Raw genomic sequence first — 54,072 nt, 5'->3', positions numbered from 1 at the left:
AATGAACGTCACCAAAAACACAGTGCCGGAAGTCAAAATGGTCCGCGACAATGTTTGGTTGACCGCCTGGTTAATCATGTTCGCAGTGAGATCGGGACTTTTCCCGCGAATTTCGCGAATTCTATCGAATACCACAATAGTGTCGTTGATAGAGTAACCCACGATGGTGAGCAGGGCGGCCACCACCTCCAGACTAATTTTAAATGGGTCGACCTGCAAAAAACCGAGCGGACCCGCCAGCCAGTAACTTAACGCCAGCGCGCCCACGGCAATAAAGACGTCATGAATCAGCGCCACAATGGCCGCCAAGCCGAAAATCAAATTCTGAAATCGGATCCAAATATACGCGGCCACCAGAATATTGCTTATGCCCAGCGCGTAATACGCGGTGGTTTCGGTGTCGCTGGCCACTTTGCCCCCAATGTTGTTGGCCGTGGGAAACACCGGTGTCTCGGCAAGTTGTTGCCGCACGTTGCCGAGCAGCTTCTCGGTTTGCTCGCGCGGCAATGAAGCGCGCACCGTCCAATCTTTCACCGTGATGCTGCTGCCCGGGGTGTAATCTGGATCGGAACTCGATAAATCGAACACCGCTTCCGGCAGTTGGGCAGCCGTGCGGGCATCATTCAGCATGGTTTCCAATGAAACGTAATTGATGCCATCGGGAAAGTGGAGTTTGGCGACCGTGCCGATTTCCGAAGCCGTTGCTTCTTTCGGAGTAGAGTCTTGATCTTTGGCGGCATCTTTTCCAGCGGCATTTTTCGAAGTCGCGTCTTTGCCGCTGGCTTGCTTAGCGGCGTCATTTTTGGGGGCGGCCTGTTTTGCTCCCGCGTCCTTAGTTTCCGAATTTTTGGCCCCGGAATCTTTGGTGCCGGCGCTTTCGTCCTCGGATTTGGCGTCCGTCGCTGCGGCCGAAGTATTTTCCGACGATGCCGGCGCGACCGAGGCAATTTCCATCGAATACATTTTCAGCTCGCCGGAGAAAATGCTCTTCAATTTATCTTTGAGCGCTTTAATCGCCTCAACATTCGATTTTTCTGTTCCCTTCTCGCCTTGATACGATGTATCAATGTTAAAGTGCGTGTCGTGCTCAGCCGTGTCGTTGCTGGCCACGGCGCTGACGGAAACGTCGGGCAATTTGGCCTGGGTTACCTTTTCGCGCACCAATTTAATGTCTGTCGGCTTGTTGAATACCACTTGCACAGCGGTGCCGCCGGTGAAGTCGATGCCGAACAAGCCGGCTCCCCCCAGCAATCCTGCTTCGCGGCATACGGCGGCTCCCATGCCAATGACAATGGCCGTGACCGAAATCGTCATCCACCGCGGCATCCATTTCACAAAATCGAATTGCGTTTTGCCGAAAATGTGCATCATGCTTAATTTATTCAGCCAGTGTTGACGCTCGGCAACGTCGAACACAATCCGCGAACAATACACGGCGGTGAACAAATTCAAAAGCAAACCTAACACCAGCGTAGTGGCAAAGCCGCGCAATTGGTCGGTTCCAATCACAAACAACACAATGCCGGTAATTAGCGTTGTGCAGTGCGAGTCGATAATGGTGGTCATGGCCCGGCCAAACCCATTGCGAATGGCCATCCGCAGCGCCGCCCCGCGCTCCTGTTCTTCCCGCATGCGCTCGTAAATGAGCACGTTGGCATCCACGGCCATACCAACGCTAAGCACCAAGCCTGCCAAGCCGGCCAGCGTGAGGTGGGCTTTAATGAGAATCATCACCGCCATCACCAGCACTAAATTCATCAGCACCGCCAAATTGGCGACAAGGCCGCAGAAGCGGTAATAAATTTGCATGAAAATCAGCACCGCCACGGTGGCCAAACCCATCGACCACGCGCCGGCCTTAATGGTGTCGGTCCCCAATTGCGCGCTGGCCGAATATTCCGAGACGGGAATTTTGCTGAGCGCGGCGGGCAAGCTGCCGGCGTTCAAAATGTCGACCAAAAACTGCACTTGTTCCGGCGTAAAATTGCCCGTGATTTGTCCCTGGTTGCTGATTCTTCCACGGATGGAGGGCGCCGATTTCAAGACACCATCCAGCACAATGCCCAACTGATAGGCCAGCGTGCCGTTGGGATCCGGCAAATGGGTGCCGGTCAAATCACCAAACAGGCCCGCTCCTTCAGAATTAAACGAGAACGACACCATCGGCCGTCCCGATTCCGTGTCACTGGCCGGCGCGGCGCGGGACAGATAGTGACCGTCCACGTCGCCAGGGCTGACAATGACCAATCGTTCCCATTCTCCCTTTTTATTTTGCCGAGCGATGGTGGAGGGTTCCTTCAACATCGATTCGTTGGAGAACTCCGGCTGAGTCGAGTCGACCGGCACCCACTGGCCGACAATTTCGTCTTGGCCATCGGCGTTGACCATTTTCACATCATGCCCCGGCGTCTGGTCGGCCAGCTCAATGTACTTGCGATGCTTAGGCGCAGCCGGATTGGCCAAAATGCGGAACTGCATGGCGCCGGCCGTGCTGATTTTATCTTTAATCAAATCAACTTCCGCCGGCTCGGCCTGCGGAATAATAACTTCCACCCGGTCGGTGCCCATGCGGCGCACGGTCACTTCTTTTTGTCCGCCGGGATTCACACGCTTGCCGATGGCCGAGGTCAGCCGGTCCATGTCGACCGTGCGCGTGTTGCGCACGCCATACACCAGCACTTGCTGGCCGGCTCGAATGGGTCGGGCTTCCACTAGCAATTCCGCATCGGCCAAGCGGATTTTGGAAATCTGCTGCTCCACTTTGGCCGTTTCCGCGGGATCGGCCCCCGGCAGCGTTACCTCCAATTGCCCGGAGTCCTCGTTGGAGCCCACCGTGGAAGTGAACCCGGCATCTTGCAATTCTTTGTGAACTTGATCGGCGACATCGGGCAAATTGACCGTGCTAGTTTTCGATTGATCGACTTCGTACACCAAAATTACGCCGCCGCTTAAATCGATGCCCAAACGCGGGGGCCAGCCAACCAGGCAAATGGCAATGCCGGCCGTGATTGCAAAGATCAGCAGCCCAATCTTCCAGGCATAATCGTTCATCCGAATTTTTTTGGCGATCGATTGCCCCAGCAGGAAGGGCATAATAATTACCACCAGGGCAATTAAAAAGCCAAACCACGCCTGGTGATACCAGGGGATCGATGGCCCGGCAGCCGCCGCAGCCGAAGTTGCCGCCGCGGCAGCCGGTGCAGTAGCTTGGGCGAACAATGCAATCATGGAGTGAAGCGTCGACATGGCGTGTTCCAATCCTTTGATAGGCAACGGAGAGAAGAGCGTGAGCCAGGTTCTTTCGACTCAGCGTTCGATTTCCCTCCGTGGTGATTTGCTTTCGATTTTGGTCACTTCGCTTCTGTTTCGCTTTGCTCGACCACCACCCGGGCGATGGCGCCAAACGTGACATCCAGCTTGGTATTGGTGGTCTCGTCGACTTTAATGGTTACCCGATCGGCATCCCGTTGCACGTTCGCCACGACCCCATAAATGCCGCCAATGGTGACCACTCGATCGTTCTTTTTTAGCGCTTCCAGCAGGGCTTTATGATCCGCTTGCTTGCGCTTTTCGGGGCGCATCATCAGAAAGTAAAACAGCACAAAAATCAGAATCAGCGGAAACATCATTTGCACAATGCTTCCGCCCTGCGACCCGGCAGCGCCGCCCCCGGCGGCGGGAGCTTTCTCGTCAGCAGCCAACAGCAGTACAAAATTTACACAGCTATAAACGGCGGTCGGCACGGGGTTCCCCATGGGTGACACGGAATGGAAATCGCCCGGTAGTCCAGGGCGAATTGCGTATCTTAAGCCTTTGCGGCGTATAGGGGAAGGGCAGGGGAAAGCAATGCCGAATGACAACACGAAGTGGCGGAGCTAAATGCCAATGACCAAATTGTTATTCTTCACACGGGTCATTGATTTGGGACCACGGGTCATTGATCTGCAAAGCCGCCGTTGCTCCAGCGCAGTAGTTTCGCGGCCTTAAACTCCACAAACCGATTCTCTGCAATTGCCTGGCGTGCTTCGGCGAGCAAGCGTTGATAAAAAGTAATGTTATGCGCCGTGAGCAGCACGGGCCCCAGCATTTCGTCCGCCATAAATAAGTGCCGCAAATAACCGCGGCTGCGGCGACAGGCAGGGCAGGGGCAACCTTCTTCCAGGGGTCGCGGATCGTCGGCAAATTTTTGATTGCGCACTCGCAAAGTGCCGGTGTTGGTGAAGGCCATCGCATTGCGACCATTGCGCGTGGGCAATACGCAATCGAACAGATCGATGCCCCGCGCAATGCCTTCCAATAAATCTTGCGGCCGGCCCACGCCCATCAAATACCGCGGCTTATCGTCAGGCAATGCGGGCACGCTTTCTTCCAGAATACGGTACATTTCTTCCGGGGGTTCGCCCACGCTCAATCCGCCCACCGCGTAACCGGGAAAATCGAGTTGCCGCAGTGCTTCGGTGCACTCGATGCGCAACTTTACATCCAGGCCGCCTTGCACGATGGCAAATTGGGCCTGATCGGCTCTGCGATGCGCCGCTTGGGCGCGCTGGGCCCAGCGAATGCTGCGCTGCATGGCGTCGTGCAAAATGTGCGTTTCGTTGGGCAGCGCCACGACGTGATCCAGCACCATGGCCACGTCGCTCCCCAGTGCTTCTTGAATTTGCACCGCCCGCTCCGGAGAAAGCTCCACGAGGTTGCCATCCAGATGTGAGCGAAACGCGGCGGTTTGCTCCGTAATTTTCACATTCGCCGCCAGGCTGAACACCTGAAAGCCGCCGCTGTCGGTTAGGATGGGGCCGTCCCAACCCATAAACTGGTGCAGCCCTCCCAGTTGCTCCACAATTTTTTCGCCCGGCCGCAGCGCCAAGTGATACGTGTTGGCCAAAATCATTTGTGCGCCGGTCGCGCGCAGCATGTCGATCTCCAGCCCCTTTACCGTGCCTTGCGTGCCCACCGGCATGAAGGCGGGCATTTCCACCGGCCCATGCGGCGTGGTGAATGTCGACCGCCGTGCGGCGCAGTCCGCGTCGACCGAATGGACCCGAAATGAAAACGGCGGCTGGCTCATGGGGAGTGCATTATTTCGCACGCAGCAGCCGCCAGGCAATGATGAACAGCACGCCCCACATTAGATCGATGATGCCGGCAGCCAACATGGCATCGGGCACGCGCTGTTGGAAATACAATGCTACCGCCGCAATGCCGAAGCTGAATTTTTCAAGTACGGAGGGAAGCAGCATCGGGCGGAAGCGCACCGGATCTTGCGCCATGATTAAAAATGCAATTTGCCAGGCAATTCCCACGCCCAAAAAGCCATAAAAGAACTCCGGATGGCCAATGGCGGGAGGATGCTGCTCGTTAATGTGCCCTTCCATGAAATAATGCGGCACGAGCACAATCAGTCCGTAGATGCCGGCCAGACGAAGCGTCCAACGAGCGAATTTCACGCACCCTCCTTCACGTGATATTCCACGGCCCGGCCAGGCTTGCCGGGCATCAATCGCCGCGCAGCTTCAGATTCTTGGCCGTGAGTTTTTCGCGCACTTCGTTCAGGCTGGTGACGCCGAAGTTTTTGCACTCCAGCAAATCGTCGCCGGTCCGGCGCACCAATTCCCCAACGGTATTAATGCCCAAGCGCACCATGCACTTGCGGGCCCGCACCGAAAGCTGCAGATCGGTAATGGGCCGCTCCAGCAAGGCCTGCTCGTCGGGCGTAACAACTTCCGGCTCGTAAATGGGCTCCGGCACCGCCGCTTCTTTGGCAAACATCCCCAGCGACAACCCCTTGGCTGTCATCATTTCGCGAATTTCCACGAGCGAGGTTTCGCCGAAGTTTTTGCTGTTGAGCAAATCGTTCTCGGTGGTTTTGGCGAGCTCGCCGAGCGTCATAATGCCCATCTTTTGCAGGCAATTGCGGCTGCGCACCGAAAGCTCGAAATCGGTCACCGGCACGCTGAGCACCTGGCTGAGCCGATCGCGGCGGCGGCGCTCGTCTTCATCGTAGAACATGTCGCGCGAGGCGTTCACGTCTTTCAGATACAACCGGGCGCGCGGATGATTGGGAAACACATCCAAAATCCGCTGATAACATTGCAAGGCGCGGTCGTATAGATTGCGATCTTCATACAACACCCCCAGATTCAACAGCGAGCCGACATGCGCCGGATACCGGGCTACGGAGCGCTCGTACAAATCGATGGCCGTGTCGTCGTTGCCGTGGCGATCGTTTTCCATCGCCAAGCCGAACAACGCGCCGGCATGCTTCGGATCGTTCGCAACGGCCCGTTCAAACAAAGCAACCACTTCACTAGGGTTGCCCGACATGGCCGAGACCGTTGCCCCGCGCTGAAATAAATATTCTGCCGTTTGCTCCACGGCGCCGGAAAGCTTGTCGAGCACCTCCAGCGCCCCTTTCGGGTTGCCGGCGGAACGCAATACATCTGCTCGGGCCAAGGCGCAAGCGTCGGCGTCATAGCCGGCTCGGGCGGCGGCTTGATAGGATTCCATCGCCTGCTCGTGTAAATGCTGCGCAGCCTGGGTACGTGCCAAATAGAACAAAGCCAGCGCGCCGCCATCGCCTTTTTTCAATGTTTCAACGGCGCTGTTGTAACGGCCCAACAGAAAGTAACAAACGCCCAAGCGCACAGCGGCGGCCGGACTGCGGTCTTCACTGTCTTCGACTTCTCCTACCGCTTCGCGCAACAACCGATGGGCTCCTGGATCCTCGCTTAAAGCCCCCATCATTTGCTCCACTTCGCGCGGCCCAAACGTTCCATTCCCCAGGGCAATTTGTTTGATGTTTATTCCCGGTGCAGTCCCGACCATTCCGATAGACATAACTTCCACTCCGGCTTGCGGTTTTGAAAACTCGCCGACATATCGAATCTCATAATGTACCAAACCAGGCCTGCCTCGGGCAATCCCTGCGTGGCTGACGGTGGTGGTACCTGCGTGGCTAAATTTACGGCCGGCGTGGGCGAATTTCGGCAGATGCAGTCCGCTCCCAAGCTAAGGGCGCGATTCAAACTGTCCAACGAATGTGGTTGATGGGCATCCAGCGTGGTGCGGGAAACTTGATGACCGTTTTTACCCGAAATGCCAGCCGCTGAACCAGTCGCGCAGGTGCACAGAAATGTTGAACAGCGCAACTTTCACGCCGGCAAAGATATCTGATGTGCCGCGCAGCCAAGCAATGATCAACAGGCCCACCAGCGTAGCGCCGACAAACGTCGCCAATCGAGAAACGCTTTTTAAAATTCTGCGCACCGTCATACCCAAATATAGATCAGGCTATGGCCGGAGGCAGGGCCAAAGTTTTGCGTTTTCCCGCATGGGCGTTGGTTCTTCAGGATTTTGGCACCGCATCGCGGCATTGGATGAATTCGGCGGCAATGCTCACCGCAATTTCGCCCGGCTGATTCGTGCCCAGCGGCAATCCGATGGGGCAGCGGAACTGTTCGGCCAAATCTTTTGCCATGCCCGCTTCGATCAGCTCCCGCACCAGCACTTTGCGCTTGGCCTGGCTGCCGATAACACCGAGATAGGGCAACTGGAAATTCTGCGAGAGAATTGCGGCACCCTCACGCCGGCCCTCTCCCAAAGGGCGAGGGAGATTGCGTTCCAAAATCGCTTGTAAAATCGGCCGATCGGTCTTGTGTCCCATAGTCATGCAAATGACGTAATCTTCCGGCCGCAATTCGGAAACAAAATCTCGCGGCTCAGGCAGCAACACCGTGCGCAGCTTGGGGGAATGCGGCAGCTTGGCCAGCCATTCTTCCCGCTGATCGATGCAAATTAAGCGGCACTCCAAGAGCAGCAGCAACCGCACCAGCGCCTGGGCTACGTGGCCGGCGCCGAATACCACGATCCGCCACTCGTGGAAGTTGTACGCTTCAAACAACAGCTTCACCACGCCGCCGCAGGTCATGCCCACATCGCGCTGCAAGTTCCACTCCACGAGCGCACAAGTCGGCGAGCCGTTGGCCGCATGATTGAGCAACTCCTGCGCATGCCCGATGGCTTTGCTTTCCACCTTTCCGCCGCCGACCGTGCCGAACACGAGGCCCGACGTATCGATCAGCATTTTCGTGCCGGCATCCGAGGGAGTGCTGCCGACGGTTTCCACCAGCGTGACCGCCGCAAACGGCCGCCCCGCGGAAGAAAGCTCAGCCAGTTTTTCAACAAACTCGTGCGGAACAGCCATGGGTAAATCAATTAATTAAAATTCACCGCAGAGACGCGGAGTAGCAGAGAAGACAAAACATGAAAAACAATTAGGAAGCCAGGAAACCAGACAAGAAGTATTCATTGATAATGGCTGATGTAGCTTAACCGTTAATTCCCTTTCCTGCATTCCTGGCTTCCTTATAAATTCTTTGCCGCATTTGCGTTTATTTGCGTTGATTCGCGGCCATTTCCTCTCCGCGTCTCTGTGTCTCTGTGGTGAAACTTCCATTGGCGGTTTTGGTGCTGGCCGGTCGCCGCGGCTGAACCAGCGTTAAGCAGCGCAAAATTTCTTCCCCCGTCGCCGGCAAGCGCAGTTCGCTGGCCACAGCCTGCGAAACGCAACCGAGCGCATGCTTCACCGCCGTCCACACGCACGTGGCGTGCATCAACGGCGGCTCACCCACCGCCTTGCTGCTGGCTACGTTTTCCGTGTTATCGTCGTTGGGAAACAAGTCGCAATTGAACACCGGTGGCACGTCGGTCACGGCCGGAATTTTGTACGTGGTCGGCGAGTGCGACAGCAACTCTCCGCGCTCGTTGTACACCAGGCATTCGCCGGTCACCCAGCCCATGCCTTGGATAAACCCGCCAATGATTTGCCCCATGTCCACGCCGGGATTAATCGATCGGCCAATATCCATTAGCATGTCGACGCGCGGCACGGTCAACTCGCCGGTGAAGCGATCGATTTTCACCTCCGCCACCGCCGCTCCCTGCGTGAAATAAAAGAATGGATTGCCGCACCCGGTTTCGCGATTGAAATCGACCCCCGGCGTGGCGTAAAACCCACGGGCGCCCAAATCGACCCGTTCTCGCCGGGCCATTCTGCAAAATTCGCCAAACGGAATGCGCCGCTGTGGATGGCGAACGTCAAACACCTGGCCATCTTCAAAGGCGATGCTATTGGATGATTCGCTCAAGCCCAACTCGGTGGAAGCCAACTGCCGGGCGGCGAACATGGCCATTCGCGATTTAATTTGCCGGCAAGCGTTCACGGCGGCGGCGCCGTTCAAATCGGTTCCGGCTGAGGCGGCGGTGGGCGAGGTGTTGATATTTTTTTCGGTCGACGTAGCCATCACCACCACGCGTTCCAGCGGCAGGCCAAACTCGTCGGCCACCAGTTGCCGGACTTTCACATACAGCCCTTGCCCCATTTCCGTGCCGCCGGTGGAAACCTGCACCGTGCCGTCGTGATATACGTTGACCAGCGCGTTGCCTTGATTCAAAAATTTCGTGGTGAACGAAATCCCAAACTTCACCGGCGACAACGCCAGCCCACGCAACCATAGCCGGTCGGTCTGGTTGGTTGCTTCAATTTCTTTCAGCCGGCGCTGGTATTCGCTGGTGTTGGCCAACTGCGCCAATATTTCCGGCAGATGATTTTTCTTGAACAGTTGGCCGTAGGGCGTAATATTGCGGTCTTCGGTGCCATACAGGTTTTGGACCTGCACGTGCAAGCTGTTGATCGACCGCCCACTGCTGGGCAAGCCAGCAGTGGCACCTGCGAGAATAATTTGGCCGTCGTGGTGGATCTTGCCGTTGGCTTGTCCATCGTGCGGCGCCTCACCATTGTGTGCCGCACTATTTAACCCTGAGGCGCGAGATTTCAAGTAGCCCGCCACTTCATGAATCATGTTCTCCGTGGCGGCAATGCCTTGCGGGCCGCCAAAGCCGCGGAAGGCCGTGTTGGGCGGATAATTGGTAAAGCACACCTGACCCCGGATTTCGATATTCGGGAAGTAATACGAATTGTCGGTGTGGAGCATCGTCCGTTCCATCACCGAAGTAGAAAGATCGGCCGCCGCGCCGCCGTCGGAATAATATTGCACTCGGTAAGCTAAAATGCGGCCGTCGTCGTCAAAGCCCACTTCCCACTCGGCCCGGTAGGCGTGCCGCTTGCCGGTGGAGCACATGTCGTCGTCTTTGTTGTAAATCACCCGGGCGGAGCGGCCAGTTTTTTGCGCCACCAGCGCGGCCATCACCGCCGGTATGCTTCCCTGCGTTTCCTTGCCGCCGAAGCCGCCCCCCATGCGCTTGCAAATGCAGACCACCTGGTGCATGTGCAGACCCAGCGCCTCGGCCACCACATGCTGCGTTTCGGTGGGATTCTGCGTGGAACTGTAAACCACCATTTCCCCTTGTTCGCCGGGATACGCCAGCGCCGCCTGCGATTCCAAATAAAATTGCTCCTGCCCCAAATTATGAAACACGCCGGACAATCGATGCGGCGCCGTTTTCATTGCCGCGTCCACATCGCCCCAGGCAATCCTTCGCGCCGGACCAATGAACCGCTTCAATTCTACAGCCAGTTCAATCGACAAAATCGGCTCGCTGGCGGTCACGTTGATTTTTACCAGCCGCCGCGCTTTTTCGAGCACCGCGCGTGATTCCGCCGCCACCACCACCACCGGCTGGCCGACGTACAGCACTCGATCTTTCGGCAGCACCGGCTCGTCGCAAATAATCGCGCCGAAAATGTTTTTCCCCGGCAAATCATCGGCCGTGAATAGGGCCGCCACGCCGGGCAGCGCTCGGGCAGCGGATAAATCGATCGATTCAATCAACCCGCTCGCCACCGGGCTGCCGACAAAGCCCACGTGCAACTCGTCGACGCGCGCCGGCATGTCGTCAATATACGGAGCCGCTCCGGTCACATGACCAACAGCCGAATCGTGCGGAATGGGTTTGCCAACGTGAGGCATAAAGTTCACAACCAGTTTGATTTCACCACGGAGACACAGTAGAGACAGCGGGAAAGAAACTTATAAGGAAGTCAGGAATGCAGGAAAGGAACGCATGGAACTGACATAAGCAACATCCTTATTCTCTTTCCTGGTTTCTCGGCTTCCTAATAATTTTCAGGTTTTGTCTTGTCTGAATCCGGATAGTTCAGACCCACTCTTCTCCGTGTCTCTGTGTCTACGTGGTAAAATATTGACTTAGACCGACGCCATTTCATGTTCGTGATAAAACTTCAAAAGCACGTTGCGCGCTAACTGAAAACGATAATCCTGGCTGCCGCGCACATCGCTGATGGGCGTAATCTCGGCCACGGCCACGTCGCCGGCTTCTGCCATCGTTTCTGCCGTGATCGCTCGCCCCTCTAGGAATTGTTCGGTCTTTCGCAGCCGCAGCACAGTTGGCCCCACGGCCCCATAGGCCAAGGCCGCGTGCGAAATCGTTTCACTAGCCAATTCCAGGCGCAGGGCAGCTGTGAATGTGGAAATATCCAAATCGCGCCGCCGCGACACTTTGTACAGCCGCAGCAATTCGCCGGGACAGGGCAGGGGAATGCGAATGCTCACCAGCAGTTCATCTGGCCGCAAATCGAATTTCTTATAGCTGTGATAAAACTGATTGATGTTCACAGTGCGGCGCCCCGTCGGCCCGGCCAACTCCAGCTCCGCCTCCATGACGAACAAAAACGGCAGCGAATCGGCAATGGGCGATGCGTTAATGATGTTCCCGCCGATCGTTCCCACGTGCCGAATTTGCGGCGAGCCAAACACCGACACAATTTCCGCGAACTCCGGCACTTCGCTGCGACACAGCTCCAGCAATTGCGTCCACGTAGCCCGTGCTCCCGCCACAATTTGGCGGGTGCCCGCGATAGATTCCACGGCCAATTCTTCCAACTCCACCACGCGGTTCAAATCTAAAAACGTGGCTGGCGCAATCACCCGTTTGTTCAATTGCACGCCGACGTCGGTCGCCCCGGCGATAATTTTTGCTTGCGGATTTTCTCGTCGAAACGCTACGGCCTGGTCAATCGTCGTGGGGCCATAGGCGCGACGCTGCATTCCACCATCTGCGAACTGCAAATCGAGTACGTCATTGCGGAGCGCACTCAGTTGTTCCAACATTGCCGCCGGCGGATACAAATCGTTCAGCGTCGAAGTCCCGGCCGCCACAGCCTGCAAACCTGCTTTCAAAATCGTTGTGTATCCGGTACAGCGGCACAAATTGCCCGTCAGTTCATGCCGCCACTGTTCTTCGCTGGCGGCATGGCCATTGCACGTTTCGCACACGCCGTGCATGGCCATCACAAAGCCGGGGGTGCAAAAGCCGCATTGCGAGCCGTGGCATTCCACCATGGCTTGCTGCACGGAAGTCAGACGCGGCTCGTGGGAATGGCTTGCTGGAGGATTACCAAGACGAGCGCTCAGCCCGCCAATTCCTTCTACCGTAACCACATGCACGCCATCGAGCTGGAACATTTGCCGAATGCAAGAATCGATGGGCCGGTACCGAAGCGCTTCCCCCTCCGGCTGCCCGACCAGCACCGTGCAGGAGCCGCAATCTCCTTCGGAGCAAACAATTTTGGTGCCGGTCAGCCCGCGACGGTAGCGGAGAAAATCGCTGAGGCTGAGGAAGCAATCGCTGCCGTAAACCTCGTGTCGATTTCCATTGAGAAATAGAACGAGATGATCGCGAATGGCCATGTGGGGACTTGTACCAAAAGGCCGATGCTGCCGGCGGCAAACCACGCGCGCGGTTTGTCGGCAATGCTCGGCCGCCTGTCCTTAAATATACTTTACCCTGTCGCTAAGTAGAACGGCTGGAACAGGAACTGGCCGTTTGATTTCTGGCAGTAGGCCGGCGAGAAAACCCCGTTTCCCTTATTGGGGGGTAACCTGATCCGCGTTAGTCCGTCTGTGGGGGGAAGCTTAGACCAAGAAAAAACCCAAGCTCTGGGCCGTGTTGAGCCAAAACTTGGGTTGAAGCCGGCCCCGGGAATCGAACCCGGAACCTACGCATTACGAATGCGTCACTCTGCCAATTGAGCTAGGCCGGCAATGAAACTCTGTTGATTGTAAGCGGAGCGAAAATCCGCCAGTTCCTCTAAAAACACCGTAGAAGATGCCCTCCGGGCCGTCAATAGCCGAGGGTGTTTTTCGAGCGGCCGCCGCCGGTCGATAAAACCGTGCTCTGGGCGGCAGTTTCGGCCGGCGATGCAATCGAGGCGCCGTCACTCGCATTTGGCGCCGCTGTGGGCACTGCAGTGTGCAAGGGGGCGCTGGTTGCAGCCGGCGCGGCCAGCACTGCAGTTCTGCCCGCTGCACTTGGTACTGCGGCGGAGGCCGCACTGGGTCCAACGGCCGGAGCCACGCCCGGTGCTTGGTCCAACATCGGCACGGTCATGTCGGTAATCATCACTTCAGCCACGGCTCGCAGGTCAATCGCGTTATCAATGCTTTCTTGTATTTGGTGCTTCAACCGGCCCAGCGCCGGCTCGTCAAATTCCAGGCCATGGGCGTTTCGCAACAGCCCTTCAATGCTCTCGCGCACTCGGAATTCGTGCGAGGTCATGCGCGTGCGGGCGGCAGCATCCAAATCGTCGAGAAACCGCACGTGCAAATCGAATTTTCCGGGCACGGTGCGATCGCCGCTATCGCCTGCCATCACGGAAAAAGTGCCGACCGTGAATTCCGGCTGAACGGGCGCCTTGGCAGCCGACTTTCGCAAGATCACAAAAATCACGGTGTGCACCACCAACGAACCCACGACAATTGCCACTAGCCAGCGGCCTATCTTTGCCGATTTCCACCACGGCTTGGCAGCCGGGGCTTTAGCAGGCGCATCGGCAGACGTTTTTTCTTTAGGGGCTTCGGCCATGTTCGGCAAAGTGATGACGTGGTTTCAAACGATCTTCGTCTGCGGCATCCCTAGGATGTGGGCGAGGGCAAACCCGAAGACTATACAAGGCTAGCACGCCGTTTGGACGGAAAAAGTGGAAGAATTGGCGCGAAAAAGAGTCGCCTAGGATCGAATTAGGCGAGCGCAAAAAAATCGGGGTCCCTGACGTGTCAATGACGCATTGACCGTGCCAGATGGTCAGGGGCAAGGCAACCATCTAGCCAAACCCGTCAGAGACCCCGCGGGCCATCAAATTGATGTTGGCGGAGCCAAACGGTGTTGACTTAATGCAACCACCGTGCCGCCTGTGCTGGCAACCGGTCGCATTGGGGCCTTTCGATTCGCCATATCCACAGCATATTTAATGAGTTACGATAATTGCATAAAATAATTTCGTGGATATTTTCGCGCTCGCCGGGGCGGATCGACTTGCAACACCTGTCGAATATTACTGAAGTAAGCTGCAGCGGTTCGTTATAACTCGACCTTGCTCGAGCTGCTTCAATCTGGTGTCCCGAACTGAGATTCCCACGGAGCTCGATTCGCCGCAGAGGGCCTGTCCACTGCTTATTGGGTGATTAGTTTGAGCGATCAAACACCAACGCCGCAGCCGCTTCCGACCACGGCCAAAACGGTGCTGGTATTTGCCAATCCGACGGCCGGCAGCGGCAGTCGACGAGCGGCCCTGGAACAGCTTTGCCGCGAATTATCCAGCCGCCAATTGGAGCCCCGACGGATCGATTCGCTCAATGAACTCGCCAGCGAATCCGCAACCCTGCAGGCCGGCGGCCAACTGCGGGCCATTGTTTCCGCCGGCGGCGACGGTACCGCGGCCGAAATTGCCAACCGCACTTCGCCGAGTACGCCGATCGCCATTTTCCCGATGGGAACCGCGAATTTACTGGCCGGTTACTTGGACATTTCCCACGATCCGACACGGATGGCACACATCATTTCCCAGGGACATGTGCGATTTTTCGATGCCGGCCGGGCCAATGGCCGACTGTTTTTGCTGATGGCTGGCATCGGATTCGATGCGGAAGTGGTTCACCGAGTCCATTCGGCCCGAACAGGTAACATTCGTGGCTGGGCCTATGCCAAACCAATTTGGCAGGCCATTCGTAATTATCAGTACCCGCCCCTGCGGGTGTACTGCGCCCGGAACAGCGAAGTGCGCAATAGAGAAGTAGGGGCAAGCGGCGTCGTTGCCGGTCCGATCCCCTCGGCCGGCAACGACTATGCCGAGCGGCACAGCGCGGGCCTGGGAGGCGAATTGATGGACCACAGCTGGCCGCAACGGGCCACTACCGAGGCTGCGGCGTTGGCCGGGAGCACGGCCGCCTCCGAAGTGGAAAATGACGGTTGGTTGGAGCCGATTGCGTGTCGCTGGGCATTTGTGTTCAACATCTCGCGCTATGCCGGGGGATTGAATTTTGCGCCCGCCGCCAACGGTTGCGACGGCCAGCTCGATTGGTGTACTTTTCAGCACGGCGGCTTACTGGCCGGTTTAAAATATTTGGGGGCAATTGTGCGCGGCCGGCATCCAGAATTGCCGGAGTGCATCACCGGGTGCGGCGTGCGTTTTCGAATTGAATCGGACCAGCCAGTTCCTTACGAGCTGGATGGCGACCCCGGCGGCATGCTTCCGTTAACGATCGAAATTGTTCCGCAGCGATTGTGCTTGCTTGTGCCGGAAAATTGGCCGCCAGCTTCAATTAAAATAGATTAGTCGTGCGGCACGGGAACCCCTAAGCGGTTCGGAGCAAACCGACGTTGTCATTTCGGGCTGGCTCGTCTGCGGTTTATTGCTGTTGGCTAAATTGTTATGCTCATCGGCGTCGAACTCTGCTGAGAATTCGCTACGAAAATCATAGGCGGTTTCTGTGCCGAACCAACCTGCCATCATCGGACCCTATCGCTGCGGCCGCGGCCAACCGTTGCTGTTGATCGCCGGCCCGTGCGTCATCGAAACGCCGGAATTGACGCTCTCCATCGCCACACGGCTGAAAAAAATCACCCAGAGCTTGCCCGTGCAATTGGTGTTCAAAGCCTCGTTCGATAAAGCCAATCGCACAAGCGCCAACTCGTTCCGCGGCCAGGGACTGGAAGCGGGCTTGGAAGTTTTGGCGAAGGTGAAAGCTGAAACTGGCTTGCCCGTAACTGCCGATATTCACGAATCGCACCAGGCGGCTCCGGCGGCCGAAGTTTGCGATTTGCTGCAAATTCCCGCCTTTTTGTGCCGGCAAACCGATTTGCTTGTGGCTGCTGCGCAAACCGGCCGCGCCGTCAACGTGAAGAAAGGGCAGTTCGTCGCCCCATGGGATATGAAGCATGCCCTCGCCAAGTTGGAATCGGCCGGCTGCCAAAATATTTTACTGTGCGAGCGCGGCACGTTCTTCGGCTACGGACGCTTGGTGAACGACATGCGCGCCATTCCCGAAATGCAATCGCTGGGCGTGCCTGTCGTGTTCGATGCCACGCACAGCGTGCAGGAGCCGGGAGGCTTGGGCGCGAAAACCGGCGGCAATCGGGCGATGGTGGAACCACTGGCCCGGGCGGCCACCGCTATGGGCGTAGACGGTTTGTTTTTCGAAACGCATCCCGAGCCCGACAAATCTCCCAGCGACGGCCCGAACATGGTTCCGTTAGATCAATTCGCTGCATTGCTCGAACGAATGTTGCGCATCCATGAGACGGTCGAGAAACTGGACTGAATTATTTTATGGCCGAGAACCAGCCACAACGCGGCAGCAAATTTTTTCGCATGGCAATGCGGTTGTCGCTGATTGGCTGCACGGCCGTCGCGGCTGGATGCGGCGCAACGGCTGGGCCCTCCGCGTCTTCCTCTTCCCCGGCACCGGCGACGAACGTGGCCACGCCGCTGGCCGGGCAATCGCAATATCGGGGCGAGTTGCTGCAAAGCGCCGTTGGTCTGTTGAATTCGCCGGAGCAATTCGACGACGATGCCCAAGCTGCTGCACAACTGGTCGAGCGCTTCAACCAGTGGCGACGGCTGGCGCGAGGCGTTCAGCCCGGCGCATCTGAAAACAAACCCCAGGCCCCGGCCACAACCGATGACGAAAACGCTTTTCTCGCTGACAAGCACGATTCGCTGCTCGCGGCGTTGCCCGAAGCGCTGCTCAAACTACATGTTGTTCGGCATTTGAACGATGAGCCGTTCGACCCAGCCTACGATGGCAACTTTCTGCGCGAGGCGGCGGTGCTGCGCGACATTGCCAATGCTATCCAGCCGGAAAAGCTCGACGACGTTTCCGTCGCCCAAGCGCTGTTCGATTGGACCGTGCGGAACATTCAAATCGAAGCGCCCCCTGCAGCCGATGCCTTGCCTCTTGAGCAATGGGTGGCTCTGGAACAGCCTGTGGAAAACGCTTACTTCGGAACCGCCACGCCGCTGGGGCGGGCCTGGTTGTTCATGTTGCTGGCCCGACAACGCGGTTTAGACGTGGTGCTGCTGGCCACTCCCGATCCGCGCAACCCAGACCAGCCGCGTCCCTGGGTTACGGCGCTTTTAAGCGAGGGGGAATTGTATTTGTTCGATTTCAGCTATGGGCTGCCGATCCCCGGCCCGGGTGGCAAGGGCGTAGCCACGCTGTCGCAGGCGGCGGCCGACCCCGCGGTGCTCAAGCAAATGGATGTTCCCGGCGACCGCATTTATCCGCGCAAGCCGGCCGATTTGCAAACAGTGACGGTGCTCATGGAAGCCTCGCCCGGCTATTTGGAGCCGCGGATGAAAATGTTGGAATCACACCTGACCGGACACGATCGGCTGGTGCTTAGCTTTTCGCCCACGGAATTGGCCGAGAAGCTGCGCGGAGTGAAACATATCGATCAAATCAAACTGTGGACCCAGCCGTATGAAGTCTTGGAGCAGCGCCGCAATGTCTCGATTCCGGTGCAACAGGCAGCCGGCTTGGAGAATATGCCGTTTACCATTCTCGCCGATCCGGAGCAATCGCGGCGGCAGCTACAACAGCCCGACGAGGAACAGACTCCGCGCCGCAAAGAACGCACCGTGCTGCCGTTGCGCTTGGGCCGTTACATGCAACTGCGGGGCCTGTTTGGTGGGGCCGATCGTCAGCCGCGTCCGGCCGGCGAGCAAGGCGGGGAACTCAGCGAAATTATGGAGAACGGCGCCAAGTATTATTACCTGCGCGCCTTGCCGACCCAGGAACAGCTCGACGACGTCAATCGAATGGTGCGCAATCATATTGAAATTTCCCCCGGCCGAGTGCTAACGCCCGAATTCGCCGCCGCCTTTCAGCAAAAGCGCGACGACGCAGCTTACTGGTTGGGCATTGTCGCATTCGAGCAGGGAGATTATCAGACCGCGTCCCAATTCTTCGGTCCGATGACGCTTGATGCGTATCCTGACGGCCCCTGGACCAACGGCGCTCGCTACAACTTGGCCCGCTCGGCAGAAGCACAAGGCAAAGTTTCCGAAGCAATTAAACTGTACGAAGCCGACAAATCGCCGCAGCGCTACGGCAACCGGTTGCGCGCGGCCCGTCTGAAAGAAAAAACGAGCGAGAAATCTGAAAAGCCAGCTCAGCCTCCGGCCAATTCACCAAAGAAATAGACCAACTCAACTTCGCTGCTTTTCGGCTTACTAATGATGCTTGTTCGCTGGGGCTGAGCCATTGGTCATTGGTGCTTGGTCATTTGGTCATTCATTCGGCCCGGACCGCAGCGCCCTTGCCGTTACATGGTTCTTACGATAAGATTTTAGGTTCGCTGGTTTTCAAACATCGTGGCCCGTACACAAGCCGGGCTGCACTTTCAGGCGCGGCGTTCTGCAAAAGCGGTCGGCTAAATTCGCGGGAAGCAGGCCAACGCCGGGACGGACGATCATGAAAAAAGACATTCATCCCAAATACATGAACACCGTGGTCAAATGTGGCTGCGGCAACAGCTTCTCCACACGCAGCACCGTGCCGGAGTTGAAGGTCGATATTTGCAACGTCTGCCATCCGTTCTACACGGGCAAGCTGAAATTTATCGACACGGCCGGCCGCATCGAAAAATTCAAGAGCAAGTTCACGGCCGGCTACGCCAGCCTGCAAAAAAAGAAGAAAAAAGAAACCCCGGCGCCCGAGCCCGCCGCCGCGGAATCTTAGCGCTCTTTCTTTAATTGCCTATCTGTGCAATGGTTAAGCCCAGTAATTGCAATCACTGGCTGGCTGCGCCAAGCGATTTGCTACCTGTTCGTAACTGCCCCGTGCCTCCGTGTCTCTGTGGTGAAATAAATCTGGTGAATTCGCCATGCGCGAAATGCTGGACGAAAAATTGGCGCGCTTCATCGAACTGGAACGGCAATTGTCCGATCCGGAAGTGTTGGCCAATTCTGCGCGCGTGGGCGCCATTGCCCGCGAGCACGGCACGTTAAATCGGTTGGCGACGAAATATCGCCGCTTCAAAGAGTTGAACCAGCAAATTGCCGACACCAACGAAATGATCAAAGGCGCCGATGCCGACCTGCGCGAACTGGCCGAATCGGAATTGCCTACGCTGCGGGCCGAGCGCGAAAAACTGTGGGACGAGCTCTTGGATATGACCATCGGCGGCGAAGACGCCAACCGCAATCGCTGCGTCATGGAAATTCGCGCCGGCACCGGCGGCGAGGAAGCCGCGCTGTTCGCCCGGGACTTGTACGACATGTACAAGCACTACTGCGAAGATCACGGCTGGAAAGTCGAACTCTTGGACATGAACCCGACGGAACTGGGCGGCTTTAAGGAAATTATTTTGGGCGTCGACGGCGACGCCGCGTTCCGGCACTTGCAATACGAAAGCGGCGGCCACCGGGTGCAGCGCGTGCCGGAAACGGAAGCCAAGGGGCGCATTCACACCTCTGCCGCAACCGTGGCCGTGCTGCCCGAGCCGGAAGATGTGGAAATCGACATCAGGCCGGAAGATTACCGGCTCGATTTATTCAACGCCAGCGGCCCCGGCGGCCAGCACGTCAACAAAACCCAATCGGCCGTGCGGCTCACGCATTTGGAAACGGGCCTCGTGGTGCAATGCCAGGATGAAAAAAGCCAACACAAAAACAAAGCCAAAGCGCTGCGTGTGTTGAAAACACGGCTCTACGAGCGCAAGCGCGAAATGGAACACGCCAAGCGCGCCGAGCACCGCCGCACCTTAGTCGGCTCCGGCGACCGCAGCCAGCGCATTCGCACCTACAATTTTCCCGAAAACCGCCTGACCGATCACCGCATCAATCTCACGCTCTACAAGCTCGACAACATCTTGTCCGGCAATTTGGATCCCGTGATTCAAGCGCTGTTAGATCACGACCGCCAAGAACAGCGCCAACTGATGGGAACGGTTGAATAAATGACCCATGACCAAGCACCCAATGATCGGAACGATAAAACCATAGAGCCGCGACCGTGAGGGAGCGGAAACGGGCAGCGACTGATGTCTCAATCCGAATCTTGGACCATCGGGCGGTTGCTGACTTGGACGACAGATTATTTGAAGCAGCAGGGCTCCGATTCCCCCCGGCTCGATGCTGAAGTACTGCTGGCCACGGCCCGCGGTTGCAAGCGGATCGATTTATACACCGCCTTCGCCGAAATAGCGGACGACCCCACCCGAACTGCATTCCGCGAACTGGTCCGCCGCCGCGCCGAAGGAACTCCCGTGGCGTACTTAGTCGGCCAGCGCGAATTCTTTTCGCTTTCGTTTCGCGTTACTCCCGATGTGTTAATTCCGCGCCCGGAAACCGAAACGCTGGTGGTGCGCTTGCTCGATTTGGCCGAGTCCGATTTCAAAACCCTCTCCCCTGGCGGAAGAGGGGAGGGTGAGGGGGAATCGCATTACAAGTCAGCACCCTCACCCCAACCCTCTCCCATCCAGGGAGAGGGAGTGCACATCGCCGACATTGGCACCGGCAGCGGCATCATCGCCATTTGCGCGGCCAAGCATTTGCCCACGGCCCACATCACCGCCGTCGATGCCAGCGCCGCGGCGCTGGAAGTTGCCCGTCAAAACGCCGCCGCTCATCATGTCGCTGACCGCATTGAATTCATCGTGTCCGATTTGCTGTCAGCGCTGCCGTCTGAACAAAAATTTAACCTCATTGCCAGCAATCCGCCGTATGTCAGCGAAGCGGAATTTGCTACACTTTCCCCCTCGGTACGCAATTTTGAGCCACGGCAGGCTTTGGTTGCCGGACCGCGTGGAACGGAAGTCATCCAACGGCTGGTGCCGCAAGCAGCCGATCGCCTGGAGTCCGGCGGCTGGCTGCTGTTGGAAGTGAGTCCGATGATCGAACCGGCGGTGCGCGAAATCATTTCGCAGCACGGCGGCTTCGAGCTCGGCCCCACACTCAAAGATTCGGCCAGCCACCCGCGCGTGGTGCAGGCCAAAAAATCATAAAGCCGGCGATGGCATCGCCAGTGTTTGCACAAAGCCGGCGATGGTATCGCCGGAATAGCCACGGAAGGCATCAATGACCGACAACACCCGTTCCAATGTTCTTTCCATTCACGGCGGCTGCCCGGTGCGCGGGTCGCTGGCCGCGGCCGGTTCTAAAAATGCCGCGCTGCCAATCATGGCCGCTAGCATTTTGGCCGACGAGCCGGTGGAGCTGGCTGGCACACCCGACGTGACCGATGTAAACACCTTGGCGCTCATGCTGGGCCACCTCGGCGTGGAAGCTAAACGCCATGCGGATGGCACACTGCATTTACATACCGTCGATCCGGCTCCCGTTACCGCCGATGCGGAATTGGTCGATCGCATGCGGGCCAGCTTTTGCGTGCTGGGTCCATTACTGGCGCGGCGGGGCAGGGCGGTGGTGGCGCTTCCCGGCGGATGTTCCCTTGGCGCGCGGCCGGTCGATTTGCATTTGCAAGGCCTGGCGGCGATGGGCGCCAAAATCCGGTACGATCACAACTACATTATTGCCGAAGCCAAGTTTCTGCACGGCGCCGAAATGAATCTCGCCGGTCTGTACGGCCCCACGGTCACAGGCACCGCCAACATTTTGATGGCAGCCACGCTGGCCCGTGGCGAAACCATTATTCACGGCGCTGCCCGCGAGCCGGAGATTATCGATCTGGGCAAATTCCTCATCGGCCTGGGCGCACGCATCGATGGCCTGGGCGCATCCACCTTGCACATTCAAGGGGTCAAGCAACTCGGTGGCACCGGCGCCGCCGGCTATCGAGTAATTCCCGATCGCATAGAAACCGGCACGCTGCTGTTGGCCGGCGCGATCACTGGCGGCGATGTCACCGTGCGCGGTTGCCGGCCCGATCATTTGGAAGCCATGCTGGCGGTGCTCGATGATGCTGGCGTGATGGTCGACGTGGGACGAAACTGGATTCGCGCCGCCATTTCCGACCGTCCGCAGCCATTTCATTTTTCGGCCCTGCCGTATCCTGGCGTGCCGACCGATTTGCAAGCCCCGCTGACCGCACTGGCGGCCATTGCCGACGGCAGCAGCACCATTTGCGATTGCGTATTCCCCCAGCGCTTTGGCCACGTGGACGAATTGAATCGGCTGGGGGCAAGCATTCAGCAGACTGGAAACGCCGTCACGGCCGCGGGCGTGGAGCAATTCAGCGGCGCGGAAGTTTTCGCCTCCGATTTGCGTGCCGGGGCTGCACTGGTTTTGGCCGGCTTGGCCGCGCCCGGCCGCACCGTGATTCACCATGCCCATCACCTGGCCCGCGGATACGAAGCCCTGCCGAAAAAGCTGCAATCACTGGGCGCGGAAATCGAAGCTGTGGCCGACGCGTGGTATACTTCTGATGGATTGACTTCTGCTGCTCACGAGCCGTCAAGCGCTTCGAATGAATTCTCACGAACCACTGAATACGACAGCCATTGCCGCTCTGGAGTCGCGAGATCTGGAGCGGATTCGCAATATGTCGCTCGCCGAGCGGGGTGAGTTTTTGCACTTAGCCTGCCGTGGCGTTGCCCGACTGGAAGCCAGCCGAAAAGCCATGAGTTTTCCGCCGGCACCCCCCGCTGTGTGGCCGGAATCCACTTGGAAATTTCTCGCGGAGTGCGCCCGCAGTGCCAGACAGCAGTAATGTCATTGACCATCACTCCGGCACGAAAAAGCTCAGGTGCAGTTCGGCGTGGCGGAGGTGGAGTTGGTCCCATTCTTCGTGGGTCATGGGACCGAACACGGGGCTAGGCTGTCGCTGGGGCTCTCGGTTCAAGCGGTCAATGGTTTTCCGCAGATCGTCCAAGCCTTCTTGCGTCGACACCGGGCCGCTGGGCATCAAGGTTTCGGCCGCTTTCTCAGGTAGTTTAAATCCTGGTTTCATAGGGCTGCTGATGATCTTTTTCTTCAGCAGCGGCGCAAACCAGCGAATGTAAAACGGCACCTTGAAATTCGCGCCATCAAGACAAATTTTCATCGCTCCAGACAGGTGCGCCAGCGCATATCCCAATTGCCAGTTGCCCAACTGCCGCACCGGCCGCGCGGCCAAATTCTCGGCGTCCGTCTGAATGTCCGCCAGTTTGCTGAAATGCAATTCCCGCCGACCAGTAACTTTGGCGCTGTTCACCTGCGCAGTGGAGAGGACAGTGCTCATCATGAATTTTCCTTTCGCAAAAAATCGCCGCTGGCCCAGATCGACAATTCAATATATCAAAGTCCGCTTCCGTGGGCAGGCTTCGGCTGCCGGAACGTTTGCACGCCGAGCTGGCCATTGCCCACCGTCACGGTCACCGCGCCCACTTCGGCGGTGTTCAGCACCGTGGCGCCATGGGCTTCGTAAATCGGGCGGGCAATGCGGCCATCTAAATTACTGCCGCAAATAATGGCCCATTTCGGCGCAGTCCAATCGGCAAAATATTCCGGCTCGCTGTAGGCGCTGCCATGATGCGGAGCTTGCAGCACGTCGCAAGGCACTGGATCGCCGTTCATGACCAAATCCATTCCCGGCGGCGCTAAATCGCCGGTGAATAAAATCCGCCGGCCGTCATATCCAATCGAAAGCACCAGGCAGTTGGCATTGTCCGATCCCACCACGCCCAGCGGAGGCGGATGCAGCACGTCGATGGTTACCCCCTCGTCCAACTTCAACCGGTCGCCGGCAAAGGCGTATTGCAGCGGCGTGCCCGATTGCTCGATGCTGTCTTTCAAAGTGCGCAGCGCCTTGGATTTTTCGCGAAACATGACCGGCGACACATACACCACCCCGACGGAAAACCGCTGCAGCAATTCGGGGAGCGAATTGTAATGATCGGTGTCGGCATGCGAGAGGACCACGGCATCCAAGTGCGTAATTCCGCGCGACCATAAGAACGCGCTGATCGATCGTGCCCCGCCCAAGGGCGCGCCCATTCGGCCGGCATCGAAGAGGAGCGTTTTTCCGTCGGGCAATTCCAGCAGCTCGCCGCCGCCGTGTCCGACGGCGATGAAATCGCACCGCAGCGTGTGCTGATTGGCCTGCGCCGGCAGCGCGCCGATTAAACCCACGCCGCACAAGCCGGCAGCAAATGCCGCGCGCCACCTCAGCGGCGGCAATTTGTGCGGCAACAGCACAACCGCCGCCACGCCCAAGTAAAACAAAACCAGCCACCAATCGCCGGGTCCGGCCACCCAAAACCTTCCGCCAGGCAAGTGCGCAAACCATTTCACCGTGCTTTCCAAAACACTCAAGCTGCCGTTGCACACCCAGGCAAACACTGAAGCCAAGGGGGGTAGCCAAGCGCCAAAAAATAGCACGCCCAAGCCCGCTAACATCGCCACCATTACCACCGGGGTGAGCAAGACGTTGAGAATCAAGCCCGACGGTGCAATCAAATGGAACCGGGCCATCACCAGCGGCGTGATCGCCAACCACAGCACGGCGCCCAAGACAAATATTTGCCACGCCCGTTGGCCGCTAAGCCGCCACGCCCGCTGCGGCCAGGGCCTGGTGTCGGCAATCAATCGATCCAACGGATCTTCTCGCCGCGCGCCGAACATCCGCTGGCCGGCGCACATTAGCACCGCCACAGAAAGAAACGACAACTGCACGCCCGTGTGAAACAAGCCGGCTGGATTGAACACCAAAACCACAATTCCTGCCAGCGCTAAACTATTCAGCCCAATGCGTGCCCGTCCCAGCCACGTGCCAAGGCACACAATCCATACCAGCAGCGTGGCGCGCATGACGGGCGGTTCGGCCATGGTCACAAGCATGTACGCGCCAGTGATCATCATCACGCACAGCAATGCCGTCCGGCGCGAAAGCCAGCCCGTGCTAAATACCGCGAACAACAGCCACGCCAGAATTCCCACGTGCAGCCCGGCGATGCACAGGATGTGAATGGTGCCGGTTTCCAGAAACGCCTCGTTGGTTTCTTGATCGACTTGCTCGCGCTGTCCCAGCAACACCGCCGCTGCCAGGCCGGCCTTTTCCCGCGATAAATACCCCCACAACAATTGATCGCCAAAGCGCCGCCCCGCACTGATCCAGCGAGCCGGATTCCAGAGCGAACCCTGCTGTAGCGTCGCAACGCATTCCGGCTTCTTCACGCGAATGATGCACAGCTCGCGCCGGGAGCGTTCGTACAGTGCCGAATCGAACTCGCCGGGATTGCCCGCCGGCAGCGGCGCTTCCAACTCTCCAAAAATGCGCAGCCGATCCCCCGCCTGCACGTTGTGCAATTCTCCTTCCAGCGAAACCTGCGCGCGGCCGGAAGCCGCTTGCCACTGCGCGCCTTTGCGCACTTGCACGACATCTACCAGCCAGCGCATTTGCAAGCCGGCGGGGATGCTACGCAGCGGATCGAATTGCGGGGCGGGAACCGTTTGCGGCGCGCTGGCGGCCACCGCTTCAACACATACCGGTTGCGGCGTTTCTGTGGCCGCCAGGCCAAGCTCGTCGGCCGCAAACAAATTCCAACGGGCATGATGCCAGGCTGCTGCGGCGGCAAGAACCGAAATGCTGAGCGCTGCCATCGCCGCAACCTGCCGGTTGTGATGGCGCCACCGCCACCATGCGGTCAATGACGTCACTCCTAAAATCCACCACAACCCAAAGACTATTGCAGCGGTAACGCCCAGCCAGCGATCGGTCATAATTCCCGCGCAAGCTGCGCCCAGAACCAACACCAACGGCTGATAGGGCGCTGGCCGCCGCCGCGACGAGGGCGCCGCCTGAAGCCCAAAGAAAGCCGCTGTGTGCGGCAATGCAATCCGCTTGCGAATGTGGACCGGCGGTGCCAGCGACAGGCTCATAAACCGGAAATGTAACAGGTTGCAGCCATTTCGGGAATGAATTGCGGCTGGCGGCTGTGGGGACAATTTGTGCATAGCCCGGCAGGGTGGCTGGGGTCGACCGAAAGGAGCCCCCAGCGGGCAGCATTCCAGGGGCTCGGCGGCACTCGACCCCGGCCACCCAATGCAGTTCACTTCAAAATGCATCACTACCGGCTGACGGCCGACCGGCTGGCAGATAGGCAATTCTCCAGCAATTGCCGCGGCGGAGCAGGGTGCTTCCAAAACCGGCGGCTGGCCGCGTGCGTAGGAAGCATGAAAAGCTGCGATGTTCGGGCGGGGAGGGGTGCGCGCACTTCGCCTTGGCGAACGCCGCAGCTATCGGCTATGTTGAGCGGTCCTAGCCGGGTATTCCGGAGTGTTGCACGAAGGTCCGATTTTTCACCACAGGAGTTTTCACCGATGCTGCCTGCTGAGATGGTGCGTTGTGCCAAACTGCGCGGGACTCGTAAATGCGGCTTTGCGGCCGTTGGTGTCGCCATCCTTGCCCTTGGATACAGCCTGGGTTGCTCGCCCAGTTCGGCCGGCGGGCCTGAAACGAGCGGTGCCATCAATTCGCTGGCCGAGTTCGCCACTCCACCGGCAGGCGCCGCAAGCGCACCCAGCGCCGCGGCAAAGCGAGCCGTCCCCAAAGTCACTTCCGCCGAGCCGCATCCCTTGGACAAAGTGGCCCCGCTCATTCCCCGCGACGTGCTGTTCGGCAATCCCGACAAAGCCATGGCCCGCATCAGCCACGACGGCAAACGGCTCGCCTATTTAGCGCCGGTGAAAAATGACGATGGCGAAGGGGTGCTGAACGTGTTCGTGGGCACGCTGGAAAATCCCGATGCTGCCAAAGCAGTGACGCACGAAAAAGATCGACCCGTCGAAGGTTACTTCTGGGCCTACACCAACAAGCATCTTCTGTATGCGATGGACGACAAGGGAGACGAAAACTTCCATGTGTTCGCGGTCAACCTCGACACCGGCAAAGTGAAGGATATTACCCCGCTCGATCCGGCCAACGCCGTCGACGAAAAAGGACAAAAGAAAAAAGTGCGGGCCGAAATTGCGGAAGTGAGCTGGCGCGATCCAGAACATGTGGTGATCGGCCTAAACGATCGCGATCCGCGCTATCACGATTTGTATCTGGTGAACATCACTACGGGCGAGAAAAAGCTGCTGCAAAAAAATCCCGACTTCGCCGGCTTTGTCGTCGATGAAGATTACAAAGTTCGCTTTGCGGAAAAAATGACTCCCGATGGCGGCACGCTGTATCAGGAGCCCGACGGCAAAGGAGGCTGGAAAGATTTTTTGAAAATCGGCAAGGATGATAACGAAACGACCAGTCTGGCCGGCTTCAACAAAGCCGGCGACGTGCTGTACCTCATCGACAGCCGCAAGAGCGATACCGGCGAGCTGAAAACCATCGATTTGAAAACCGGCGCCGAAAAAGTAATTGCCACCGGCACGCAGGGCGAAATCGACGGCGTGATGTCGCACCCCACGGAAAACACCATTCAGGCCGTGGCCACCGTGTATGATCGCACTAAGTGGCAATTCTTCGATAAAGAAGTGGAAGACGATTTCCACCGCCTCCAGAAGCTGGGCGAAGGGGATAACGATATTAAAATCGTCAGCACCACCTTGGACGATCGCAAATGGCTGGCCGCGCTTCTGCCCGACGACGGCCCGGTGCGCTACTACCTGTACGACCGCGACACCAAGCAGCCGAAATTCTTGTTTGCCATCCGGCCGGAGCTGGCCGATTTGCCGCTGCAAAAAATGCACTCGGTCATTATTCCCACCCGCGACGGCTTAAAGATGGTGGCGTATCTCACGCTGCCGCCAGGGAGCGATCCCAAGCACACCGGCCGGCCCAGCCAACCCCTGCCGATGGTGCTGGACGTGCATGGCGGACCCAACGCTCGGGATGAATGGGGCATGAACGCCGAGCATCAGCTTTGGGCCAACCGCGGCTACGTTGTGCTCAGCGTGAACTATCGCGGCAGCACCGGCTTTGGCAAAAAATTCTTTAACGCCGGCAACCGCGAATGGGCGGGCAAAATGCACACCGACCTGCTCGATGCCGTCGATTGGACCGTGAAAGAAAAAATTGCCGATCCCAAAAAAGTGGCCATCCTCGGCGGCAGCTACGGCGGCTACGCCACACTGGTGGGGCTCACATTCACGCCCGACGTGTTCGCCTGCGGCATCGACGAAGTCGGCCCGTCCAACTTGAACACGCTCATCGAAAGCATTCCCAAGTATTGGGAACCAGCCATTGAAGATTTGAAAAACCGCATCGGCGATTTCACGACCAAAGAAGGCAAAAAATTCCTGTGGGAGCGCTCGCCGCTTTCCAAGGTCGATCAAATCAAGCGGCCGCTGCTTATTGGCCAGGGCCAGAACGATCCGCGCGTGAATGTGCGCGAGGCGGAGCAAATCGTCAAAGCCATGCAGGCCAAAAAATTGCCCGTCACGTACGTGTTGTTCCCGGACGAAGGGCACGGCTTCGCGCGGCCGGAAAACGAAATGGCGTTTAACGCCGTGTCGGAAGCGTTTCTGGCAAAAATTTTGGGGGGCCGGTATGAGCCTATTGGCACTGCCTTTGAAGGCTCCACGATTACCGTTCCCACCGGCGCCACCGACGTGCCCGGCCTCAAGGCTGCACTGGCCGCCATGCCCAAGGCTCCGGCCGCCGGCGATCAATCCAGCGCGGCAAGTAAAGCCAAAGAGTAGCCGCAAATACACGCGGATAAACGCGAATCAAGCAGAGGGGTTTTAATGCAAGGCAAATGGGACGATTTTTTCTTAAATCGTCTTCCGATTCGCGTTCATTTGCGGTCATTTTATCTGGTTCATTCGCGGCTATTTTGCCTGCATCGGTCATTGGTGCTTGGTCATCGGTCATTCCCCAATCGCTAGCGGCTTAGCGGTTTTTCCCCCCTTTTTCACGCTGCCGCACCAGCTTTTACACAACTTTTACAATCGCGGTGCGCATCCATGACAATCGAAAGTCGTTAAATCCCTACAATCTAGTCGATCAAAGTGACGGTCGCCCGAAACGGCCCGTCTAAACATTTACTCCCCCGCAATTCCTTCCCTGCGCCACAAAAACGCGTTGCCGCCAACGCCATTCAAGGAACTACTCATGTCGCTACTGGCCGATCCCGTCGAACCAAGCGGTGTCGCGATTGCACTTCCTGCTGCCACACCAGACGCCAGACAACCAGATAACAAGCACCGGGCTTCCAAGCCGCTGCAAACGGTCGACCCATGGCAGGGGGGCCTCGATTGGGGCACCATCATTTGGTTTTCCATCGTGCACGCCGGCGCGCTGGCCGCCCCCTTCTTGTTCACGTGGAAGGCCCTCGGCTTATTCTTCGGCATGTACTGGCTCACCGGCGGGGTGGGCATTTGCTTGGGCTACCATCGGCTGCTGACGCACGGCAGTTTTCAAACTTATCGGCCGGTGAAATGGCTGATCGCTTTTCTCGGCGGGTTGGCGGGCGAAGGCTCGGCCGTTATTTGGGTGGCCAACCATCGCAAGCATCATGCGTATAGCGATAAGGAAGGCGATCCGCATTCTCCCCGCGATGGCGGCTTGTGGAGCCACATGCTGTGGTTCATGCCCAACTTCGGCCGCAAGTGGCACGACGAAATGGGCCAGCATTACGCTCCCGACCTGGTGAAAGATCCCGTCATCCGCTTTCTCGATAAAACCTTTTTGCTGTGGTTCTTCGTGCTGGGCGGCGCCATGTGGACCGTCGGCTACGTGTTTTGGAATTCGTACACCGCCTGGTCGTTTGTGGTGTGGGGCATGTTCGTCCGCATGGTGTGGGTGTACCACATCACCTGGTTTGTGAATTCCGCCACGCACATCTGGGGTTACCGCAATTACGAAACCACCGACGACAGCAAAAACCTGTGGTGGGTGGGTCTGCTCGGCTGGGGCGAAGGGTGGCACAACAACCATCACGCTTACCAGCGCATGGCCCGTCACGGCCATAAGTGGTGGGAAGTCGATCTCACCTACTATGCCATTTGCGCTCTGGAAAAATGCGGCCTGGCCTGGAACGTGGTCCACAAAGTCCCCGCCTGGCAAAAGCCGGAATAGCCCGGTTGGCATGGGACTCCGGCTGGCACACGATTGCATCGTGTGTGACCGAGGCACGCAGGGTTCAACGTCAGTTAGTCCCGGGCTCTGCTTGGGAGTCCTGCTTAACCAACGTTTAGCCGCGCTGGCGGAGCGGCCGCTTAGCCCCGGCACCCATTCCAAATTCACTTTCGCTTAGCCCCGGCGCCCGCGCCGAATCGGATCATCGCTTAGTTCCGGCGGCCACGCCGGGGTCAACTTCATGGGTTTTGCTTCTTTCGATCCGACGGGTCCTTCGGCTCAACAGGTCCAAAAATTGCTCGCTTCTTACCGCGTTCCAAAAAGTGTGGTTCGAGCATTTTTAGGCCCTGAAATTGTGACAAACTGGACCAGCCTGGTCGGGTTTGAAACGCCTGAGTATGAATTCCTCCTTCAATAACAAGGATATCAAGCGGCTGCAGCAGGAAATTAAATCTCACCTCGACCGTGTCGCCCGGTTAATCAGGCAAGCCAAAATCTTTTTGGAATCGAAAGAGGGATCTGCCAAATCGCACACTCCCACTCGGTTTTCCGACCCCCGGCAGCCGGAATCGTTCCCCGGGCATCCTACGCCGGAGCCAGATCAATCGCGCCGCCCGCGGTAGACTTTACTGGCGACCTGGCGAATGTGCTGATGGCTAACCATTCTGCCGACGAAGCCCGTTGCCAGCGGTTACAATGCAGGGCATGGTGCAATTTTCTTTGCAACGCCTGCTGGTGAGTGTCGCCCTGATTGCTTTGGGCCTGGCCGTGCTTATGAGCCCGCTGGGCCGTTTTTACTTTGCGCATCCAACATATCCAGCAGAGCTGTCGCTGGACCGCATGAACTTTTGGCTGATCGCCTGGATGACCGCCGGGCTATGGATTGGCGCCGGGCTGGGCTTGCCGTGGCGCTATCCCATTCGTGGCGCGTGCCTGGGAATAATGACCCAGTTCATCGTGTGGGCCGCGCTGGCCCACTGGCGCTAGTGCCTTCTGACGGTGGTTGCGCGGTCGCCAAATTTCGGGACAGATTAAATTCTCGAGCAAAGCCTGTTCTAGATGCAGTAACTCTAATTCTCCACCGACGGCTATAATGCGGTGCATAAATTCTCTAACCCTATTCGGCCTCGTTGCCGTCGTGCTGATGTGGCCTTCTATACCGTCGAAGAGCAGTCGCCCTGGTTTATTTTAGCATTTGCAGGCGCGTGCTGGATGGGCTCCGCCTATGGCTTCCTGCAAGGCGCGTGGCCGTTCGGAATTGTCGAGTGCATCTGGGGAATCATTGCGGTCCGGAAATGGTGGAAGCGTCAGCGGCGAAACTGAATTTTCGGCCGGCTGCAAAAATTTCGGGGCAAGATGCCTTCTAGCGCCGAAGATTATTCCGGCGGCAGTAATTTTGATTCACCACTCGGCTATCAAAATGAATCGTGAGCAAAAATGGACCCCGCCACGGCGGTTGACCTGCCGGCGGCGGTAGTGTCCTAGGCCAACACGCCAACGTTCGGTTTCAAATCGCCCCTCTGCTACAATGCGGGGTATGAAAGTTCGGTCTCAATTTAGCCTGCGTACATTGTTGGTAATCACCGGTCTAATTGCCGTCGCGAGTGGCTGGATTTGCTATCAGCTTGATTGGATTCGCCAGAGGAAGAATTTCCTCGCCCAAGACGATGTTTATTGGTTGCGAGGCTGGATGTACAAGTGGGAGCCGATAGAACCATCGTGGCCGCTGCGAATTTTTGGACCCGATGGCGTCGCCTATTTACAGGTCAGCGATCTTTGCATCGACAAAGCGCGGAAGCTATTTCCGGAGCTGGACAGTGCACACCGCATCGCGATTGAGCACGAGGGCAAAATAATCGTTCCGGTGGTTCCCGATACATTACCCGACTCGGAATCCTGAACCACATGCCATCGGAATCCCGGTCGTGGCCGACCGGGCTAACCATCCGTTGCGCGCTCGTAGATAATTTACATCTCAGCCAATCTTCACACCTCTTTGCTACAATACGGGGATGAAACTGCCCCGTTTTAGTTTGCGAACGCTCTTTGCAACCGTTTTATTGGTCGCGGTTGCCTCTGCCTGTTTAGCATGGCAAAAGGGTATCGTGGACCGGCGGACTGAATGGGTTCATTCAGCTAATCGCCTGATCGACGTTCGATGGACGCGGCGGAGTCTTTGGGAATTTCCGATTCCCTTTGTCCGTAGAATGCTCGGAGACCATTCGTATACCCATATCGTTTCAAAACGGCAGTTTACCGGCAAATAGTTCAACACCTCAGAGAAAATGCTGGCACATCTCCTATGGAACTCGACATCCTACTTCGATTCGCAGTCCAGCAAGGCGCCTCCGACCTGCATTTTCAGGCCGGTTCTCCTCCCATGATACGGCTCGCCGGCGAGGCGCGATTCGTGGAGGGTCCCTTGCTAACGCACGAAGACATTGCCGGAGTGGTCTCGGCGATTGCGCCCGCCGCCGTGGCAGGTTCTTTGGATGCAGCCATCACGCAGGGACTGGATTTCTCTTACGTGGTTGAAGGCTTAGCCCGCTTTCGCTGCAGCGCATATCGCACGCTGGGCTCGCCCGCCATTGTGATTCGCGTTATCCGCACAACCATTCCCACGCTTGACGAACTGAATCTGCCGGCTGTCGTCAAAGATATTGCTCGATCGGAACGCGGGCTGACTCTTCTCTCTGGCACAACCGGCAGCGGTAAGAGCACGACGCTGGCAGCCATGATCGATCTAATCAACGGTGCCTTACGGAACAAGATTATTACCATCGAGGACCCGATAGAATACGTGCACACCCACAAGAAGTCGATGATCTCTCAGCTTGAAGTCGGTGGGGATACACCATCCTTTGCACAAGCCATGCGCCAAGCGTTGCGGCAAGACCCCGATGTGATTTTGGTCGGCGAGTTGCGCGACGTTGAAACCTTGCGGATTGCTTTGCAGGCTGCCGACACGGGTCACCAGGTGTTTTCCACCGTACACAGCGCAACGGCCTCTCAAACCATCGAACGCATCATCGCCATGTTTCCTCCCGCAGAGCATAAGTTGCTGCTCGGGCAACTCGCTAGCTCCATCGAGGCAATCATCTCACAGCGGTTAATTCCCACACGCGAAGGCAATCTCCGACCGGCCGTGGAAATCCTGCGCGGCAGTGCTGTCGCGCAAAAGCTGATATTTGAAAACCGGCTGGCCGAGTTGGGAGATTACATCGCTACCGGCGAATCGGGAATGCAGACATTCGATCAACACCTGGCGAAGATGTACAGGGAAAATGCAATATCTGGCACTGAGGCCCTCCGCCAAGCAACCAACCCAGGCCACTTATCCATGGCCATGCGAAGAATATCGGGCATGGGTGCCGGGCATGCAACGATCTAGATATTGCAATCAAAAAATCTTCGTCACCATCGCCCGCGGCCACGCGCTTGTCTGCAGTTAGGCTACAGTGAACCGCCAGGCAACATGGCTTTGCCCGAAAAATCCGTTTTGCCCCGGTAACCGATAATCCTGTAGCGACTCAACCAGCCGGTGGCCCGGTAAGTGAATCCGGTCATTAGGTATATCAGGAAATGGCAGCATGTCTGATAACTGGATCGCGCTGATTCCGGCAGATCCACGGTTTGTTCCCGATGCGGCGAAACAACGCGAAGCACGTGATCGGTTTGCCGATAATTTTTTTTGCCCAAAATTGGGCCACTCGTTTGGTAAAATGTGCCTTTTGAGTGCGAAACTACCGGGCTGCGGACAGTCCGGCCGATCACTGATCTCTGACTCGTGATTCCTGTCCACCGTTGGCCCCCGGTCATTGACCGAGGGCTAAATAGTCGTGCTGGAACGCAAATCAATGACTACCGACAACTGTCGCCTGCCCTCTGAACTCCGCTTCCTGAACCCTGACTCCTTTTGACACAACCAGCATCTTTATGTCACACACCCGCCGACAAACATCTGCGAATTTTCAAAGTCGAATTGGCTTGGGTGGTGACAGTTTCCATACTTTTGTCGCGAAAGAAAAAATCCACGGTAAAAAGGATTTCGCACGCAATCTGCACACGATCAATCGAACCCGTATCGCTTTTCGGCGCATGAAAAAACCCCCGGTCGACGGCGACCGGGGGGCTGAACGTGCCCATCATGTTGCCCATCTCAGTTGCATTTCACAGTTGCCCATCTCAGATTCACTTCATTAGGAGCCCATCACGGTTGCAGCACGTCCAAAGTTTGATACAGCTTGGCCGGGTGTTGCGCCGGATCGTACTTGGCAATGACGCCGGTGCGTTCGAATTCCGCCCGCATTTTCACCGGCCGGCCGAAGCCGTTGTCGCTGACCGATTCCGGCGCGAACGGATGGAACGAAAGAATGGCGTCGCTGCCGCGGATATGCCCGTACCAATCGCGGTTGGGATTGAAATCGGAAACCGGCTTGGCGGCCGAATCGTGGCACCGCATGCAGCTGGTCTGATCGACCTGCACGAAACCAGCATCGTACTTGGCCGGCACAATTTGGAACGCGGCGCTGGTGGTGGGAGCATACGTTTTCACGCCGCTGGGAGATTGCCGCCACACTTCGCCCAAGGCCGAGCGGAATGTGCTGCCGGCGAGCAATTGGCCCACGAGTTTGTCGTCGGCCAACGTGGGGAGCGAATCGACGCCCATGGTTTGCTTGAACACATGTCGGGCCGGTTGCTTATCGGCCAGTTGCAGCACCTTCATTTCGCCGGGCTCTTCCAACTGCTTGATGGCCGTGGCCAGCTTGGGCTCGTCCTGCCAATGGGGACGCAGCTCTTTGATGCGCGCGGCCAAATCAGCGGCGGTGGGGAACGGACGGTACACGTCGACATCCCACGCGCCGTAATTGCGAGTGCGAGTGCGTACCTCGAAGGTGTAGGCGTAACCATCGGGGCCGGTCATTGCCAGTGCTTCGCCCACGACGGCGCCGACAGGGAACGTCCAAGCGTAGCCCTCGTTGGTATCGCCGCGAAGCCGCTTGCGAAACCAAACGATGGGGTGCGGGCGATCTTTTTCATCGCGCGGCAACCAAACAAAGCGGAACGCTTCTACGCCGCTGGTGCGCTGGGTGCCGGCGGGACTGCCCCAGGGAAATTCTCGATTGCCGTTCCCGTACGGCTCCGAGCCGTTGGCGGAAATGTTGTAGTACGCCGAATGCACGCCCTGCAAATTGCCGCTCCAATCTTGAAAGGCCCGGGGCATTTCCTGCTCGGTGTACAGAATCAACCGCGGGTCTTGGAGGATTTTTTGCAGCTCGGGATTATCGACCCGCGGCAACATCTTGCGCAGCCGCTGCTCTTTTTCATCCGACATCAGCCGGGCGGAGCCGCTGGATGCGGGTGTGCCGGAAGCCGGCGTGCTGGCCGACTTCGTGGACGCTGTGGAATTGGAAGCAGATTTAGCGGCAGACGTCGAACTGGCGACGCTTGCCGAAGTGGTACTGGTGGCACTCGCTGGGCCTGGGGCTGCCGCCGAATGAGCCGGAGCCGCGCTCGATTTGGCCGAAGCAGCCGTCGACGGGGCAGGGGCCACGGTCGGAGTCTTTTCGGCCTGGGCCGGTGCTTTTTCAGCAGCCAGCCCCGAAACGCCCAAGGCCATCAGTGCAATCAACAAACTGTGCATGATTACGCCTCCTTACTAACGAACAACAAACTGCCAACCGGGGCAGCCGGGGCGGCTGCTTCCTGGCACGGTCGGCGACGGAAAAACGGTTGGTGGTTGGCCGATAGCTCCACTTTGCTCGAAAGCAAGCCGGCGGCGAGTCAGGGTGGGAATCAAAACCGGTGGGATCCAAAACTGGCGGTAACGGTCAGCCGTAAAACTCTTCGCAAACTGCCCGTTTGTTCGATGGAGGCTAACAACCGAAAAACAGCCTCTCAAGCCCCCGGGCCAGAACAATGTTTTGCTATACTGTGCAGAATTTTCACATTCACATTCAATGCGACTAGTGGACGTAAGATTTCACCGTCAATTTGCGTTGCGCTGCTAAAAGAGAAAAGCAAATTGAATGCACGTAGCGACAGAGTAGGCAATTATCGAAAGCTGCGATGTTTATGAATCAAGTTCGCGAAAAATTTGAAATTAAATCCGCGCGCGAGAAATTGCGTGGAAGACTCGGCAAACTGGCGAAACTTGGAAAGCCGATCTACGCTTGCCTTTCGCAGGCAGCTTCATTCACTCGTCCCAATGCAAGCTTCGCTCGACTGCCCGTCGCCACATTGCCTGGCGGCCGGCGCGTTGGTCTTGCGACATCGCCGGTTCAAAGCAACGGTCCAGCGCCCAGTTGCGAGCCACGTCGTCCAAGTTTTTCCAGAACCCGACCGCCAATCCGGCCAAATAAGCGGCTCCCAAGGCCGTCGTTTCCGCCACGACGGGCCGAACAACCTGGACATCCAGCAGATCGGCCTGGAATTGCATGAGGGCATTGTTCACACTCGCCCCGCCGTCGACTTTCAGCTTCCCGAGCTTAATGCCAGCATCTTGTTCCATGGCGTGCAACACTTCAGCGGATTGAAAGGCCATCGATTCCAGTGCCGCCCTAGCGATATGCCCCGCCGTGGTGCCGCGGGTCATCCCAAAAATAGCGCCGCGGGAATAGGGATCCCAATGTGGCGCACCCAACCCCACAAACGCCGGCACGAACACGACGCCGCCGGCATCAGGCACGCTAGCAGCCAGAGGTTCGACTTCCGCACTGGTTTTGATGATTTTCAGTCCATCGCGGAGCCATTGGACAACCGCCCCGGCCACAAACACGGAACCTTCCAGGCAGTAAGTAGTTTTCTCCCCGATTTGCCAACCTACGGTCGTCAGCAGTTTATTCCGCGAGCTCACCGGCTTGGGCCCCACGTTCAGCAGCATAAAGCAGCCTGTGCCGTAAGTGTTTTTGGCGCTCCCGACCTCAAAGCACGCCTGGCCAAACGTGGCCGCCTGCTGATCGCCGGCACAGCCGCTAATGGGAATGGGCGCGCCAAAGAGCTCGGGGGAAGTTTCGCCATAAACTTCGCTGCTGGAGCGCACTTCCGGCAGCATGGCTCGCGGCACTTCGAGCAATTTGAGCAGCTCGTCATCCCAGGACAGCGTGTGCAAGTTGAACAACATGGTGCGGCTGGCATTGGTCACGTCGGTAATGTGCCGCTGGCCGCCGGTGAGTCGCCAGATCAAGAACGAATCGACGGTGCCAAACAGCACTTCGCCGGCAACGGCGCGCTGGCGCAAACCGGTGACGGTGTCGAGCAGATGTTTGATCTTCGTTCCGGAAAAATATGCGTCAATGACGAGACCAGTTTTTTGTTGCACCAGCGGTTCCGCGCCGTCGGCTTTCAATCGCTCGCAAATGGGTGCGCTCACACGGCTTTGCCAAACAATGGCGTTGCTGACAGGCCGGCCGGTATCGCGCTCCCAAAGAATCGTCGTTTCGCGCTGATTGGTGACGCCAATCGCGGCGATGTCGGCGGCCGCGCAGTTTGCTTTTTTGATGACTTCGCGGGCCACGGCCAATTGCGAATTCCAAATGGCCTCCGGATCGTGTTCGACAATGCCGGGCTGCGGCAAGATTTGTGGAAACTCTTGCTGCGCGACGGCAACCGGCCGACCATCGTGGGCGAACAGAATTGCCCGGCTGGAGGTGGTGCCTTGATCGATCGCCAGGACGAACTTTTTGCTGTGCGATTGGCTCACGGCAGCACTCGTTTACCGAAATGTGATAAAAGTCGTTCCGCAATGCGGGCGCCGACATCCGCTTTTTCAGCCACGGTGAGCAACTCTGCTTCGATGAGCAAATCGGCCAGTTGGTTCAGGCACTCCCGCGATAATTGCGGATGGTACAACAGCATCAATCGTCGTTCAACCAAGTCATCCAAAGTCGTTACCCATTCCTCGCGGATGACTTTTCGGACAACGTCCAGCGGAATTTGGGTTCCGTGCAGCAACGGAATGTTGTTCTCGGGGGGACGATTCGACCCGGAAACGTCGCCGGGGCGCCTTACGGCGAAGAGAGGCTCGCTTTCTACAATGGGTCGCTCGCTGGAATTAGCCAGGTGCGACATTCCCAATCGCTTGAGAATTTCCCCGGCAGCTTCCTCCGCCAGCGAACGGCACGTGGTAAGTTTGCCACCGATGATGGAATATAGTGGCACTTCGCAATTCGGGTTTGGTTCCATCCAGTGGCGCCGCGAGATGGCCCCGGGTGTGGATGCGTCGGAGAAAGGCAATGGCCGGATGCCGGCATAATGTAAATCAATGTCGTCGAGGGACAAATGCACTTGAGGAAATACTTCGTTAACGGCCGCCACCAGGTATTCCAGTTCCGGCTGGGTGGCAATCGCGGTGGCGGGATCGCCTTGAAAGGGTTCGTCCGTAGTGCCCACAAGCGTGCCATTCAAAAACGGCAAATCAAACGGGAGGATAAAAATGGGGCGGCCATCGCCCGCTTCGGTATACACGGCGCGGCCGCCGAGTAATTGTTGCAAACGAGGGTTGCCGGTGACAAAGTGGCTTCCCTTGGTGCCGCCCATCAATAGCTTGGAGGGAACTTTCAGCGATTGGAGCGTGTGATCGACCCACGCTCCGGTAGCGTTGACAATTGCCGATGGCTGAAATTGTTCCACGATTTGCAAGGAATCTTTCCGACGGATCGTCGCTGTATGGTCGGCCAATGTGGCCTCATGATACGTCAATACGCGAAACTTAGTTGCCGCTTGTGCGGCGATGTTCCGCGCATCGTTCAAAAGCGCCAGGGTGAATCGCTCTGGGAAAACTACTTGTGCATCGGAAAATGAACATACCCAGCCAAAGGTTGCCTGATCGACCGGAACAACCGCCGGGGAGTTAGCTCGATGCGTTTTGTGCTTCGGCAAAGTTGGATCGCGGGCGTAACGATCGTACAGCCACAAGCCGAAGCGTACGGTCCACAATCCGCGATGCTGCGCATTTCCGGAATGCAAACGGCCTTTCAAACCGAGAAACTTTCGAGCCGCAGAAATGAACCCGCCGAATCGATTCTGTACTGGAATGAACAACCGCAACGGCCGCACAAACTGCGGCGCCAACCGGAGCAACCGTGTGCGTTCGCCAAGCGATTCGCGGACCAAAGCGAAATCACCATATTCTAAGTATCGTAGACCGCCATGAATTAACCGTGACGAATAAGACGTTGCCCCTGCCGCAATGTCATGAATGTCGACGAGTACTACATCAACGCCATTCAGCGCCAATTCGCGTGCCAGGGCTGCCCCATTGATGCCAGCGCCGAGAATAAGTACAGGATTGGGCATCACCGTGCAACAGATGGCTGAGAAGTTGTTCCTGCTTTGCGGTTACAGGATACCACTTGGTCTGTTGCTGTATCCAGCCCAGTCCGCGTTAATTCGACGGGAGTGAAATGCGGAAGCGGATAGACTCGAAGCGATTACCAGCCGCCGGCATTTATCACTGCCATTCGGACAGGCATTTCACCACAGAGTAGGACAGCATATCCGGTGAATACTCGGGTCCGCGTTTTTAGGCAGGACACCGCGCGTTTGATTACAGTTTCTTCCCCAGAAGTTTTTGCAAATACGTTACGTTGACGCGCACACCTTCCATAGATGGATTAATTTTCAGTGCGTGCCGAAAAGTATCGAGCGCATTCTGATGATCACCCAACTGCATGTGGCACTGTCCTAAGCCGGCTGCAGCGCCAAAATGGAATGGATTAAGATCCAGCGTGCGGCGGCAATCGGAAACCGATTCTAAAAACCTTTCGATTGCAAAATTGGCAATCGCCCGTTGATTCCAGGACTCGGCCAGCCTGGGATTATCTTCAATTAGTCGGCTGGCGGCAGTTCGAGCTGCATCATGCTTTTCCGCAGCGTTGAGTCCAATGACTCGGGCTAATTCCTGTTGTTGATTCCAAGACCCATCACGGCACCAAACAGCTCGAATGGCAGTTTCTGCCAGAATTCTGACACCTCGATCAGGATCTACCAAAGCGTGCCCTAAAACCGTATTGGAGGAGAAGTCGGCGATTGCCCCCAAGGCTAAGACCGCGCCTCTCCTAACCCAGCGTGATGAATGCAAAACCAAGCGTTCTAGTGTAGCACCGTGATAGCGTTCGGCCACGCGGTGAATAAAGGCCGCTTGATCGCGGTCGGCAAGAAACTGCTCGTAAAGCTCGGCTAAAATCGGTCGGCGGATGGTTGGATCGCCCATTCTGCACCTGCCGGAAGAAACCGCGAAGACCGAAAATCAATGCTCTGAACTCCAGTGTAATTACGCTCCTCAGTGAATTAAACTGGCAAAGAGAGAAATCGGTAAAAAGGTTTTAGATTGTTCGAGGTACAGAAGCGGTTTTCTCGCTTGCATTCGATTGTGCCGGGCGTCTATGCGAACAAGAAGGGCTTTCATGGCCAAGGTAATGCCGCTATTAGCGTGTATGTTCCTTTTGTTGCCAAGCATGCTATCTGGCGGGTTCTTTAAATTCGCGAATTCACAGTCTGCGGCAGCAGAAAACAATTGGCTTACTGATGGATCGCTGCATCAGGCATTAGCGCAGAGAGTCGGCATTGCCTGGTCGAATCTACCGATTCGTAAGGCTTTAGAGAGCCTTTCCAAGACACAAAAAATAGCCATAGTGCTCGACCGTCGGGTTGACCCGAATCAGAAAATAGAACTTGCTTTCGAAGACGTACCGCTACTCGAAGCGCTGGGGCGAATTGCGTCCCGGCTGCAAATGGGCGTCACGATGTTAGGCCCGGTGGCCTATTTTGGGCCTATCTCGACGGTTTTGCGGCTACGCACCCTTGCCGCTCTGCGAAGCGACGAAGCCAGTCGCCTGTCCCCAACCGAGCGATTACGCTGGACACAAGCTAAACCTTGGAAGTGGCCAGCTCTTTCCGCTCCACACGATTTGTTAGCAGCCTTAGGCAATGAAAATGGCGTACAAATTAACGGGCTTGATCGAATTCCGGCCGATCTTTGGGCTGCAGCAGATTTACCACCACTTACACTGCCACAACGATTGACGATCGTTCTAGCTCAGTTTGATTTTACCTATGAACCGACTGCCGATGGAACTTCACTGCAGATTGTTTCGATGCCAGAAAAGCCAGTTATCGAACGCAGCTATTCGGTTTCTGGAGTGTCGGAAGTCGCAGCTCAATTACGGCAAATCAAAATGTTGGCAGATGCGCAAATCGAAGTTATAGGCAGCAAGCTAATGGTACGCGGACGGCAAGAAGATCAAGAAGCAGTCAACGATATGTTATCCGGGCGCACAGCACATCGCTCCAATGTAAGTGAAGGCCGAAAAGTCTACACATTGCGAGTCGAGTTGCCGGTTGGCGAACTACTAGAAGCACTGGCCAAGCAAATGGGCGTGGAAATTCAACTCGACCGCCCTGCAATTGCGGCTGCAGGAATCTCGCTTGAAACAAAAGTCAAAGTAGACGTGAAACAGGTTTCGGCGGATGAATTACTGCACGCAGTACTTGAACCTGTTGGACTGAAATATGTTCAGCACGATAACGTGTTCGAAATAAAGCCCAAGTGAAAACACTGCCGCAGTGTTTATGCGAGCGACATTGTTTTGGCTTTCCACAGGACCGCCGAGTGGCAGAGACGCAGGAAAGCAATTACAGTCAGCGCGCTGGCACCTCATCTGTTCCGCAGTTGATTCCAGCACTGCCTGCCTGCTTCTCTGTTTCTCTGCGCCTCTGCCTCTCGGCGTCCCCTCAAGTAAGCTAACCCGTACTTGTCAATTGCTTTTCGATATCCGGGTTGATTTTGATAGCCGCGGCTCGATCTTTGTCTGCTTGTTCTTGGTTGCCCAAATAGCCATTAGCCACACTGCGATTTAAGTATGCTTCGGCATAATTGGGATTCAGGCGAATTGCTTGAGTATATGAATCAACTGCATCTTGCGGCCGATCCGCACGTACTTGCGCAATGCCGCGCTTGAAATAATTCGCAGCATTGTGCGAATCTAATCGCACCGCTTGATCGAAGCAGTAGATGGATTTTTTTGGTTCGTTCAGGGCAAGATATGTTAGGCCAAGGTTAACAAATGCTGGTGCGTAATGGTCGTCGTGCTCGAGGGCAATCGCGTATGAGTTTGCCGCTTCCAGCCATTTACCTTGTCGGGCCAGCGCCAATCCTTTCCAGAAGTCAGGACGGGGATCTTCGTCGTGAGCAAACACTGCAGCCTGGTCAAAATCTTGCCAAGCAATTCCGTATTCTCCCTTATACAGCCAAACGATGCCGCGACGTAGATAGTTTTCCGCTTGAGCATCCAAATCATCGGTGGTGAGATCAATGGCTGTCGTAAAGGCATCGATAGCGTCATCAAACCGATTCAACATCCGATAGGCTACTCCCTTGTAGAAATACGCGGCGCCTTCGCTGGCATCCAATTTTATTGCTTCATCGAAATGTTGTAGTGCCTCGTCATACTTTTCTTGTTGCAGCAAAGTGATGCCGGCTTTGACGGCTTGTTGAGCTGGCGTGTAAGTCTCTTCTGAAGACGGTTCGGTCGAGGGTGACGGAGTTTCCGCATGTTGTTCCTTGGACGGTGTTGAGGGCGCTGCAGACGTTGAGGGAGTTGACGGCGTCGTGTTGGGTTGTTCCGCCTTTGTTTCCGTAGAAGGCGCGGTTTCAAACGGATTGGCACCGGGCATGCGACCCTGCGATTCCGGTTTTGCCGGCTCGGTATTGCCCGGAGTACCCGAGGGACCTTGCAATGGAGCCGGTTGAGTTAGAGATGATCGGCCAGCGCCTTCTGCGGCGGCCGGAGCAGACGGAGTTGTTGCCTGAGGCGTGGGAGCTCCAAACGGATTTGGTGGACCGGAGGAAGGCGGCTGAGAAGTATTATTTTCTGGTGCGCCCAGGGGACCCTGCAGTGGAGCAGGTTGCGCCAACGAAGATCGGCCTGGACCCGGTGTACCTTGTGCTTGCGGGGCGGTGAGCGACGGGGCTGTTTCGCTGAACGGATTCGGCGGCCCGGCAAGTGGCCGCGTGCCTGTATCGGCCGGCGGGGCATTGGGAGTAACAGGTTGCTCGCGCGCCGGAGCCAAGCTGGAGGGTTGATCGGCCGGAGCTGCAGCAGCGGACGAGAATCCCATTACGCCTGTCAAAAAAGATCCAATTACCGTTGCGGTGACCACCGCCGACCAATGCCGCCAATCAAGTTTCATCATCATCCCCGTTGCCATACAGGAAACCCGATGTTCGGCCTTCATGGCTTCGCGCTCGGAAAAGAGAAGTGGGATGCCTCGTACGCCCCAACATGGCCAATCTCCCGCGAGAACTGGCGGGATGACTTCAGTATAATCAGACGACGCTGATTGCCGCCAAAGACTTGGCCGGCTGAAGAAAGTTTTCCGGTATTACAGACGATACAACCGGAACCAATGTGCTTGCCTGCTGGCCAGTTAACGTAGTGTCGTGGTCGAATTTGGGCTTTCGGCCTGAAGAACTTCGGCAACGTAACGCTTGGGGTTCTGGCTAAAAATTTGTCGCGAGGCCTCGTTGGAAAACAGGTAAATCCTGTTTTGATATGAGATGCCCAGTGCACGTTTGCCGCTGACGTCTTGGCCATAATCAATAGCCATTACGACGTCTTGGCCAGAAATTGCGGGACTGTAGCGATCCGGATCTGCAAGAAATCTTTTTTGTTGCTCTGGCCCAGTGAACAAGTATGTGCGGCCACGATGAATCACACCCCAACGCCGATCGCCAACTTGCCAACGCTGCTGTTCTACGAGCGTCACGGGACAGTAGCCATCTAAAGCCAACGGCGGCACTGTAGCGGTGAACTGCGCAGTTGCCTGGCTGGAGGAAGGTCCGCCCGTTGCCGCGGTCGTGATGTTGGAATTGGGCACAGGAGCCGATTGTGCAGTGGCCGCTGCGCTCGCAGCCGCAGATGGACCATAAGCGGTGGATCGATAATTAGTCGGAGGCACGGTTGGTGGCGAATAAGTAGGGGGCGAGTATGCCGGCGGCGCGTACGCCGGATGAGCAAGGCCCGCCGGTGCGACAATCGACGGACTGACAGACACCGATGAAGTGCTGGCGGCAGGAATACCTCCGTTTACCCCATTCGAAGATGACGAAAAATGTTGATAGTACTCCGCATACCGGCTGTCAGAATAGGCGGGCACGGCGGGTATCGATACACTCGCTGGATTTGCTGCTGGAGCGCCCCACGCCGCGTTCGGCGCTGCAGCCGGCATATTTCCGGCCGGCAGAGTTGCTGCGACGGAACCTGAAGTGTATCCGGGCGAAAGGCTCGAATTGGCCAGCACCCACCCTGATGCACTTACTGAATTCATCGAGCTGCCCACTTGGCTTGCGCCAGCGATCGGCGCTGTGGCAGGCGCGCCAGCGACAGAGTTCACAGCGCCTGCAACAACCGCCAACTTTTGCATGTACTCGTCAGGAGTCGGCGGGCTTACCATTCGTCCAACAATTTGACCGCTAGGCGTAATGACAAGGTCAGTCGGGAGGCAAGTTATGCCATATTGTTTCGTCGTAGTTGGCCAATCGTCAGCGTTGACTTTCACCGGTACAAACCGGGCTTGAATAGCCTGCTGCACCTGTGGTAGCGAGAAAACATTTTTTTCCAATTGTTTGCAGGCGATACACGAAGGCGACCAAAAGTGCACTAAGATAAGGCGATTGGTCTGCGCGGCAATCTGCTTTGCCTGTTCCAAATTCGTTTGCCAGAGGATTCCTTTTGACGAAGCACACTGAGCCCAAGACGACCAGACCAAGCAGCCCATGAATACGCTCGCAATTGCAGTATGTTTCCCAGGCCTTCGGAACATGATTGAACCCCCCCTAGGCTTTGTCGTTAAAAGTAGGACTGAGCTGTTAGGTTAATGCGTGTCGATAGCGCTCCCCCTCGTGGTTATCGGATGGGAAAGCAATCCGGTTATATGAAAATTACCGAGCAAGAGGAGATTGCCGGTTTTCAGCTGAAAACCGATGAAAAATGATAAAAATGGCCGCATTGAACATACGGCCGATTAATTCCCTAAATTCTCTAGGCTTGCTTAATCCACCGCTTGACACAGGCTGAACAATGAATATGATTGAGCGCAGTTAAAGTTTCTGCCTATTAATATAGGCGCAGCTGGCCGTAAAGATGATTCTGGCGGCCGCTTCTCGCGACCAGGAATTCGGCGCGAGGAACATAAAATTCTAGTTCTGTCCGCTGCTTTGCTGTTGTTGTCGTGAGTGCTAGCAACGACCTTTCGTAGTCAGTACTCATTTTTTGGCGACCTGTTTTTGACCGCGTTGGCCGGAGACCTGCAAAGCAGTTATCAGAGGTGTTCGTACTGTTGGGCACACTTTTGTTGGGGGCTATGCACATTGGCCCGGAGCTAACGCTCTTTGCATGGCTAGGCAACGCGATTCTGTGAAGCGCGTCCGCCCGGCCAAAAACTGATTTTCGTATCGTTTTGCAGTATTTTTATCTATTTTGTTCCAATGGCAGATTGAGAATGATGCATCTGTCGTAGCGGACCATTGGCTGGATTAAAGTTGTGCGTCCAGTCTGTAAGTGTTGGAGGCGTTCCAACCCCAGCGCTGGGATCAGCGCTTCGTGAGGTTTCCTTTCAGGGTGAGCTATGGGAAAGAAGCGTAATAAGGGTGGTCGTGGGCGAGGCCGAGGTTACTACGGGGGCGGGGGCGGTGGTGGTCGTGGCGGAAACATGAACGGACGCCCAGGGGGATATGGAGGCGGTGGCTACCGTCGCTACGGCAATGATCCTGGCCCTCGTGCGCCATTGCCTGAAATTGAATTTCCCGAAGGTTCCGATACTACACCGCCTGAACCGGGCGCTGGCGTTCTTGAGCTGCATCCCAATGGTTATGGATTCTTACGCAGCATCGCCAATAATCTATCTCGGGAACGTACGGATCCGTTCGTTCCAGGCACTATGATCGAGAAATTCCGCCTCCGCGAGGGAGTGTTGGTGAACGGGATGGTGCAACACAGCCGCCGCCAACAGGGTCCGCGGCTGAAGGAAATCCTTGATGTCGACGGAATGAAACCGGAAGATTATCCGAACGTTAAGGACTTTGACCAACTTACGCCCATCAATCCAGAGAGCTGGTTGCAATTGGAAACCGGTCAGCAGCCGATTACGACTCGCGTAATTGATTTGCTGACGCCGATTGGAAAAGGTCAGCGAGCTCTGATAGTCGCACCACCACGCACTGGAAAAACCATTCTGCTGCAGCAAATAAGTCAGGCGATTTCGCAAAACTATCCGGACATGAAATTGGTGATGCTACTCATCGACGAGCGGCCGGAGGAAGTCACTGACATGCGGCGCAGTGTGAATGGCGATGTGATTGCTAGTAGCCTCGATCGCGATGTCGAAAGCCATGTTCGCTTGGCACAAATTGCCGTTGAACGTTGCAAACGGCTGGCTGAGATGGGTAAAGATGTGTTCTTGTTGATGGATTCTATTACCCGCATGGCCCGAGCGTTTAACAAAGTGACTCGCGGCGATCGTACCGCCACAGGCGGGTTAGATATTCGCGCCCTCGATATTCCCAAAAAATTATTTGCCACTGCTCGGTTGTTCGAGGAAGGGGGCTCGCTCACGATTGCGGCGACAGCACTGATCGACACCGGTAGCCGCATGGACGAAGCGATTTTTCAGGAATTCAAAGGTACCGGCAACATGGAATTGGTGCTCGACCGTAAGCTCGCCGACCGTCGCGTTTGGCCGGCTTTGGACATTACTCAATCGGGTACCCGCCGCGAAGAAAAGCTGCTTGACGCGGAAACGTTGCATGCCGTCACCATGTTACGGCGCACACTGGCTAACATGCATCATGTCGATGCCATGGAACAGCTCACAACTAAGTTGGCAAAGTTCAAAACGAATCGTGAGTTCATTAGTCTGATTGCCGGCGCCAAAGCGGGTGTGGATTAAACTGCAAACTGTACTCAACGGCACTCAACCGATTGTGCTCTACCGGCGCAATGGTTGATCAAGCTTGTTCGCCAGTTCTACTTGATTTGCTGGCGGCACTCGTGCCATGCCAAAGCGCGCTGGCGAGACCTTGGCTGAGGTGTGATATGGTATTTCGATCACGCCCAATGAATGCATTTCCGGAAAACGCTGCTGCCAGTCGGCAGGTGGACCAGGATGCTTGGAATCTTCAGACCACACGAGTACTCCACCTGCAGTCCGAAGTTTTTCGTCACTTGCCCAAGGACTAACTCGGCGATCCAAATCGCCATATATGCACGGGGTATCCTCTGAATAAAAAGATGCATTTCCAGCCAGCCACCAATCACCCCCAACCCACGGTAAGGTAGTGGCGTATTCTCCGTGCCAAGCTTGCTGCACGGCAGCCCCCAGTTCTTGTCCAGGAAATGCGGCATGAGACCAGTTTTGCAACACATAGGGTGAAATGAACCGCTCGGCAACGAAGGCAATTGGAAACAACGTTGCCACCATTGTGGCCCGGTATAGTACCCAGCGCAGTTTAATAGGGTCGTTGCTGAATTCGAAGCAGGTTAACAACAACAGAGGCCAAAACATCCATAACGGCGCGCCCCAGCCTGGAGACAACTTCGCCCCTGTGATTGCAGACAACAGCAAATATAAACCGAAGGGGCCCATCCCAATGAACAGTGCAAAAGAGCGGACATAAGACTGATCAGAATTCCAGTCGCGCAATTTCCATTTTTGCCCTAGCGCTGGCCATAACAATAGTGCCGCGGGCGCAACCGCTGCTGTTTGTGAGAGGAGGAATGTCAGCGGATTAACTATATGGTCTAAAAATCCTCCAGCATGCTGCGAACGGTTCATCGCATATTGAATGGTGGGAAAATGCGATGACACCGTCCAAATTAAATGGGGCGCGATCAGAATCAATGTTGTCGATGCAGTCAGATACGGTCCGGCGGTGCGCCATAATGGTCGAGCCCCAGGATGGACAACCAACAAGGCCACCATCGACAATCCTAAGAAAGCAATGTCATACTTCGTATACATGCCCAGCGCCAAGAACACGCCGGTGGCAACCCAATCTCTGCGCCGGTTCTGCATTAATGCAGCGTGGAACATAAGTGCTGATAGAGCCCACCAAGGCAGATTTAGCGTGTTGTTGTTGAATTGAACCGTTTTCCAGTTGAAAAAGTAGCACGATTCCAGCAGTAAAAGCGACAACAATGCCAATGATGACGACAACCAATGTCGCGCTAGTTTCCAAACTCCCCACATCGCCAGCACTACAGCACATTGTCCTCCAAAATACAGGACAATTTCCTGCTTTCCAAATACACTCGTGAGCGCGTGGGCGCACCAAGCGGGAAGTGGTGGATGCTTGGAATAGCCGAGTTGGCTATTTTGTCCCCAAAACCACATTTCGATTGAATCGAATGTCAAGTTGCGATTGGCCAAAGTGGGGACGATCGTCCAGGCTGCCAAATGGACTAAAAGAATGATCCAAACCCATCGAATTGCCGGATCTTTTTCTACTGCCGCGGCGATCGGCAACTGCGCATCAATATCTCTCAACGCCATAAGTGCCCCCCAAAAGCCGATATTGCGTCAGACGAGCGTGCGTAGACTGCAGACGCAGATTGACACCAAAGGAACAATTACGTTCCTATCTTTGGGAGTTCGGCTCAATATTTGCCAAACATGAACTGCAAACCTGTTACGGACAAGTTTGCGTTCCCTTTATCAATCAAACTCAAAGAATTGCTAGCAAGCATTTTGACCAGCAACGTGTCGCTGAACTGCTTTGCCCAATGGTATGCCGCGCGGCAGGCTCGCGCATTCGGGCGGCCGACGTACAACGGCTAATTATCCAACCGAAGCCTTAAGAGTGCGCCGATTCGTTCGCCCCAATACTCATTGTTAACCACAATGCAAGTTGCAGCGTCAATTGGTTGAGGTTGGCTGTAACGGCAGCTTTATTTTGCCGGTTTGCGAGAAACCGCAAACGATGTAAGATTATGAATGTAAGTGGTTTCGGAGGGTAAGCGAATGGTTAGCGGCCACACTGGAAATGTGGTGCCGGGAAACCGGTTGCGGGTTCGAGCCCCGTGCCCTCCGCTAAAGGGAATGCGGCGATGGTCGAAGGGATTTGAAAGTAAGCCCGGTAGCGATAGTAGAGTAATCGGATACCAGATAAACCTGCGACGAGCTCTATAACCGCTGTAAGAACTTCACGGTTGCTTCCGTGCGTGATTCGACCTGCAAAGCCTGATACATGCGGCGAATATGGGTGCGCACCGTGCTCATGCTGATATTTAGTGCTGCGCATATTTCCTTATAGCGATATCCTTCGGCAAGCAGCGACAGCACCTCATATTCCCGCTTGCTGAGCTTCTCCACTTCGGGGTTTTTCTTGCGAATCTGGCTAAAATAACCAACCACTTTCCGCGCGATCGGCATAGACATGGGAGAACCACCGCTGTGAATTTGCTCGATGGCATGCATTAATTCAGCAGCAGGAGCACTTTTCAGCACATAGCCGTTTGCGCCGGCGCGCAACGAATTGAAGATTAAATCGGTTTCGTCATAAGTGGTAAGCATCAGCACTTCCAAATCCGGCAAATTGGCCTTTAAGCGACGGACACATTCAATGCCATCCATGCCAGGAAGGTTAATATCGACCAGCGCCACTTGAGGTGGGTTTTTCGGAATGCCCACTAGCGCTTCTTCCGCGGTCGGATAGCTCGCCAAAAGTTTCAAACCCGATTCGGCAAGCAGAGCCCGTAAACTTTTGCGGGTAGATTCGTGATCTTCGACAATGGATACCGTAATGGTCATCGTGGAGTGCCTCCTAATTTGCCGAGCGGCAAGGGAAACTGAGGAAAATTTTCGTGCCGCTGGCTTTTTCGCTGTTAATTTCAAAGCGGCCGTCGATATCTGCCATTCGTTGCCGCATGTTGTGGAGTCCGTCGGCCAGCACATCTTCGGTTGCGCCGTTGAACCCACAGCCGTTGTCCTCGATGGATAAATACGAAGATTTTCCATTGACGCCCACATGAATTCGCACTTCGCTGGCGTGCGAATGCCGCACGACATTGTTCAGCGCTTCTTTCACCACTAGCAACACGTTATGCCGAACTTCCGCGGTGACGGGTACCCGGGGGGCATCCTCAACCAAGTTCATCCGGCACCGAACATCGGCCGAATCCAAAAATTCCAGAGCATATTTGCCCAGGTAATTTAGCAAGTGTTCCAGCGTATCATTGCGCGGATGGACGGCCCACACCGTTTCGTCCAACGACTTCATGATTTGCCGGGAGGTGGAGGTAATTTGCTGCGCATAAGCGCGAACTTCATTTTCGTTGGCGCGATGACGCAGCGCCATATCACCCAGCATGGCGACACTGGTTAATCCGGCGCCGAGTTCGTCGTGCAAATCGCGCGCGATGCGGGTGCGTTCCCGATCAATTGCGGTTTGGCGTTCGAGGCTTCGAACCTGCGCGCGTAAGCGGCGGAACGAAATATAACGCGCCAGCGCCACCACTGCCGTGGTAAACAAGCCCACGGCCCCCAATCGAAACCAAGTGGTTTGTAAAATTCCGGGCACCACGGTGAACGCCAACTTAGCGCCGGCTTCGTTCCACACGCCGTCACTGTTACAAGCCCGCACGGCGAATTGATAATCGCCCGGCGGCAACCGGGAGTACGTTACTTCCCGTTGCGCGCCACCGTCGATCCAGCGGTCGTCAAAGTTTTGCAACTGATATTGAAATTGCACGTTGGAAGGAGCATTGAAGCTTAGGGCCGTGAAATCGAATTGCACCCGATGGTGATCCGGCGGAAGTTGCACGGGGTTGGTTGGCTGATCGAGATTGACCGTGGTGGTCGATGGAAAGACGCCGGCATATGAAGCCACCAGATTGTCGTCTACTAACACTTTTTCCAAAATCACCGGTGGCGGCTGCAACTGTTCGCGAACTTTTTCCGGCGAAATCGTGACCAGTGCCGGCCCCATGATGAGCCATAAATGACCGTCATGACCTCGAACCGCGTTGCAGCGCGCGACGGTGGTTTGTAGCGTGGGTAATCCTTCTTCCAGGCCATAGTGCATAGAGCGTAAGCGCGTTTGTTTTCCATCGGCAACGTCGGCTAACTCGCGCTCACGGACTTTGAAAATGCCGTTGCTGGCGCCGAACCATACCCAGCCGCGCTCGTCCGGAATAATTTGGGCGATGCAATTGCTATAAAGCCCCTGACGCGTGTCGATTCGCTTAACGTTTCCATCTTGGAGTTGAAAAAGTCCTGATTGTGCCGTACCGATCCAAATGGTTCCATTGTTATTGGCATATAGGCATAGAATACCCACAAAGCCTTTCGGTAAGCGGCTAGTTTCGTCGAACACATTATCGTTTGTAATTCGCCAAAGCTTGCCGCGTTCCGATGCAATCCAAATGTTTCCATCGCCGTCTTCTGCCAGAGCGCGAACATGAAACTCGAGGGCAGGCAACGTGAATGTTTGAAACTTGCCGGCTCGTACGCGTTGTAATGTGTCCGGCGTTTGTGCAACAATCCATAAATCGCCATTTTTGGTCACCAGCATTTTAGAGATGGTTTGCGCTGCCAATCCGTCCGATTTGGAATAGCTGGCCCAATGATCGTGTTGCAAATTGAATAATCTTCCGTTCTGTCCTCCGACCCATATTTTGCCGTCTCGGTCGGACGCGACGCTAATTACTGCTTCATCCGACCACGGGTTCGGCAGCGAAGCATTAATCCATTGGCCGTCCGTGCGCCGCTTAAGACTTCCATCCTGCATGGCGGCCCAGAACGTGCCTTCCGTATCTTCGCAAAGCGACATGACGGTTTGCGACATTAAACCGGTCTCGCCTCCCTCCAGCATAATGGCCCTTGGTTGCACACGATTTAGACCACCACCCTGGGTTCCAACCCATAAGTTTCCATCGCTGTCTTCGGTCAAACTGGTCATGCGATGAAAGGAAGTTGGCACATTTTCGAATGTCTTTCCGTCATAGCGAAACAAACCGTAAGCCGAAGTTCCAATCCAGACTGCGCCGTTGTGATCTTCCAACATTACCAGCGAATTTCCAATCGCATGTTTTGGTTTGAACGAACCGTGATCTTCAAGATCTCCGTTCTCGTCACAGTGCGAAAGCGCAAAGTCGCTGGTGATCCACACGCCGCCGCGATGCGCAGCGGTCAACTGCGCCTGCTGCGGTAACTTTGCCAGCACGTTAAAACGACCATCACGAAAGATGCCGATCTGGGCTCCCTTGGCAAACCAAATTGAGCCGTTGATATCAACTATTAAATTGCAAGTGGAACGGCCATTCGGTACCCCGTCTTGAGCGCTAAATTCTGTGATCTTTTGGTCTAAAATTCGCGCTAGCTGCCCGGCGCGTGAACTCACCCAAATGGCCTGCTGCCCGTCTTCCACCACATCTTCCGGCTGGAAATTTGGCAAGTGCCCTAAGATTTTTGGCGGCCTGCCAAAATCCATTTCAATGATCCGACCCGTCTCAGACGCTACAAGCAGGCCGCCGGCATGCGTCTTTGTGATTGCAGCAACCCGTTCCTTTTCACTCTCTGAGGGAATGGTAAGAGGGCACTGTTCAAATTTCACGCCGTCGAAGCGCGATAGACCGGTAGGAGTGCCCACCCAAAGATAACCATCCTGGGTTTGGACTACTCCGGAGATTTTGGAGTTTGGCGAAGCGTCGTTCGGCTGCCAAACGCGAACATTCCAATCTGTGGGTGCTCCGGCGGCGCGGCTCGTAATGAGCAAGGCAAACAGTGCGATCGTGCGAAGTCGGCACGTTTGGGAAACGGTGAACAGCGCCTGCATGGCATTCCGGTCCAACGGGCAAGTGTGAGAGATTCTTATATCATCCTCTCCGCTCGGGCGAGTATCAAGGCAGGCCACTGCCACCGTGAAATAATTTCATCAGCATCAGGCACCTACTAAGGCGTGTCATCCTTTTGGACGACAGCGCAAGCGGCGCGCGTCGGCGCGTCGTACAAAATGGCGACACGCAAAAGCCCGCAATTTCATTGTGACTGGCGAGAACCGAAATATAATTCGGGCAGTTGGGTTCCGGGGAGTTTTCTAAGCGCTATCAAGGCATCGTGCCGAGAAAGCTGCCGCCTCCATCGGATCAGCCGCTACTAGCTGTGCCCAAACATTGTGCCGCGAAATTATCTCTACAGAAGGAAAACGGAAATGCTTACTACCGTCCGCAATCTGCGTAAGTTGATCTGCCTTGTAAGCGTTGTCTGTGCCATTGCCGCGTTCCGGGCAAAAGCCGCGAATCTTACTTGGGATAGCGATGGCGTTCCTCCGGTCACCGATGGCAGCAACTTTTGGGATACCCTTCCCACCAACATCTTCTGGTTCACTGGCACTTCCGACGTCGTGTGGGATAGTGTCAGCACGGCGCTATTTGGCGCCGGCAATGGAACTGCCCCATACACCGTTACCATCGACGATGGCTCCGGCACAGTGAATGCCGCAGGTCTCACATTTAATAACCCCGGTACCGGGGCAAGCTATACGATCGCCGCCAGCGGCAGCGATACCCTGACGCTGAACGTGGCCAATCCGCTGATCAGCATTGGCACAGGGGTCAGCGCAGCCATTAGCGCTCCGATCGCGGGCGCTTTCAACAGCAGCACCGGCACGAACAATACGACGGGATTGATCATTAAAAGCCTGAGCGGCAATACGGGCACGCTCACTTTGTCCGGCGCCAGCACCTACACGGGCAGTACGATCATCGAAAGCAGCGGGGCCGCGAACACGGGGACCGCGGTGGCCTTGACAGGCGCCGCCACACTGGGCTCCTCGGGATCAAATGTTTACATTGCCTTTAAT

Annotated in this window: 39 protein-coding genes and 2 tRNA genes; 19 read left to right on the top strand and 22 right to left on the bottom strand. The window is 56.3% G+C overall.

The genetic code is table 11. The features are described from left to right. The 11 genes from secD to VFE46_07605 form a co-directional block, all read right to left on the bottom strand. The coding region (gene secD, locus VFE46_07655; protein ID HZZ27869.1) for a protein translocase subunit SecD at positions 1-3,246 on the bottom strand (3,246 nt) is incomplete at its 3' end. A gap of 104 nt (positions 3,247-3,350) precedes the next feature. Beyond that, entirely contained in the window at positions 3,351-3,743 is a 393-nt protein-coding gene (gene yajC, locus VFE46_07650; GenBank protein ID HZZ27868.1) for a preprotein translocase subunit YajC, read from the bottom strand. A 191-nt stretch (positions 3,744-3,934) separates the two neighbouring features. Next, entirely contained in the window at positions 3,935-5,068 is a 1,134-nt protein-coding gene (gene tgt / locus VFE46_07645; GenBank protein ID HZZ27867.1) for a tRNA guanosine(34) transglycosylase Tgt, read from the bottom strand. 10 nt (positions 5,069-5,078) lie between these two features. Then, positions 5,079-5,447, bottom strand: a complete 369-nt coding sequence (locus VFE46_07640; GenBank protein HZZ27866.1) for a hypothetical protein — start codon at positions 5,445-5,447, stop codon at positions 5,079-5,081. A gap of 49 nt (positions 5,448-5,496) precedes the next feature. Further along, on the bottom strand, positions 5,497-6,837 hold the full coding sequence (locus VFE46_07635) for a DNA-directed RNA polymerase subunit alpha C-terminal domain-containing protein (GenBank protein HZZ27865.1): 1,341 nt from the start codon (positions 6,835-6,837) through the stop codon (positions 5,497-5,499). Between the two features lie 249 nt (positions 6,838-7,086). Then, positions 7,087-7,236, bottom strand: coding sequence for a hypothetical protein (locus VFE46_07630; GenBank protein ID HZZ27864.1), 150 nt, complete (start codon positions 7,234-7,236; stop codon positions 7,087-7,089). Between the two features lie 109 nt (positions 7,237-7,345). Continuing rightward, positions 7,346-8,203: an XdhC family protein gene (locus VFE46_07625; GenBank protein HZZ27863.1), complete on the bottom strand. Its 858-nt coding sequence runs from the start codon at positions 8,201-8,203 to the stop codon at positions 7,346-7,348. A 187-nt stretch (positions 8,204-8,390) separates the two neighbouring features. Further along, positions 8,391-10,928 (bottom strand): molybdopterin cofactor-binding domain-containing protein, encoded by a 2,538-nt coding sequence (locus VFE46_07620; GenBank protein HZZ27862.1) that lies wholly within the window; start codon positions 10,926-10,928, stop codon positions 8,391-8,393. A gap of 237 nt (positions 10,929-11,165) precedes the next feature. Beyond that, positions 11,166-12,668 (bottom strand): FAD binding domain-containing protein, encoded by a 1,503-nt coding sequence (locus VFE46_07615; GenBank protein HZZ27861.1) that lies wholly within the window; start codon positions 12,666-12,668, stop codon positions 11,166-11,168. Between the two features lie 280 nt (positions 12,669-12,948). Beyond that, a tRNA-Thr gene (locus tag VFE46_07610) sits at positions 12,949-13,021 on the bottom strand. A gap of 80 nt (positions 13,022-13,101) precedes the next feature. After that, positions 13,102-13,842, bottom strand: coding sequence for a hypothetical protein (locus VFE46_07605; protein ID HZZ27860.1), 741 nt, complete (start codon positions 13,840-13,842; stop codon positions 13,102-13,104). Between the two features lie 604 nt (positions 13,843-14,446). On the opposite strand from VFE46_07605, the gene VFE46_07600 reads away from it, so the two are divergent. The 7 genes from VFE46_07600 to murA all read left to right on the top strand — a co-directional run bounded on the left by VFE46_07600 (position 14,447) and on the right by murA (position 22,783). Further along, positions 14,447-15,592 (top strand): diacylglycerol kinase family protein, encoded by a 1,146-nt coding sequence (locus VFE46_07600; GenBank protein ID HZZ27859.1) that lies wholly within the window; start codon positions 14,447-14,449, stop codon positions 15,590-15,592. A gap of 154 nt (positions 15,593-15,746) precedes the next feature. Continuing rightward, on the top strand, positions 15,747-16,577 hold the full coding sequence (gene kdsA / locus VFE46_07595; protein ID HZZ27858.1) for a 3-deoxy-8-phosphooctulonate synthase: 831 nt from the start codon (positions 15,747-15,749) through the stop codon (positions 16,575-16,577). Positions 16,578-16,585: 8 nt separating this feature from the next. Beyond that, positions 16,586-18,460, top strand: a complete 1,875-nt coding sequence (locus tag VFE46_07590; GenBank protein ID HZZ27857.1) for a hypothetical protein — start codon at positions 16,586-16,588, stop codon at positions 18,458-18,460. A gap of 271 nt (positions 18,461-18,731) precedes the next feature. After that, a complete protein-coding gene (rpmE, locus tag VFE46_07585; GenBank protein ID HZZ27856.1) occupies positions 18,732-18,998 on the top strand; it encodes a 50S ribosomal protein L31 in 267 nt (88 codons plus the stop codon). 145 nt (positions 18,999-19,143) lie between these two features. Next, on the top strand, positions 19,144-20,217 hold the full coding sequence (gene prfA, locus VFE46_07580; protein ID HZZ27855.1) for a peptide chain release factor 1: 1,074 nt from the start codon (positions 19,144-19,146) through the stop codon (positions 20,215-20,217). Between the two features lie 84 nt (positions 20,218-20,301). Continuing rightward, the gene (gene prmC, locus VFE46_07575; GenBank protein HZZ27854.1) at positions 20,302-21,264 is read left to right on the top strand and encodes a peptide chain release factor N(5)-glutamine methyltransferase; all 963 of its coding nucleotides are present in this window, start codon (positions 20,302-20,304) and stop codon (positions 21,262-21,264) included. 73 nt (positions 21,265-21,337) lie between these two features. Then, positions 21,338-22,783, top strand: a complete 1,446-nt coding sequence (murA, locus tag VFE46_07570; protein HZZ27853.1) for a UDP-N-acetylglucosamine 1-carboxyvinyltransferase — start codon at positions 21,338-21,340, stop codon at positions 22,781-22,783. A 157-nt stretch (positions 22,784-22,940) separates the two neighbouring features. Here murA and VFE46_07565 read toward each other — a convergent pair whose 3' ends face one another. Both VFE46_07565 and VFE46_07560 read right to left on the bottom strand, forming a co-directional pair. Beyond that, a complete protein-coding gene (locus VFE46_07565) occupies positions 22,941-23,438 on the bottom strand; it encodes a DUF1569 domain-containing protein (GenBank protein ID HZZ27852.1) in 498 nt (165 codons plus the stop codon). 56 nt (positions 23,439-23,494) lie between these two features. Beyond that, positions 23,495-26,077 carry a ComEC/Rec2 family competence protein gene (locus VFE46_07560; GenBank protein ID HZZ27851.1) on the bottom strand — a complete coding sequence of 861 codons (2,583 nt, stop codon included), beginning with the start codon at positions 26,075-26,077 and terminating at the stop codon, positions 23,495-23,497. A 441-nt stretch (positions 26,078-26,518) separates the two neighbouring features. Between VFE46_07560 and VFE46_07555 the strand changes: the two genes are divergently transcribed. The 7 genes from VFE46_07555 (at position 26,519) to VFE46_07525 (ending at position 34,418) form a co-directional block, all read left to right on the top strand. Next, positions 26,519-28,837 (top strand): S9 family peptidase, encoded by a 2,319-nt coding sequence (locus VFE46_07555; protein ID HZZ27850.1) that lies wholly within the window; start codon positions 26,519-26,521, stop codon positions 28,835-28,837. 412 nt (positions 28,838-29,249) lie between these two features. Continuing rightward, a complete protein-coding gene (locus tag VFE46_07550; protein HZZ27849.1) occupies positions 29,250-30,215 on the top strand; it encodes a fatty acid desaturase in 966 nt (321 codons plus the stop codon). Positions 30,216-30,613: 398 nt separating this feature from the next. Beyond that, positions 30,614-30,838, top strand: a complete 225-nt coding sequence (locus VFE46_07545) for a hypothetical protein (protein HZZ27848.1) — start codon at positions 30,614-30,616, stop codon at positions 30,836-30,838. Between the two features lie 82 nt (positions 30,839-30,920). Further along, a complete protein-coding gene (locus VFE46_07540; GenBank protein ID HZZ27847.1) occupies positions 30,921-31,202 on the top strand; it encodes a hypothetical protein in 282 nt (93 codons plus the stop codon). A 550-nt stretch (positions 31,203-31,752) separates the two neighbouring features. After that, positions 31,753-32,115, top strand: coding sequence for a hypothetical protein (locus VFE46_07535; protein ID HZZ27846.1), 363 nt, complete (start codon positions 31,753-31,755; stop codon positions 32,113-32,115). Positions 32,116-32,517: 402 nt separating this feature from the next. Next, the gene (locus VFE46_07530) at positions 32,518-33,606 is read left to right on the top strand and encodes a PilT/PilU family type 4a pilus ATPase (protein ID HZZ27845.1); all 1,089 of its coding nucleotides are present in this window, start codon (positions 32,518-32,520) and stop codon (positions 33,604-33,606) included. Positions 33,607-34,151: 545 nt separating this feature from the next. Then, complete coding sequence (locus VFE46_07525; GenBank protein ID HZZ27844.1) at positions 34,152-34,418, top strand: hypothetical protein; 267 nt, start codon at positions 34,152-34,154, stop codon at positions 34,416-34,418. A gap of 7 nt (positions 34,419-34,425) precedes the next feature. Here the strand turns inward: VFE46_07525 and VFE46_07520 are convergent, their stop codons facing one another. From VFE46_07520 to VFE46_07505, 4 genes are all read right to left on the bottom strand, one after another. Continuing rightward, complete coding sequence (locus VFE46_07520) at positions 34,426-35,859, bottom strand: hypothetical protein (protein HZZ27843.1); 1,434 nt, start codon at positions 35,857-35,859, stop codon at positions 34,426-34,428. A 552-nt stretch (positions 35,860-36,411) separates the two neighbouring features. After that, a complete protein-coding gene (glpK, locus tag VFE46_07515) occupies positions 36,412-37,917 on the bottom strand; it encodes a glycerol kinase GlpK (protein HZZ27842.1) in 1,506 nt (501 codons plus the stop codon). After that, positions 37,914-39,512 carry a glycerol-3-phosphate dehydrogenase/oxidase gene (locus VFE46_07510; protein HZZ27841.1) on the bottom strand — a complete coding sequence of 533 codons (1,599 nt, stop codon included), beginning with the start codon at positions 39,510-39,512 and terminating at the stop codon, positions 37,914-37,916. Before VFE46_07510 ends, glpK begins: the two co-directional genes overlap by 4 nt. Before the next feature lie 250 nt (positions 39,513-39,762). Then, positions 39,763-40,428, bottom strand: a complete 666-nt coding sequence (locus VFE46_07505) for a tetratricopeptide repeat protein (protein ID HZZ27840.1) — start codon at positions 40,426-40,428, stop codon at positions 39,763-39,765. 193 nt (positions 40,429-40,621) lie between these two features. Between VFE46_07505 and VFE46_07500 the strand changes: the two genes are divergently transcribed. After that, positions 40,622-41,767, top strand: coding sequence for a hypothetical protein (locus tag VFE46_07500; protein HZZ27839.1), 1,146 nt, complete (start codon positions 40,622-40,624; stop codon positions 41,765-41,767). 190 nt (positions 41,768-41,957) lie between these two features. On the opposite strand, the gene VFE46_07495 is transcribed toward VFE46_07500, so the two are convergent. Together VFE46_07495 and VFE46_07490 are read right to left on the bottom strand one after the other, a co-directional pair. Further along, entirely contained in the window at positions 41,958-43,451 is a 1,494-nt protein-coding gene (locus tag VFE46_07495; GenBank protein ID HZZ27838.1) for a tetratricopeptide repeat protein, read from the bottom strand. Between the two features lie 192 nt (positions 43,452-43,643). Beyond that, entirely contained in the window at positions 43,644-44,372 is a 729-nt protein-coding gene (locus VFE46_07490; GenBank protein ID HZZ27837.1) for a hypothetical protein, read from the bottom strand. A 1,470-nt stretch (positions 44,373-45,842) separates the two neighbouring features. Here VFE46_07490 and rho point away from each other — a divergent pair. Then, a complete protein-coding gene (gene rho, locus VFE46_07485) occupies positions 45,843-47,162 on the top strand; it encodes a transcription termination factor Rho (protein ID HZZ27836.1) in 1,320 nt (439 codons plus the stop codon). Between the two features lie 39 nt (positions 47,163-47,201). Here the strand turns inward: rho and VFE46_07480 are convergent, their stop codons facing one another. Next, entirely contained in the window at positions 47,202-48,764 is a 1,563-nt protein-coding gene (locus tag VFE46_07480) for a glycosyltransferase family 39 protein (GenBank protein HZZ27835.1), read from the bottom strand. A 120-nt stretch (positions 48,765-48,884) separates the two neighbouring features. Here VFE46_07480 and VFE46_07475 point away from each other — a divergent pair, with 120 nt between their 5' ends. Further along, on the top strand, positions 48,885-49,049 hold the full coding sequence (locus VFE46_07475; protein ID HZZ27834.1) for a hypothetical protein: 165 nt from the start codon (positions 48,885-48,887) through the stop codon (positions 49,047-49,049). Between the two features lie 170 nt (positions 49,050-49,219). Further along, positions 49,220-49,301: transfer RNA gene (locus tag VFE46_07470), tRNA-Ser, on the top strand. Between the two features lie 93 nt (positions 49,302-49,394). Here VFE46_07470 and VFE46_07465 read toward each other — a convergent pair. Then, the gene (locus VFE46_07465) at positions 49,395-50,021 is read right to left on the bottom strand and encodes a response regulator transcription factor (GenBank protein HZZ27833.1); all 627 of its coding nucleotides are present in this window, start codon (positions 50,019-50,021) and stop codon (positions 49,395-49,397) included. Between the two features lie 13 nt (positions 50,022-50,034). Then, positions 50,035-53,046 (bottom strand): two-component regulator propeller domain-containing protein, encoded by a 3,012-nt coding sequence (locus VFE46_07460; protein HZZ27832.1) that lies wholly within the window; start codon positions 53,044-53,046, stop codon positions 50,035-50,037. Positions 53,047-53,421: 375 nt separating this feature from the next. Between VFE46_07460 and VFE46_07455 the strand changes: the two genes are divergently transcribed. Next, a partial coding sequence (locus VFE46_07455) for a hypothetical protein (GenBank protein HZZ27831.1) occupies positions 53,422-54,072 on the top strand: 651 nt, incomplete at its 3' end.

Source organism: Pirellulales bacterium, from assembly GCA_035656635.1.
Classification (GTDB): Bacteria; Planctomycetota; Planctomycetia; order Pirellulales; family JADZDJ01; genus DATJYL01.
This window is presented reverse-complemented; position numbering and strand designations above follow the sequence as displayed.

Bases quoted from the DNA above. Each gene is read 5' to 3' on its own strand.
- VFE46_07615 (HZZ27861.1), bottom strand. From the start codon at position 12,668: ATGGCCATTCGCGATCATCTCGTTCTATTTCTCAATGGAAATCGACAC.
- VFE46_07510 (HZZ27841.1), bottom strand. From the start codon at position 39,512: ATGCCCAATCCTGTACTTATTCTCGGCGCTGGCATCAATGGGGCAGCC.
- VFE46_07620 (HZZ27862.1), bottom strand. From the start codon at position 10,928: ATGCCTCACGTTGGCAAACCCATTCCGCACGATTCGGCTGTTGGTCAT.
- VFE46_07530 (HZZ27845.1), top strand. From the start codon at position 32,518: ATGGAACTCGACATCCTACTTCGATTCGCAGTCCAGCAAGGCGCCTCC.
- VFE46_07590 (HZZ27857.1), top strand. From the start codon at position 16,586: ATGGCCGAGAACCAGCCACAACGCGGCAGCAAATTTTTTCGCATGGCA.
- VFE46_07550 (HZZ27849.1), top strand. From the start codon at position 29,250: ATGTCGCTACTGGCCGATCCCGTCGAACCAAGCGGTGTCGCGATTGCA.
- VFE46_07555 (HZZ27850.1), top strand. From the start codon at position 26,519: ATGCTGCCTGCTGAGATGGTGCGTTGTGCCAAACTGCGCGGGACTCGT.
- VFE46_07460 (HZZ27832.1), bottom strand. From the start codon at position 53,046: ATGCAGGCGCTGTTCACCGTTTCCCAAACGTGCCGACTTCGCACGATC.
- VFE46_07635 (HZZ27865.1), bottom strand. From the start codon at position 6,837: ATGTCTATCGGAATGGTCGGGACTGCACCGGGAATAAACATCAAACAA.
- VFE46_07475 (HZZ27834.1), top strand. From the start codon at position 48,885: ATGAACTGCAAACCTGTTACGGACAAGTTTGCGTTCCCTTTATCAATC.
- VFE46_07525 (HZZ27844.1), top strand. From the start codon at position 34,152: ATGTCACACACCCGCCGACAAACATCTGCGAATTTTCAAAGTCGAATT.
- VFE46_07495 (HZZ27838.1), bottom strand. From the start codon at position 43,451: ATGAAGGCCGAACATCGGGTTTCCTGTATGGCAACGGGGATGATGATG.
- VFE46_07480 (HZZ27835.1), bottom strand. From the start codon at position 48,764: ATGGCGTTGAGAGATATTGATGCGCAGTTGCCGATCGCCGCGGCAGTA.
- prmC (HZZ27854.1), top strand. From the start codon at position 20,302: ATGTCTCAATCCGAATCTTGGACCATCGGGCGGTTGCTGACTTGGACG.
- VFE46_07520 (HZZ27843.1), bottom strand. From the start codon at position 35,859: ATGCACAGTTTGTTGATTGCACTGATGGCCTTGGGCGTTTCGGGGCTG.
- VFE46_07565 (HZZ27852.1), bottom strand. From the start codon at position 23,438: ATGAGCACTGTCCTCTCCACTGCGCAGGTGAACAGCGCCAAAGTTACT.
- prfA (HZZ27855.1), top strand. From the start codon at position 19,144: ATGCGCGAAATGCTGGACGAAAAATTGGCGCGCTTCATCGAACTGGAA.
- VFE46_07605 (HZZ27860.1), bottom strand. From the start codon at position 13,842: ATGGCCGAAGCCCCTAAAGAAAAAACGTCTGCCGATGCGCCTGCTAAA.
- VFE46_07500 (HZZ27839.1), top strand. From the start codon at position 40,622: ATGGCCAAGGTAATGCCGCTATTAGCGTGTATGTTCCTTTTGTTGCCA.
- tgt (HZZ27867.1), bottom strand. From the start codon at position 5,068: ATGAGCCAGCCGCCGTTTTCATTTCGGGTCCATTCGGTCGACGCGGAC.
- VFE46_07465 (HZZ27833.1), bottom strand. From the start codon at position 50,021: ATGACCATTACGGTATCCATTGTCGAAGATCACGAATCTACCCGCAAA.
- VFE46_07545 (HZZ27848.1), top strand. From the start codon at position 30,614: ATGAATTCCTCCTTCAATAACAAGGATATCAAGCGGCTGCAGCAGGAA.
- VFE46_07540 (HZZ27847.1), top strand. From the start codon at position 30,921: ATGGTGCAATTTTCTTTGCAACGCCTGCTGGTGAGTGTCGCCCTGATT.
- VFE46_07535 (HZZ27846.1), top strand. From the start codon at position 31,753: ATGAAAGTTCGGTCTCAATTTAGCCTGCGTACATTGTTGGTAATCACC.
- rho (HZZ27836.1), top strand. From the start codon at position 45,843: ATGGGAAAGAAGCGTAATAAGGGTGGTCGTGGGCGAGGCCGAGGTTAC.
- VFE46_07625 (HZZ27863.1), bottom strand. From the start codon at position 8,203: ATGGCTGTTCCGCACGAGTTTGTTGAAAAACTGGCTGAGCTTTCTTCC.
- rpmE (HZZ27856.1), top strand. From the start codon at position 18,732: ATGAAAAAAGACATTCATCCCAAATACATGAACACCGTGGTCAAATGT.
- murA (HZZ27853.1), top strand. From the start codon at position 21,338: ATGACCGACAACACCCGTTCCAATGTTCTTTCCATTCACGGCGGCTGC.
- VFE46_07505 (HZZ27840.1), bottom strand. From the start codon at position 40,428: ATGGGCGATCCAACCATCCGCCGACCGATTTTAGCCGAGCTTTACGAG.
- VFE46_07560 (HZZ27851.1), bottom strand. From the start codon at position 26,077: ATGAGCCTGTCGCTGGCACCGCCGGTCCACATTCGCAAGCGGATTGCA.